This window comes from Halobellus clavatus, from assembly GCF_900107195.1.
Lineage (GTDB): Archaea > Halobacteriota > Halobacteria > Halobacteriales > Haloferacaceae > Haloquadratum > Haloquadratum clavatum.
Genome location: NZ_FNPB01000007.1, coordinates 1 through 57,671, shown reverse-complemented (window position 1 = coordinate 57,671; position 57,671 = coordinate 1). Strand labels below are relative to the sequence as shown.

At 58.5% G+C, this 57,671-nt stretch carries 48 protein-coding genes and 3 pseudogenes (1 of these 51 running past the window's edge); 17 read left to right on the top strand and 34 right to left on the bottom strand.

The genetic code is table 11. The features are described 5' to 3' along the window. Together BLU74_RS11190 and BLU74_RS11185 are read right to left on the bottom strand one after the other, a co-directional pair. A protein-coding gene (locus tag BLU74_RS11190; protein WP_089767372.1) for a transposase crosses the window boundary here: on the bottom strand, nt 1-1,295 show its 5' portion. 289 nt of this gene lie to the left of the window's left edge; the window shows 1,295 of its 1,584 coding nt (coding positions 1-1,295); it begins with the start codon at nt 1,293-1,295; the stop codon falls past the left edge of the window. 615 nt (nt 1,296-1,910) lie between these two features. Then, a complete protein-coding gene (locus BLU74_RS11185; RefSeq protein ID WP_089767371.1) occupies nt 1,911-2,708 on the bottom strand; it encodes a sulfite exporter TauE/SafE family protein in 798 nt (265 codons plus the stop codon). 653 nt (nt 2,709-3,361) lie between these two features. Between BLU74_RS11185 and sufB the strand changes: the two genes are divergently transcribed. From sufB to BLU74_RS11155, 5 genes are all read left to right on the top strand, one after another. Further along, nucleotides 3,362-4,792, top strand: coding sequence for a Fe-S cluster assembly protein SufB (gene sufB / locus BLU74_RS11175; protein ID WP_089767369.1), 1,431 nt, complete (start codon nt 3,362-3,364; stop codon nt 4,790-4,792). Between the two features lie 4 nt (nt 4,793-4,796). Continuing rightward, a complete protein-coding gene (locus BLU74_RS19675; protein WP_425601780.1) occupies nt 4,797-4,937 on the top strand; it encodes a DUF7563 family protein in 141 nt (46 codons plus the stop codon). Between the two features lie 446 nt (nt 4,938-5,383). After that, a complete protein-coding gene (locus BLU74_RS11165; RefSeq protein ID WP_089767367.1) occupies nt 5,384-6,418 on the top strand; it encodes a transcription initiation factor IIB in 1,035 nt (344 codons plus the stop codon). Between the two features lie 396 nt (nt 6,419-6,814). Beyond that, nucleotides 6,815-7,414, top strand: coding sequence for a HalOD1 output domain-containing protein (locus BLU74_RS18475; RefSeq protein ID WP_175454622.1), 600 nt, complete (start codon nt 6,815-6,817; stop codon nt 7,412-7,414). Nucleotides 7,415-7,796: 382 nt separating this feature from the next. Continuing rightward, nucleotides 7,797-10,460, top strand: a complete 2,664-nt coding sequence (locus BLU74_RS11155; RefSeq protein WP_175454621.1) for a sensor histidine kinase — start codon at nt 7,797-7,799, stop codon at nt 10,458-10,460. A gap of 133 nt (nt 10,461-10,593) precedes the next feature. Here BLU74_RS11155 and BLU74_RS11150 read toward each other — a convergent pair whose 3' ends face one another. The 5 genes from BLU74_RS11150 to BLU74_RS11130 form a co-directional block, all read right to left on the bottom strand. After that, nucleotides 10,594-11,493, bottom strand: a complete 900-nt coding sequence (locus tag BLU74_RS11150) for a DUF7504 family protein (protein ID WP_139175732.1) — start codon at nt 11,491-11,493, stop codon at nt 10,594-10,596. Between the two features lie 217 nt (nt 11,494-11,710). Further along, the gene (locus tag BLU74_RS11145) at nt 11,711-15,055 is read right to left on the bottom strand and encodes a PAS domain-containing protein (protein WP_175454620.1); all 3,345 of its coding nucleotides are present in this window, start codon (nt 15,053-15,055) and stop codon (nt 11,711-11,713) included. 437 nt (nt 15,056-15,492) lie between these two features. Further along, nucleotides 15,493-17,169 (bottom strand): transposase, encoded by a 1,677-nt coding sequence (locus BLU74_RS11140; RefSeq protein WP_089767362.1) that lies wholly within the window; start codon nt 17,167-17,169, stop codon nt 15,493-15,495. Nucleotides 17,170-17,339: 170 nt separating this feature from the next. Further along, nucleotides 17,340-18,401, bottom strand: a complete 1,062-nt coding sequence (locus BLU74_RS11135) for an enolase-like domain-containing protein (protein ID WP_089767361.1) — start codon at nt 18,399-18,401, stop codon at nt 17,340-17,342. A 113-nt stretch (nt 18,402-18,514) separates the two neighbouring features. Then, complete coding sequence (locus BLU74_RS11130) at nt 18,515-19,807, bottom strand: hypothetical protein (RefSeq protein ID WP_089767360.1); 1,293 nt, start codon at nt 19,805-19,807, stop codon at nt 18,515-18,517. A gap of 462 nt (nt 19,808-20,269) precedes the next feature. Between BLU74_RS11130 and BLU74_RS11125 the strand changes: the two genes are divergently transcribed. After that, the gene (locus BLU74_RS11125) at nt 20,270-20,662 is read left to right on the top strand and encodes a DUF7475 family protein (protein WP_245705779.1); all 393 of its coding nucleotides are present in this window, start codon (nt 20,270-20,272) and stop codon (nt 20,660-20,662) included. 76 nt (nt 20,663-20,738) lie between these two features. Here BLU74_RS11125 and BLU74_RS11120 read toward each other — a convergent pair whose 3' ends face one another. Beyond that, entirely contained in the window at nt 20,739-21,194 is a 456-nt protein-coding gene (locus BLU74_RS11120) for a ferritin-like domain-containing protein (protein WP_058984753.1), read from the bottom strand. 343 nt (nt 21,195-21,537) lie between these two features. Then, nucleotides 21,538-24,849 (bottom strand): efflux RND transporter permease subunit, encoded by a 3,312-nt coding sequence (locus tag BLU74_RS11115; RefSeq protein ID WP_217635363.1) that lies wholly within the window; start codon nt 24,847-24,849, stop codon nt 21,538-21,540. A gap of 353 nt (nt 24,850-25,202) precedes the next feature. Here BLU74_RS11115 and BLU74_RS11110 point away from each other — a divergent pair, with 353 nt between their 5' ends. Then, nucleotides 25,203-25,766 (top strand): helix-turn-helix domain-containing protein, encoded by a 564-nt coding sequence (locus tag BLU74_RS11110; RefSeq protein WP_217635362.1) that lies wholly within the window; start codon nt 25,203-25,205, stop codon nt 25,764-25,766. Between the two features lie 52 nt (nt 25,767-25,818). On the opposite strand, the gene BLU74_RS11105 is transcribed toward BLU74_RS11110, so the two are convergent. The 3 genes from BLU74_RS11105 to BLU74_RS11095 form a co-directional block, all read right to left on the bottom strand. Further along, the gene (locus BLU74_RS11105) at nt 25,819-26,472 is read right to left on the bottom strand and encodes a hypothetical protein (protein ID WP_089767468.1); all 654 of its coding nucleotides are present in this window, start codon (nt 26,470-26,472) and stop codon (nt 25,819-25,821) included. A gap of 232 nt (nt 26,473-26,704) precedes the next feature. Further along, nucleotides 26,705-27,121: a DUF8025 family protein gene (locus BLU74_RS11100; protein ID WP_089767359.1), complete on the bottom strand. Its 417-nt coding sequence runs from the start codon at nt 27,119-27,121 to the stop codon at nt 26,705-26,707. Nucleotides 27,122-27,207: 86 nt separating this feature from the next. After that, the gene (locus BLU74_RS11095) at nt 27,208-27,486 is read right to left on the bottom strand and encodes a sensor histidine kinase (RefSeq protein WP_281241850.1); all 279 of its coding nucleotides are present in this window, start codon (nt 27,484-27,486) and stop codon (nt 27,208-27,210) included. 53 nt (nt 27,487-27,539) lie between these two features. Between BLU74_RS11095 and BLU74_RS11090 the strand changes: the two genes are divergently transcribed. Then, nucleotides 27,540-28,178, top strand: a complete 639-nt coding sequence (locus tag BLU74_RS11090; RefSeq protein WP_089767357.1) for an IS6 family transposase — start codon at nt 27,540-27,542, stop codon at nt 28,176-28,178. On the opposite strand, the gene BLU74_RS11085 is transcribed toward BLU74_RS11090, so the two are convergent. Both BLU74_RS11085 and BLU74_RS11080 read right to left on the bottom strand, forming a co-directional pair. Next, nucleotides 28,102-28,929, bottom strand: coding sequence for a PAS domain S-box protein (locus BLU74_RS11085; protein WP_089767356.1), 828 nt, complete (start codon nt 28,927-28,929; stop codon nt 28,102-28,104). The genes BLU74_RS11090 and BLU74_RS11085 overlap by 77 nt on opposite strands. A gap of 98 nt (nt 28,930-29,027) precedes the next feature. Next, the gene (locus tag BLU74_RS11080; RefSeq protein WP_089767355.1) at nt 29,028-31,190 is read right to left on the bottom strand and encodes a PAS domain S-box protein; all 2,163 of its coding nucleotides are present in this window, start codon (nt 31,188-31,190) and stop codon (nt 29,028-29,030) included. Between the two features lie 140 nt (nt 31,191-31,330). Here BLU74_RS11080 and BLU74_RS19315 point away from each other — a divergent pair. The 3 genes and pseudogenes from BLU74_RS19315 to BLU74_RS11070 all read left to right on the top strand — a co-directional run. Then, a pseudogene (locus BLU74_RS19315) lies at nt 31,331-32,497 on the top strand (PAS domain-containing protein); the annotation flags it as partial. Then, nucleotides 32,495-33,118, top strand: a complete 624-nt coding sequence (locus BLU74_RS19310; RefSeq protein WP_449271656.1) for a sensor histidine kinase — start codon at nt 32,495-32,497, stop codon at nt 33,116-33,118. The pseudogene BLU74_RS19315 and the gene BLU74_RS19310, both read left to right, overlap by 3 nt. A gap of 11 nt (nt 33,119-33,129) precedes the next feature. Next, a pseudogene (locus tag BLU74_RS11070) lies at nt 33,130-34,113 on the top strand (two-component system sensor histidine kinase NtrB); the annotation flags it as partial. Nucleotides 34,114-34,149: 36 nt separating this feature from the next. Here the strand turns inward: BLU74_RS11070 and BLU74_RS11065 are convergent. The 4 genes from BLU74_RS11065 to BLU74_RS11050 form a co-directional block, all read right to left on the bottom strand. Then, on the bottom strand, nt 34,150-34,839 hold the full coding sequence (locus tag BLU74_RS11065; RefSeq protein WP_089767352.1) for a DUF6735 family protein: 690 nt from the start codon (nt 34,837-34,839) through the stop codon (nt 34,150-34,152). 222 nt (nt 34,840-35,061) lie between these two features. Then, the gene (locus tag BLU74_RS11060) at nt 35,062-36,324 is read right to left on the bottom strand and encodes an RNA-guided endonuclease InsQ/TnpB family protein (RefSeq protein ID WP_089767351.1); all 1,263 of its coding nucleotides are present in this window, start codon (nt 36,322-36,324) and stop codon (nt 35,062-35,064) included. 155 nt (nt 36,325-36,479) lie between these two features. Further along, complete coding sequence (locus BLU74_RS11055; RefSeq protein ID WP_089767350.1) at nt 36,480-36,668, bottom strand: DUF8012 family protein; 189 nt, start codon at nt 36,666-36,668, stop codon at nt 36,480-36,482. Between the two features lie 111 nt (nt 36,669-36,779). Next, on the bottom strand, nt 36,780-37,676 hold the full coding sequence (locus BLU74_RS11050; RefSeq protein ID WP_089767349.1) for a biosurfactant protein 1: 897 nt from the start codon (nt 37,674-37,676) through the stop codon (nt 36,780-36,782). Nucleotides 37,677-37,812: 136 nt separating this feature from the next. On the opposite strand from BLU74_RS11050, the gene BLU74_RS11045 reads away from it, so the two are divergent. Further along, on the top strand, nt 37,813-38,364 hold the full coding sequence (locus tag BLU74_RS11045; RefSeq protein ID WP_089767348.1) for a DUF7342 family protein: 552 nt from the start codon (nt 37,813-37,815) through the stop codon (nt 38,362-38,364). Between the two features lie 16 nt (nt 38,365-38,380). Continuing rightward, nucleotides 38,381-38,869, top strand: coding sequence for a hypothetical protein (locus BLU74_RS11040; RefSeq protein ID WP_089767347.1), 489 nt, complete (start codon nt 38,381-38,383; stop codon nt 38,867-38,869). Here BLU74_RS11040 and BLU74_RS11035 read toward each other — a convergent pair. Beyond that, entirely contained in the window at nt 38,866-39,792 is a 927-nt protein-coding gene (locus BLU74_RS11035) for a transcription initiation factor IIB (protein ID WP_089767346.1), read from the bottom strand. The genes BLU74_RS11040 and BLU74_RS11035 overlap by 4 nt on opposite strands. 153 nt (nt 39,793-39,945) lie before the next feature. Here BLU74_RS11035 and BLU74_RS11030 point away from each other — a divergent pair, with 153 nt between their 5' ends. After that, nucleotides 39,946-41,004 (top strand): hypothetical protein, encoded by a 1,059-nt coding sequence (locus BLU74_RS11030; protein ID WP_139175730.1) that lies wholly within the window; start codon nt 39,946-39,948, stop codon nt 41,002-41,004. A 160-nt stretch (nt 41,005-41,164) separates the two neighbouring features. On the opposite strand, the gene BLU74_RS11025 is transcribed toward BLU74_RS11030, so the two are convergent. Together BLU74_RS11025 and BLU74_RS11015 are read right to left on the bottom strand one after the other, a co-directional pair. Further along, nucleotides 41,165-42,031, bottom strand: coding sequence for a DNA-binding protein (locus tag BLU74_RS11025; protein ID WP_089767344.1), 867 nt, complete (start codon nt 42,029-42,031; stop codon nt 41,165-41,167). Nucleotides 42,032-42,635: 604 nt separating this feature from the next. Then, on the bottom strand, nt 42,636-42,896 hold the full coding sequence (locus tag BLU74_RS11015) for a HalOD1 output domain-containing protein (protein ID WP_089767343.1): 261 nt from the start codon (nt 42,894-42,896) through the stop codon (nt 42,636-42,638). A gap of 121 nt (nt 42,897-43,017) precedes the next feature. Between BLU74_RS11015 and BLU74_RS11010 the strand changes: the two genes are divergently transcribed. Beyond that, nucleotides 43,018-43,278, top strand: coding sequence for a winged helix-turn-helix domain-containing protein (locus BLU74_RS11010; protein ID WP_089767342.1), 261 nt, complete (start codon nt 43,018-43,020; stop codon nt 43,276-43,278). A gap of 2 nt (nt 43,279-43,280) precedes the next feature. Here BLU74_RS11010 and BLU74_RS11005 read toward each other — a convergent pair whose 3' ends face one another. From BLU74_RS11005 to BLU74_RS10985, 5 genes are all read right to left on the bottom strand, one after another. Next, entirely contained in the window at nt 43,281-43,790 is a 510-nt protein-coding gene (locus BLU74_RS11005; RefSeq protein WP_089767341.1) for a PIN domain-containing protein, read from the bottom strand. Further along, nucleotides 43,787-44,386 (bottom strand): DUF7437 domain-containing protein, encoded by a 600-nt coding sequence (locus BLU74_RS11000; protein ID WP_089767340.1) that lies wholly within the window; start codon nt 44,384-44,386, stop codon nt 43,787-43,789. Before BLU74_RS11000 ends, BLU74_RS11005 begins: the two co-directional genes overlap by 4 nt. 49 nt (nt 44,387-44,435) lie before the next feature. Further along, nucleotides 44,436-44,771: a DUF7558 family protein gene (locus tag BLU74_RS10995; protein WP_089767339.1), complete on the bottom strand. Its 336-nt coding sequence runs from the start codon at nt 44,769-44,771 to the stop codon at nt 44,436-44,438. Further along, a complete protein-coding gene (locus BLU74_RS10990) occupies nt 44,771-45,061 on the bottom strand; it encodes a DUF8069 family protein (RefSeq protein WP_089767338.1) in 291 nt (96 codons plus the stop codon). The genes BLU74_RS10995 and BLU74_RS10990 overlap by 1 nt, the downstream gene beginning before the upstream one ends. Nucleotides 45,062-45,134: 73 nt before the next feature. Next, complete coding sequence (locus tag BLU74_RS10985; RefSeq protein WP_089767337.1) at nt 45,135-45,680, bottom strand: hypothetical protein; 546 nt, start codon at nt 45,678-45,680, stop codon at nt 45,135-45,137. Between the two features lie 117 nt (nt 45,681-45,797). Between BLU74_RS10985 and BLU74_RS18470 the strand changes: the two genes are divergently transcribed. Then, complete coding sequence (locus BLU74_RS18470) at nt 45,798-47,162, top strand: DUF5797 family protein (RefSeq protein ID WP_139175728.1); 1,365 nt, start codon at nt 45,798-45,800, stop codon at nt 47,160-47,162. 100 nt (nt 47,163-47,262) lie between these two features. Here the strand turns inward: BLU74_RS18470 and BLU74_RS10970 are convergent, their stop codons facing one another. The 4 genes from BLU74_RS10970 to BLU74_RS10960 all read right to left on the bottom strand — a co-directional run bounded on the left by BLU74_RS10970 (nt 47,263) and on the right by BLU74_RS10960 (nt 50,369). Further along, on the bottom strand, nt 47,263-47,703 hold the full coding sequence (locus BLU74_RS10970) for a DUF8030 family protein (RefSeq protein WP_089767334.1): 441 nt from the start codon (nt 47,701-47,703) through the stop codon (nt 47,263-47,265). Nucleotides 47,704-48,403: 700 nt separating this feature from the next. Continuing rightward, nucleotides 48,404-48,859 (bottom strand): hypothetical protein, encoded by a 456-nt coding sequence (locus BLU74_RS18465; RefSeq protein ID WP_139175726.1) that lies wholly within the window; start codon nt 48,857-48,859, stop codon nt 48,404-48,406. Beyond that, a complete protein-coding gene (locus tag BLU74_RS10965) occupies nt 48,852-49,877 on the bottom strand; it encodes a phospholipase D-like domain-containing protein (RefSeq protein ID WP_089767333.1) in 1,026 nt (341 codons plus the stop codon). The genes BLU74_RS18465 and BLU74_RS10965 overlap by 8 nt, the downstream gene beginning before the upstream one ends. 9 nt (nt 49,878-49,886) lie before the next feature. Further along, on the bottom strand, nt 49,887-50,369 hold the full coding sequence (locus BLU74_RS10960; protein WP_089767332.1) for a hypothetical protein: 483 nt from the start codon (nt 50,367-50,369) through the stop codon (nt 49,887-49,889). Between the two features lie 56 nt (nt 50,370-50,425). Here BLU74_RS10960 and BLU74_RS10955 point away from each other — a divergent pair, with 56 nt between their 5' ends. After that, nucleotides 50,426-51,070: a hypothetical protein gene (locus BLU74_RS10955; protein ID WP_139175724.1), complete on the top strand. Its 645-nt coding sequence runs from the start codon at nt 50,426-50,428 to the stop codon at nt 51,068-51,070. Between the two features lie 77 nt (nt 51,071-51,147). Here the strand turns inward: BLU74_RS10955 and BLU74_RS10950 are convergent, their stop codons facing one another. The 4 genes and pseudogenes from BLU74_RS10950 to BLU74_RS10935 form a co-directional block, all read right to left on the bottom strand. After that, entirely contained in the window at nt 51,148-52,674 is a 1,527-nt protein-coding gene (locus BLU74_RS10950) for a primase-associated protein (RefSeq protein WP_089767330.1), read from the bottom strand. Beyond that, complete coding sequence (locus tag BLU74_RS10945; protein ID WP_089767329.1) at nt 52,671-53,555, bottom strand: bifunctional DNA primase/polymerase; 885 nt, start codon at nt 53,553-53,555, stop codon at nt 52,671-52,673. Before BLU74_RS10945 ends, BLU74_RS10950 begins: the two co-directional genes overlap by 4 nt. Further along, on the bottom strand, nt 53,552-57,376 hold the full coding sequence (locus tag BLU74_RS10940; protein WP_089767328.1) for a hypothetical protein: 3,825 nt from the start codon (nt 57,374-57,376) through the stop codon (nt 53,552-53,554). Before BLU74_RS10940 ends, BLU74_RS10945 begins: the two co-directional genes overlap by 4 nt. Continuing rightward, nucleotides 57,369-57,671, bottom strand: a pseudogene (locus tag BLU74_RS10935) (VirB4 family type IV secretion system protein); the annotation flags it as partial. The pseudogene BLU74_RS10935 and the gene BLU74_RS10940, both read right to left, overlap by 8 nt.

Here is a 57,671-nt window from a genome sequence, read left to right as displayed (position 1 = left end):
AAATTCGTCGCGAAGACGGCCGTTCCTTCCCCACTCGTCGACGGCACGTACAGGAGCCGCATTGGATGCGATCCAGATTCCACATGGACAGAAGCCGACTCAACAGCCACCTCTTGGTCGTCTTCCCCCATTTGTTTGAGTACATCCCGTTCAGAGCTGGAGACTCGCTTCGGAATGAGGTAGTTCACATCGAGGTTTGAGAGCGTCTGAAACACGCGTATCGAATCGAACTCCCGATCACACAGCACTGTCTCGATTGGAACATGCTCTTTCGCTCGTCGAACGAGTCGCCGAACAGTACGATGGATCTGATTCGACGGGTTCTCATCCCACTCAGAACTCTCTCGAACCGGCTCGACAGCTAAGACCAGCGGGATGTTCTGTCCGATGATCGAGAGGGTCGCAAATTTAAACGCTCGACCGTCTCTGTCCTTCGTTCCACTGACCATCGGCATCCCTTCGACATCCCCGTAGTAGGGAATGGTCGTGATATCGATCGCGGCAGTGACTGGCCGGCGGAACGATGCTTCAGAAGCAATCACGGAAAGCAAGCGATCCGTTGTCTCGTTGAAGCCGTCGACGAGCTCGTCAGGATCGAACTGCTTGACGGTGCGAAGGTGGGTATCGCCATGCGGGCCGTAGTCCTCGCCACGCCGGTACTGAAAGCGAGTAGCTCCCTGCGTGGCTCCGCACCGAACCATCCCCATGAATGTCTGTAACTCGAAAAATTGCGTGTCCTCGTACGAGGCGTTCGGCGCCCGATCAGAGTCGAAGTGTCCGAAGGCGTGATCACGCGCGAGGCGCGTTGTCTGAACAATCTCCTCCTGTGAGAAGGATTCGTCTTCTACTGAGTCTGTATCTTCTTGCTCATTGTCGACGATCTCTGCCTTAGGCCGCACCTCCGGCGCTGAGATGCTGCGATCATGGACTTCTTTGACAACGAAGTGGGCGGCAGCGTGGATGTATTCGTGGGTCGCGTCGTCGAATCGATTTCGCCACGCACGAGAGAATGCTGATTCGTCGGGCACTCGACTGAAGCCGAGGATAGTCGCTACTTCCGGTTGTCGGGTGAGTCGTCGAGTGAAGTTGGCGTATGAGTCACCCGTTATCTCCATGAACACGAACCAGAGAACCATTGCGCGAAAGGAGAGCGGCGCAGGATGCCACGCTGGATACCCGTCTTCGATAGCATCTATCGAATGATCGAGCTTCTCGAACGCGGTGACGAGATCGGTTTCTTTGAGTTTGTTCCGAATAGTAATCCCCAGTTGGTACGCTTCACACAGAGAGCGCATTCACAGACGCTCGTCGCGAGTTGAGTCGTCAGAACAGTGCATGTGATTTCTGAGGCGGTTAACAGTAAAGTGGTCTACTTACTCTATCTCTGTCATTTGGATTTTATCGACGGGTGGTCGATCGCTACTCTTGGACCCGATAGTCGATCCGACGTGATTATTAGCAAATGCTTTGGATTCATCTGTTTCAGAGAACCCCCATTAAATCCGGCCCTATATCCCCAATCACGTCTATTTTGTTGGCGTAAGTTAGCCCAGTCGCATCCGATAAAGTATCCAGTTCGGTCGGTATTGGCCTCTTTTTGTCAGTTCCTCCCGGAATCTCCCAGTCGACACGAGAGTGGTCTGAAATTACGGTCTCCCCCCTGTCCAGTTGTTCGATATATCGAAGTGATATGGAAAGAGTCCGTACGTGAGGTACAGGACCAGACGAGGTGTGTAATGTCTTTAAAATCCTCAACAGACCCCCGTCTGGATTCCGGGTGTATATCAACTTAGGAGACCTGTCTGTTGGGTCTGCCGCGGTCTCAGGTCACGGTTTCGCCTCGATATCCCGTGTTCTGCCCTGAGAAATCTACTGGATTAGCTACTAATTCGACAGATCTATCGAATGCGTCAGTGTCCCATCCCACCGAGAGGCTGATAATGTGGGAACATTGGGTGTGGGAGGTGTATACCGAGTGCCATCAGTCCGTGCGCGAACAACACGTACCCCAGCACAACGAACACAACGCCAAGCAACCGATGGACTCGACGCCGGTGGGCAACGTCGATCGACTGGATAATCGTTCCATAGAGGAAGACGGCCGGGATCGTCCCGATACCGAGGGCGCCGAGAGCGATTGCCCCAGTGGTCGGGGATCCGCTCGCGAAGGCGAACAGATACGCGGGATACAGCATCGGGCAGGGAAGAAGCGCGTGGACGGCGCCGAGGCCGACAATACTCGGGCTATTCACGTGTCGGTGAACTCTCGTCGCAAGCCACGACGTGACGCGCTGTACGCCGGGTATTCGGATATCGCCTCCACTCCCCCCGATGACGTACCGAACGCCCGTCGCCACGATGAATCCCCCTACCGCGAGACCGACAGCACCCCGCAGGAGATCAGCGATCGGTGTCAACTGGTCAGCGGTGACGAACACGACGCTCCCAAGTGCACCAAAGAGGGCCCCAAAAATTGCGTACGTCGTCGCCCGGCCGACGTTGAACAGGAAGTGCTGGCGAACCTCGTAGGTCGTGAGATGACCGGCACGCCCGTCATTGGCCGTCACCGCCCCGCCGTCAGGCTGCGGCGTCATCTGCTTCGAGTACATCGTCACAAGCGGACCGCACATCCCGATACAGTGCGCGCCGCCCAGTACGCCGATGAGGACGAAGAGCATGACGTCAATCCGGAGGAGCGACTCGATCATAGTCGTTCTCGGTTGCGCATGGGGTTGTGTCGTCTGGTGTGTCTCTCGAACAAGCCCAGACAGATACCGCAGACATGTTACGATAGGCGAACAAGAGGTCGTGCTAGGCTAGAGACATTCGCAAGCATCTGGAGTGTAGCTTGGCGCAACAATTCTTCACAGTGGATGCGAATACACCAACAATGACGGACGAAATCGACATCCCAACCGAGCCGCGGGCTGCGGTCGACGCACTGGCGACCCACCTAACTGCGACCGCAGATCGCCCAGTACCGCCAGCGACGAACCGATGGCTCGGAGAGGCAGAAGCCGTCGCCCGCGATGCTACTAGTAATGATCTTGACACGCAAACCAGACAGAAACGGGTTCGGCAAGTTGCTACACTGCTTGAGTCGGCTGACGAAACGGATGATTCCGTCGCCGACCGCCACATCGAAGCGGCGATTGAATGCTGTCGAGTCGTTCTCGCTAACAAATGACGGTGGTCCTGTTTGTACGCAATAGCCCTCTCGCCACATATTAAATTCTACTAGGTAGAGAAACCAAATTAAACTACACAAAGTTATTCACTTTCGTTAAAGAAACCAGTATAAGTTACTAAAGTGTGTTCCAGCGCACCACACTTATATTTGTAGTCTCTGAAGAATACTTTGATGAGTTCAAAACAAGACGATCTCAAAGAGACGAACACCGAGGCCCGTTTCGAGTTCAAAAAGGAGGAGAAGTCTGCCTTCCAGACCGAGAAGGGGCTCACCGAGGAGACGGTCCGCGTCATCTCGGAGGACAAAGACGAACCGGAGTGGATGCTGGAGCGGCGCCTGCGCGCGCTCGAACAGTTCCAAGAGATGCCAATGCCGACCGACTGGCCCGGCCAGCCGGACCTCTCGGAGGTCGATGTCGACGAGATCGTCCCCTACATTCGGCCGGACGTCGACGTCCGCGCCGGCGTGGACGACTGGACCGAACTTCCAGACGACATCAAAGACACCTTCGACAAGCTGGGCATCCCCGAAGCCGAGAAAAACGCCCTCTCCGGCGTCGGCGCGCAGTACGAATCGGAGGTTGTCTACCAGAACATGCAGGAGCGCTGGGAGGAGAAGGGCGTCATCTTCTGTAACATGGACGAGGCGGTCCAAGAGCACGAAGAACTCGTCCGCGAGCACTTCATGACGAAGTGCGTCCCCCCGAGCGACAACAAGTTCGCGGCGCTCCACGGCGCCATCTGGTCGGGTGGCTCGTTCGTCTACGTGCCCGAAAACACCACCGTCGACATGCCGGTGCAGGCGTACTTCCGCATGAACTCCGAGGGGATGGGCCAGTTCGAGCACACGCTCATCATCGCCGAAGAAGGCTCGGAGGTTCACTACATCGAGGGCTGCTCGGCGCCGAAGTACTCGAAGTTCAATCTTCACTGTGGCGGCGTCGAGGTGTTCGTCGACGAGGACGCGCACGTCCAGTACTCGACCGTCCAGAACTGGTCGAAGAACACCTACAACCTGAACACGAAGCGCGCCATCGCCGAGAAGGGTGGGCGCATGGAGTGGATCTCCGGTTCGATGGGGTCGAAGGCGACGATGCTGTACCCGTCGTCGATCCTGAAGGGGCGCGGCGCCTCCGACAACCACATCACCATCGCCTTCGCGGGCGAGGGCCAGGACATCGACACCGGCGCGAAGGTGTACCACAACGCGCCGGACACGAAGTCCACCGTCGAGTCGAAATCGATCGCGAAGGACGGCGGCCGCACGAACTACCGCGGCCTCGTCCACATCGCGGACGGCGCGGAGAACTCCTCGACCGCCGTGGAGTGCGACGCGCTGATGTTCGACAACGAGTCGACGTCGGACACGATGCCGTACATGGAGATCAACGAGTCGAAGGTCGACGTCGCCCACGAGGCGACCGTCGGCAAGATCGGCGACGAGGACATCTTCTACCTCCAGTCGCGCGGTCTCGACGACGACGACGCCAAGCAGATGATCGTCTCGGGCTTCATCGAGCCTATCACCGAAGAGCTGCCGATCGAGTACGCCGTTGAGCTCAACCGGCTCGTCGAACTCGAGATGGAGGGCTCGCTGGGGTAATTTGATGCCGGAATGCGCCCACTGCGGCGGACACGTCTCACAGCGATTCGTCACCGTGTTCGGGTTAGACGGTGGTGACGTAGTTGCCTGTCCAGCATGTTCCGGTCGGGCACATATCGCAGAGACGATCGTGGATCGGTACTAGTCTCTGACCATGGAACACTGCTTTGCGTGTGACACCGATTATGGGTATCTTGGGACAAGCCCACACGAGGGGTCCTGTCCAGCCTGTGACTCGACTGCTGTCACTCCCGCAGGCGACCTCAGGGTCGTCGACACGACAACGTGGGAGAGTGTGAACGGGCTCTCAACGATCCACGTGACAGCGACTGACGACCGATCACGTCGGTTTGAATTTGTTGTTGCGGCGCGGCGGGGACGAGGGAAACTCGTCTGTCTCGCGATCGATGGAGTGACAGTACCCACCGAGACAGTGTGGTCAGTTCCATCTGCGGTTGCTACGAGAGTTACCGCGCATGGTATCAGGATCAGCGACTCAACGCCGGCTCAGAGCCCATAATGAACAGTACTGGCCAGACACACAGTCGAACGCGTCTGTTCTGCCCCGGTCACGAGAGGTGATTCGACTTGATGAACGAGCGCACTAACGAAGAGCGACCGGACACAGTTTCCCGCAAAAACGGTACTGATGCGCCCTCATCGAGCGAAACTGGCGACGGACAGTCTGTTACCGACGCAGTTTCGGTGGAGAATGGGGACGAACGGCACAGTCAGACTACGTGTCCGGAGTGTCACGGGCGACTTCGTCGAGCCGATGATGAGGTTGATGCGGTCTGTGACGACTGTGGACTCGTCGTTTCAGACGCGACGCTTGATACGAACATCAAACTGTACACGCCGAACGGCACCGGCGATGAGGACTCCCGCGTCGGACCAGCAAGCACGAACCTCTTACACGATAAGGGGTTGTCGACGATGATTGGGTGGCAAAACACAGATGCGAAGGGGAACGCGCTGTCAGGAGAACAGCGACAACAGATGCGCCGCCTGCGACGGTGGGATGAGCGCTTCCGACGGCGCTCATCTGCGGATAGGAATCTCATACATGCACTCGGTGAGATCAACCGCATGGCTTCCGCGCTTGGTGCGCCGGACAGCACCCGAGAGACAGCAGGCGTCATCTATCGTCGCGCACTTGCGGACGGACTCGTTACGGGTCGAGCCGTTGAAAGCGTCGCCACTGCGGCGATATACGCGGCGAGTCGCATGGACGGTGTCCCGCGCTCTACCGACGAGGTCTCGGCAGTGAGCCGCGTCGAACAAATTCGCGTTGAGCGGGCATATCGACACGTCTCACGTGAACTCGGGTTAGAAATCGCCCCGACAGACCCCCGTTCGTTCATCGGACGGATCGCGTCGGACGTGGAGTGTACGGACGCAACAGAGCGAGAGGCACGACGTCTCGCCGGAATAGCGGTTGAAAACGGCGTTCACAGCGGGAAACATCCGGTAGGCATCGCCGCTGGGGCATTGTACGCGGCCGCTAAGCGATGCGATGAGTCGCTCCGACAGACAGATATCGCTGATGCTACGGACGTGAGCGAGATGACGATACGGAACCGGTATCCTGAGATTTTGGCCGCAACAGATACGGAGGATGAGTAGACACAGTGAATGACAACGCTGCCCCCGAACTCAGAGGCGTATCTGGCTAACCCACATACAAGCTTGCTGCTGTATGGCGATTCAGCACAGCCTCTTACCCCCAAATATTCGATTTTTTTGTTCGATGCCGGACTGTTCCGCCAAAGAAAATAACTTTTCTTCGACTGACTGAAACCTGTCGACCTCTAGACTAGGTTGACGCTATCGACGAAGTGAGGAATCTGTCAGAGGCAAAACGCGTGGCTCGAATGGACCATCGAGTCACGCGGGTTTCCGCTCTAAGCCAGGCGATCTGTGACTGATTCGATAATCGCGGTTGTCTTATGAAGTGTACCAGCGGATGTCTGTCGAGAGTCGCGCACACGTACATATCCGGTATAGGCCATGAGAGGCGGAGTGGTCCGCGAGACGAAATATATTGATCCACTATTTATGTATATTGACAGACCTATGAACTCGGACTCGTCAGTTACTCGGTTTGATCCGACGACTACTCGGTCAGCACTCGACGCTGTATTCACTGCTGTCTCCGAGTTTAAAAATACAGATGCGAAAAATCTCCGGCGTCTCGACAGATATATTGACGCCGACACAATCAACCTCCTGTTTGGTGGTCCGGATAGTTCAACAACGCGTATTGAAGAGGGGACCCTTTCGTTTCGATACGACGATGTATTCGTGACTGTGACACATGACGGATGGATCGAGGTCGTCGACGCAGACGCGTTCCCCACACGGCCAGCACACCATAGACTGTCAGCCGACGCACGCGCACAGCAATCGACCGAAGCGGCTCTCGAAGCGGCGGCAGCGGCGTTTGCCGAGGCCGAAGAATACGTCTGGACCGCCGCTAGCAACACTTCGGATACTGAACTCGGCGATCCGCTCTGGGCAGTGGTGGAGCAACTCTGGGCCATTCAGACATCGATTGACGACCTGACCGCGCAGTCGTCTTCGACTGAACCGCTGGCAACACAGACAGATGACCAGTTGTGACGAGATGACCGATGACGCACTGTTCAACCTCGGCATCGATCTCAACCGAGAAGAGACAGTAGGTGGCGCTATTGATCGGACACTGACTGCGGTCCGTACCACACTGGGGGACACAGTTATTACCGTGTGGCGAAACCGCAACGAGCATGGTAGTAACCCCGAGAATGCCCAATCGCCGGAACAGCCGTCCCCACCGTTGTTCGGTTCCGAACGCCATACGGGTCGGTCGGCTCGAATCCCTTCACCAGACGCAGCTCTAATCAAGCGATGTTTCACGGCTGATGCGCCGGTTCGAACTGACGGGGTGGCCGGACCAATCGCACCGGATGATAACCGCTGGCTTCCGCGTCAGGAACTTTTCGTTCCGATCGATTCCGAGCGTGTGCTATCGGTTGGCTGGGATCACCACGATCTCGCGACCGCGTTGGACGAGGCCGCTGTCCGTGATGTTCTCGAGCGAGCAGCAGGGTCACTCGCCGCGGCACTCGACCGTATTAGCTCCCAGACCCGTGACCCGACAGGCGAGATCGCCTCGGATATTCGCCTCGGTGCGTTTCAACAGGCGATCGAGGACGCCGCCGATGGCGTCGCCATCCTTGACGACGAGGCGTACGTCTATATCGACCAGACGCACGTCGATATGTACGGATTCGACAGCAAACAGGAGCTACTCGGTCGAAGTTGGCGGGAGCTATACGCTGCGGATGAAGCGGCACGGATCGAGAAGGAAGCTTTCGACGCGCTCGAACGCGATGGTCACTGGCAGGGGCGAGTAACGGGAAGTCGGCCAGATGGAACGACGTTCCCGGCGGAGCTGTCCCTGACGATGGTCACCCCATCCCGAATGGTCTGTACGGTGCGTGACGTGAGCGATCGTGAAGCACGGGAACACGAACTCGCATTAAAAGAGCGGGCGCTGGACGAAGCAGGGACCAGCATCCAGATTACGGACCCAACCCAACCGGGGAACCCGTTGGTGTACGTTAACGAGGAATTTGTACAGCTAACCGGATACGAGCGGTCAGAGGCTCTCGGCCGAAACCCGAGATTCCTCCAGGGCCCCGGATCAGATTCGGAGACGACAAAGCGAATCCGTACGGCGATCGAAACCGAGCGACCGATAACAACTAAGCTGAGAAACTACACCGCGGGGGGTGAACCGTACTGGGCGAAGCTCTCCGTGACGCCGGTTCGAGACGCAAACGGAATCGTGACAAACTACATCGGGGTTCAACACGATATTACCGAGCAACGACGGCGGATCAGAGAGCTCAGAAACCAGACTGAGCGGCTGGAACTCGTCCTCAGCGGGACGGAGACGGGCATCGGTGAGTGGGACTTCAGTACCAACACAGTCACGTTGGACGCCACTTTACGAGAGACGGTCGGAGCGAGCCCGACGACGATAGACGAATGGCAAGCAGTAGTTTATCCGGAGGACCGCGAACGTGCCGCTGACGCCCTGCGGCGCCCGATCGAGACCGGTGACCCGGCTGCTGAGACGATACGAATCGGGACGGATGACAGCGAAGTCACGTGGATAGATCTACACACCGTTGTGAGTGATGCGGGTGATGGCTCTGCCAGTGTGCTGGCGATGGGGCGAGACGCGACGAAGCGCTCCGAGCGTGTGAAATGGGCGTCGAAACTGTTTGATCAGGGCCCGCTGCTGTTCGTTCAAACTCGGGCCGTTGGCGGCGAAGCAGTCATTGAGGCCTGTGACCGGTCGTTTTCCGACGCGCTGGGGTACGAGCGCGAAGCGGTGGTTGGACAGCCGCTCAGTGAGTTTTACGACGATACCTCGGCCGATTCGCTCCAAACAGACGGCTACGAACGCGCGCTTAGCGGCGATCTTACCGTTGCGGAACGCACGCTCGTGACGACGGACGGCGACACGGTCCCGTGTCTGTTACGGGCGATCCCGCGCACCGTCGACGACGAAGTCGTAGGTACCGATGTGCTGTTCATCGATATCTCTGAACGCGAGAAGTACACTCGGCGACTGGAGGCAGTGTTTAACAGCCCGCACCAGTTTACCGCGTTAGTCCGCCCCAATAAAATCGTGACTGACGTGAACGATACGCTGGTTACACGCATCGGTGTGGATCGGTCGACTATAGTTGGTGAACCAATCGACAAATTCCCGTGGCTGAACCTTGATCCGAACCACGGACTCACGGTTTGTGAGGCGGTCAACCGCGCGGGTGACGGTGAACTCGTCCAGACCGAAGGAGAACTACAGGGTCCAGATGGTCTCGCACGCATCGACGTATCGTTCAAGCCGATTCGTAACGCCGCTGGTGAAATCACGCTGATCGCCGTTGAGGGGAAGGATATCACCGTGAAGACGCGACAGCGACAGCATTTACAAGTGTTCCAGCGGGTCGTCCGACACAACGTCCGCAACGATTTAAACAAGCTCGTGGGATGGACAACGATGCTCGCCGAGGAACCGGACGCTGACTGTCGTCAAGATCATCTCCGCCGACTGACGCGTATATTCGACGGATGGGAACGACTTACGAACAAAATGCAGGTGATCGATCGCGCGATACGGGAGATACCACACGACGAGTCGAGCGTTAACATCGCTGAGGTCACTGAAACGGCCGCAACGGCGGTACGAGATGACCACTCGGACGCAACGATCGCTGTCTCTGTCGACGCGACCGACGAGACAGTCTCACGATGGCTTACACACCCAGTTACCGAGGTGATAAAGAACGCGGTGGCCGCAGGAGACCGAGAAGACCCGTACGTCAACGTATCGGTGAGACAGGTCGACAACGGCTGGCTCCAGATCGTCGTGGCCGACGACGGGCCTGGCATGCCAGATATCGAGCGGGAGGTACTCGTCACCGGCGAAGAGACGCCGTTACAGCACGGTTCTGGGCTCGGGATCTGGCTGATTCGGATGTTAGTCTCGGTACTCGGCGGGGAGATCGACGTCGACGTGACCGACACAGGTACCGAAGTTGTGCTTCGCGTTCCGACGTCGTCAGCAAACCGTAATCTGGGTTTAGCCGCACCCGGGCAGATGTCCTAGGGGGCATACCGTACAAACTGCGAGGCGTGTGGAAGGGTCGGCAAAGCCCCGTCTCACAACGAGGGTCAGCGATCCGAAACCCAGCAACCGAGGCCGGGTTGTGACACGGACTCGTCGGGTAACAGTACCGTATTCACTCCGGGGTAGACTCGCCGCCGTCTTCATCGACTATTCCGGAAGGCTGTCGGTCCACTGCTTGGGCCGACGCTTCACTATCCGAGCACGGCGCCGAGCCAACCACCTGCCATGTGGGGGCAACATCTCGCTTCCCACACACTCGCGCCTCAATCTGGCCGTCGTCGGTTCGCATCTCAATAACGTAATCGAAGTGTGCCGACCCAAACCAGCTGGAACCGTCGATGTCCCTCGCTGGTGGCAGGTGGATGAGCCCGCCGACGCCCTGATTTCGCCACTGGCCGACCAGTTCGTGGAGGAACCTATCGAGTGCAGTTGAGTCATGATGCGCCAGCAGTTGGGTCAACGTCGCGATCGCGAATGTTCCCGTTCGATCACCCATCGCGAGCTGCGTCGTCGCGCGTTCGGCGGCGACCCCAAGTGAAGTGAGGTCACCGCATCGGACCGGTCCGGAGTCGGTAGTCGCGACGTCAACACCGCCGTCGGTCTCGGCACCAGGGGTAGAATCGATGACGAGAGGGTCCATCGTCGAGAGCCGCGAGCGAACCTCATGGCGTGGGTACTTCGTCGTCAACACCGCGCCCTTCTCGGTCATCGCCGCGTACATGGCGTAAAAGAGGTCATCATATAATTGGGAGCTCGGCGCAGCAAATCCAACGATGTCGTCGTAGTGGACCGCAACATCGGTGATGAAAGCCGGTGCGATCGTTTCTGGAGACGGGTGTAAAACGGCTTTGAAGGCCTCACCGGGATGCCTTTCGGCTGCGAGAAGCCGGTCAACTAGCTTGTTCCCGTAGTCGTCGACGTAGACGGAAGAGTCGACCCATGACGAACGGTCTTCACTCGTCGCAGTCGGGGTGGGTTCAGTGGGCCGGTTCAGATACTCGTACACCATCATAGTCAACTCAGACGGCTGGATGCTCACTCAGTCTCACCCGCCCGCGGCGGTATCGGGTATAGAGGGCCCTTCATCGAGAGCCGCAGCGCGTTATTCCGTCCCGAGGTCATACTTGCTAATCTTTCAGTGTCAATACTATTTCTACGCCCGAAGATATGTGGCAGACAGAATAGATACCAAATATGTCCGTGTCTCAGTAGTAGTTCACAACCGTTTGTCACTCGAAGAAGCCGCGGATGATCTTCGACTCCGCGGCGCGCAGATGCTGGTGGAGCGTCGACGAAGACACGTCGAACCGGTCGGCGAGATCGGCACCGTTGATACCCCGCGGATCATCATAGTATCCTTCTTGGAGCGCTGTTTCGGCGATCTCCTGCTGTCGGCTCGTCAACTCTGTATTCCCGGCCGACTCGTCGCGTCTACCGGTTGACCCGGACAGATGGCGCTTCGAGACGAGCTGACACGAATCTGAGACGGTAGACAACTCCTCGCGGACCCGACCGATTACTCCCGGGTCCGTGGTCCAGAACTCCAACACGTCAGCATTCGGGCGGGAACGGACACTGCTCAGTTGTGTGTCTGTCCGCATGAGTACGTCGCGAACCGAGGCTAGCGACCGGTCTGGTGTATCTCTCATCCGCACAGCAATCTCGTGGACGCTGCTGTCGATCAAGTCGATGCTGTCTAGTTCGATGCCCGGCGTCGCCGCGACGTAGTCACGAAATGCGGTCTCGGTGTAGCCGTCGACGCGACCGGTAAGGTGAAAGTTTTCTCTGTCCGTTAGCGCGACGTGTTCGACGACGATTGTACCGGACGTCGAGAGGCCCGGAAAGAGCGGCGACGGATCCTGACATTCGAGGTCGAAGGCGATCGGTGCGTTCGACGCGCTCGCGGACTCAAGCGTTGACAGGCGCATTCCGGCGGCGTCCGCAACCGCACCAACTGCTTGGCGTTCTGGTTCGGCGAAGCGCTCGGCATCTGTACTGATGAACTCAGCGACGGCGTGGACGGTCCCGTAATGGCTCACTGGAACCGCGAGCGATTCCCGGTAGCCGAAATGGAGCAGTCGGTTAAGCCACTCGCCGTGACTTCCCCCAGTCTCTTGTCCATCGACGACACGCTGTGGTTCGTTTTGTGAGGCAGCGGTGATCGCGGGGAACGCCTGCCCGTCGTTTTCGTACAGCTTCGACGGTCCACCAGCCTCGGACACTTCGACCGGGGAAATTCGCTCTGTGACCGGATCGTACGTCCCGACGAACGCGTACTCCGCCACACGATCGCCGAAGTCGACAACCGCCTCACGCACTGCCGCCGACGTCTCCGCAGTCACGATCGCTTTAATAGCGTCGACCACTCCCTCCCACAGGTTCTGGTAGCGGTCCGCTTGCCGCTGGGTCCTGGCGACATCATTCGAGAGCCCCGCTATCGACGTTTCCTGGCGGAGTTGTGTGAGTGCTGCCGAGACCTGCTGGCTCACCGCCCCAATAAACGATTCCAACGTCTCGTCCCGTTCGTCGACGACTACGCTCAACAGGCTCGTCTCACCGAGCTGCGTGACGAGTGCCCGCTTCTCGGCCGCGCCGTCCACCTCGATAACGGCGTCGGCCGGGAGCCAGCACGTGTCTGACTCGGTGAACGCTCGCCAGAGGTCCGTCTCGCCCGGGTGAATTCGCCGTCGGCTACGTGAGTCGGCGTTGTCTCCCGCGGTCGCGAGCCGAACCAGCTCCCCCTCTGACGTATTGCGATCGTATATCGCGATCTCGTCGGCCGTCACCACGTCGGCGACCGCCTCGACGCACGCGTCGAACGCGTCTTCCGGATCCGCTGATTTGAATACGCGGTTGCTCACGGCGTAGAGGTTCGTCAACCGGCGCTGCCGGTCGAGTTCGTCACGCGCATCGGTGAGATCGGTGATGTCGTTGGCGACGCCGAGTACCGCGTCCTCATCGCTGTCGGCCGGCTTGAATGGTATTTTCCACGTTTCTAAGACCCGTTCGTTGCCCGCGGCGTCGGTCAGCGTCTCCTCGGTGCGATGGATCGGCTCGCCGGTCTCAATCACCCGTCTATCGTCGTCGGTGAATGCGTCCACCTCGTCGGGCTCGGCCGTGTAGTCGGCATCAGTCGAACCGATCAGATCCGAGACGGTGGTACCGTACGCGTCAGCGACCGCTTCGTTCGCGAGCAAGAATTCGCCGTCGGTGTTCTTCGCGAATATCAGCTGCGGGACTGTATTCATGACACGTTCGAGCTGATTGCGTTCTGACGCTATGCGGTCGCGCGCAGTACGTAGTTGACGTCGCTGCGCGACGAGTTCGATTGCCGTCTGGAGGTACTGTGTGACGATCAAAATGAGCTCGCGTTCGTCCTCACTGAGATTGTCCGTTTCCGGCGATCCGACGAGAAACACGCCATCGTCGTCGATAGGGACAATAAATTCGGTACCGATTGGCGTGTCCTGGTTGTGAACGCCCACCTCAGCGGCGACATTCGGATAGTATGCCGGCGTCCCAGCATCGAACGCCTCCCACGCAAGCGATTCACCGGGGCGAAATGGCGGTACCTCCTCGACAATCGACGCTCCGCTACTGGAGACAGACACCGGAACGAGCACGTCAGTCGCGGTTTCCGCAGTTCCAGTCGGATTCGCTGTATCCGTCCCAGCAGGTTCGTGTGCCCAATACCCAGAGAACGGCCGATCAATAATCTCCGTCACTCCCTCGATCGCAGTATCGATCACGTCCTCGTAATCGTCTGCAGTCATCAGCTCTTCGGCAAGCGAACGTGTCTCCTCAAGGCGACGGAGTCGGCGTTCTTGTTCGGTGAGATCGAGATTAACGCAGGTGATTCCCCCGTCGGGAAGCTGTGCGAGCGACACGCGCTGTGTAATCGGCGTGCCGTCCCGTTTGACGCCGACCAACTCTCCGTCCCACGACCCCGTCTCCTCGACGACCGGGAGAACCTCGGTTTCGATTCGCTCGATGACGTCGTCCGCGTATATCTGCCGCCAGGTCCCGCCGAGCAGCTCCTCGGCGTCGTCGTACCCGAACATCGTGACGTGGGCGTCGTTGAGGTACGTGTACTCACCGTCACCGTTTAATAACGCAATACCGGAGGTCGTCAGGTCCATCGCGGCCGCCTGCTGTTCGAGCCGAGCCAAGTTCTCCATGCGTTCGCTGGCGTCTTGGAAGATTCCGAGGACGTACTCGGTGCCCGCGTGTGTAAACGTCGTTGACCTCACGTCGACGGGCACCGTCGACCCGTCGGCGCGCAGAATCGTTACCGGCTCCTCCGCGTCGGCGCGGACGTGTTTCTCCCGCCCGTCTTGGACTGCCTGAAACCCTTCTTGATGGCGCGTCTCAGTCTCTGGAGGGTGAAGTTCGGTCTGGTGCATCCCGATAAGCGAAGAGCGGTTGCGACCGAACAGCTCGGTCGCAGCCTCGTTTACCGCCACGACGGTTCCGGTGGCGGCCTCTGCGGCGAGGATCGGTGCTGGACCTTCTATCGCCAGCCGCGCGAGGAACGCGTCGGCTCCGTAGTCGGGAGACGTGGGTTCCGGACTCATCTTGTTATATAATTCACTATTCTGGACCAATTTGAGAGTATCGCCGTAATTGCCCATAACTAGATTTTACAGCCTAAGAGTGGGTTTCACAGGTAGTAGATTGATGTATTCATTATTGACAAATGAATATCTATTAAAATCGTTAATAAATGAGTTGAGAACCAGTACTGACTCTTACTCCGGATTTTGAACAGCACAACATCTGTTGAATAGAAGGCACACATCAAATATATCCTCCGAGGTTATGGAAGTTGAGACTACACCGGGGTTAGCGGGCCTGCGATGCACGTTCTCGGACGAATCAGTGAACAGAAATTGCTACACATCGTCCTCCAAACAGACGATCTTGTTGTATAATCAATTAGATGGGCGAATTGCCGCGATCCTCGATAGTGTTTCCACTCCGAAGTTTGCTCTATCCCGGATTGAACGCCTCTCTATCCGATTCCGGTCTCCTTCTTCAACAGTGTCAGCGTATTGCCGGCCGTCACGATTGGCGAATGCTCGTATTCACCAGTCAGTTCGACTTGTACCAGCAGATCTACCGCTCGCCAGATCGAGTATAGCAGACAGGCGAACGCGAAGTAGAAAAACCGTAGCCCGAAATTCGTCGACGTAGTGGCGGCCATGAACCGCTTGATCGATTTGTACCCACTCTCGATTTCCCACCGATAGCCGTACTCAGTGAGGAGCTCGCTGCCCCGATTCGCCATGAATACTGAATACTGCCGGTGATCGTCATGCTTGGAATTCTCTTTCCGGCGGTAGATGAGCGTCGTCTCGTGCCACTCGTTCTTCCCGAGGTGAAGCTTCCGGTCGGTCTCGTAGCGGTCCTGACCCCGTTGGAGCAACCGCTTTGCCTGGGCTTTTTCGCTGGTCTGCATCCGCTTCGGAACGACGTACGAGAGCCCGCGCTGGCTGATCATCTCCAGGACGTGCTGACTATCGAACTCTCGGTCCATCAGCACGTTATCGACGTGTACCATCTCCTCAGCAGAATCCAAGAGGTCCTTGACGATTTCTAGGCGGGACTCTCCCTTCTGAACTGGCCGCACGTCCAGTACAATCGGAACTGCATTACCAACTAACTGGATGGTAGCCCACTGGTAGGCGTACTCGTCGGTCTTCTCTTTCGTGCCGATGATCTCGTCTTCATAGCCCGTTCTATCACCGGTGAACGGGTCAGCTTCGGTGATGTCAATAGCGACGATGCCAGCTCGAAAGAATTGCTCCGTCTCCGCGACTTCGCTTAGGAGCCTGTTGACGGCCTGTCGGTACATCTTGCGGATCCCTGATACTGAAAGATCACGAATATGCTCTCGGTGGGCGTGGCCCAACGGCGTCCGATCCCGAGTCGATTCGTAGACGAAACTGCGAGCCCCTTCATTAGCAGCCAATCTCTCGCGAAGCCCCAGGTACGTCTGTAAGTCCCAGTAGGCGTTCTCGTGGATTTCACAGCCGTCCCCACGATCCAGCGAAAGCGCCGGGAAGACGATACGGCTGACATGCTCCGTGATCGTTTCCGCTTCGTTGAGGACAGCTTGATCCTCTAGCTCTAATTCGTCCTCTTCCGCATCGTGAGACGGAAGACGCCGCTCTGGTTCGCGTGGAACAGCGACATCCGCGTTCTGAGCTTTGACAAGGATAGTGCGCGCGGCTGTCTCGACTGTACTGCGAAACTCGTCAGGAAACCGTTTGTGCCAACTACGCCACAGCGTCGATTGGTCCGGCACTGTCTCCAGATCCAGTTGGTCGCAGAGTGCTGGACGGCACTCGAGATACTCGATCAGTGCGGTTTCGTGGGCCCATCCGTGGAGCTCTTTCAGCAAGAATACGCGAAAGAGCGTGTCCATCTCGTAGTGAGTCGACCCCCCGTAGCGGTCGTGCGTACCGAATTCGAAATACGCCAGCGGAAGTGCACAAACGAAGTTCTCGATCGACTCATGGCGGTCGTGTCTGAACCAGGTCTGCGAGACGATTCTGATATCTGATTCCAGCCCGTCGAGCGAGCTTCGCTCGTACAGCGGCGTCGAATCGTATACAGGCCACTGAGTGTATGATTGCCGGGCAATTCTCCGAAAGACTGCTCGCCGAGAATCACGAGTCTGAGACACTACGAAACACTGGACAGGACTCGCTCAAGAACTCATCTGACTGGTCAGTACAGAGAACTTACGTACCGTTCGGTTTGCTGGATTACTCGATACAAGAACGCCGTGAAAGATATAGAGTGAGGTAAATGCGCTCTACCGGTACGCGGCTGAACTCTTCGACACGTTGCCCGCTACTCAAATTCGAGTTGCTTCCACTCCATCCCGGTCGGGGCCTCGGGTGGTTCGAGGGGACTTGAGATCAGGTCCGCTCTAATCGTTGGCTTGTTGTACGCCCGCGGCGCGACATCATTTGGTCCATCAGGGTAGAACAGTGATGCGAGCAATTGGATATGCCCGCGTCCGACACAGAGCTCGCACTGCCCGCCGCCGTACATACTGATATCCTGCTCTGCACAGTACTCGATAGTCTCGAGAAGCGACCGGACGGTTCCGAATCGCGAGGGGACGATACGACACCAGCTCGGCTCGAACGGCGCGTCACGGATGTCGGCTGTGCTGCGGACAGACGCACCCAACGAGAGACGATCCGAATTCGCCGCGAGCAGGTCGTGTACATCGTCGGAGACGACAGGATCTGCTACGATGGCATCGGGGAGCGTCTCGAAAACCCGGCGATAGAACTCGGGATTCGGTGCTTGACTGTCGCCGTCTCCGCCGGACTGGCCGTTCAAATCGAGTACGCGGACTGCGTCGGTCTCCGCGAGTCTCGCGAAGGTGTCCGCGGTCCATTCATCCGTCGGCTCAAGCGCGAACTCGCATGTGGGGTTGACTGCGAGTATCCCTTCGACTCGAGTCGTATCCCCATCCGGGACTGGAGTACTGACAACGAATCGAACCGGTGAGCGCTCCCGACCGAAGCGTGACGCCAGTGTCGTGTCGTTTTGTTTGAGGGCCAGGTCGAGTGCGGCACTTTCGAGTGCCCAGCGTCGATACGCCCGCGAGGCCTCGCGCTTGGGTGACTTCGTCGGAAAGAGGTCGACGGCTTCGAGCGATTGTGAGAACTCATCGAACGTATATTCGCCTGCAAAATCGAACGGTAGTGTATCTGGCAACGCTTCGTGGTCGACAGCCTCGTGAGTGATGTCTTCGCCAGCGCCGAATTCATCTTCCGCCAGCAGGACGAACGTTGAAGTGACGCGAGTCGTTTCGCCCACCATCTCTCGACGACGACTGGTCCGGTCCGAACCCGATATTGTCAACGGGAGGTCCGCAATGCAATCGTACAGCGTCATGTTTCAGTCCAGTGGGTACACACAGGGGTCGGATCAGCTCCCATGCTATCATGGTTGGATACCCTCCCGGATGAACGTGACGAGTGGCCGTGGTAGGCCTGCTGTTCCATGTATCAGACCCTCGTATCGGTAGTCGTCTCGGATTCAGTCCGGAGAGCCCAACGCAAGCGGAACGCCTGTGCCAGTTCATAGAGCCACAGGATGACAAGAGCGGTGTATCCGGGACCGAAGAAATACGCCGACCACGACTGATCCTGGTAGAAGAAGCCGACGCCAACCACCAAGATTGCGATGTTCCACACCCAGACCATCCACGTCGAGATCACCGACGGGATGACTCCATCTGGGAGGGGATCAGACGCATCAACGGAGGTACTGCCCCCCAACCCCCCTTCGCTCAGGGCAGGGAGATTCCGAAAGTAGAGCAGCAAGCCGGCGAGTGCGATCGGGAGCGCCCATCCTACGAAGAAGAAGTGGAGTGCGCCGTCTTCGATATACGCCGGATTCACCCACTCGACGCCGAAGAGTACGAACGGTGCGAATCCCGCCGGCCCGAGCATCCAGAACTGGGCTACCAGAACTGACAACGCGATACCCGATCGGGAGTCTGTCGATCGATACGTCTGGACGAGGTTGTACAGGTACAGTGCAAATCCCGTCGCGAAGAGGACCAACCCGGTCGCCGTGACTGTCCGCCCCATCCCGACCCAGGGGCCGGTAATCAGCGGAAAGATGCCGGCGACGAAGAACCACGCCGAGTAGTCCCGTAACCTCTCACTGTAGAGATCGGTACCAAGCAGGCGGGGAAAGAGGTCGTAGAGCGTGCCGATGGCCGCGAGCCCGAGAAAGCCCCACGCGTTAGCGTGGACGTGCGCTTCGCGCAAGCCGAGCCAGCCGCCGGGAACCTGCCAGACGTGGGCAAACAGGCCGTACGCGTACGTGATCCCCCACAGGAACACGAAGACTGACACCAGATACAGTCCAGTCGTCGCGTTCCACGCCAGATCGCTTTGCATAACCATCCGCAACATCACTATCAGCAACCCGGCGACGAGGAGCCAGATCGCGATGAGTCCGCCATCGAACGCCCACGTGTGACCCCATCCACGCCCGTACCACAGCAGGAGAAATCCACCGTTCAATCCGACGAAGTTCAGCCAGTCGTAGTACTTCGAGGGCAGTGGACGCTCGAGTTTTCGAGCCGTAAGCTGGGGGAGCATTCCGAATAGGAGCTGCGTGAAGCCGCCGATCGTCACGAAGTGAATGTGACTCCACGAAACCCAGCCGACCCGCGGGACGAGATTGAACTGCTCGAGGCCGTGATAGACAGCTAATACGAGACCGGCGAGTAGGAACAGCGCACCTGCGAGGTGAAAGGGAGTGAACCGAATCGGGTGGCGTGCCATAGTTACATATACGGAGGCAGGCCCGAAAGGGATTCCTACGGATATCATAGAGTATATCGAATATATTCGTACTTAGTTGGCGTCTCGTGGTCGGATACGCTGAGACAATTCAGAGACTACACTTTTTCAGCGATATCCTTCCCTCAATTCACCTAATAACTATGTCGATGGCCAGTTGTTGTCTTCGGGGTACTGCTTCTGTGGTTGCCCGTACGTCAGGGTCGCGCTCGTTGGATTTCGCTCTTGGCACTCGTCGGACTTCTCATGCACCAGTATCCTCTCGGAGATCTATCTCAATCTACCACCAGTACTGGTTCTGATCGGGGCGGCTTCTATTGTAGTGGCGACGGCGCTGTTCGCACTGGAACTCGTACGGATGGACATCGACCCGCCGATGTCCCTGTAATTTGAGGATGTGGCGAAAATGTTCGAGGTAGAGTATAATTGCTCGCAGTATGTTTAATGCCCATGGGACAAACAGTTAGCAGCTACACCGAGACAGACTCACTTACCACAACCCACTGGCTTGCGATATTGCTCGTCCTGATAACGGGAGTTATCCACGTGTACGCCGGATTTGTCGAAGGACGGATTCCCGTTTCGCTCGCAGGAGTCGGGTTCCTCGGTGCCGCCGTATTGTTCCTCTTAGACTATCGGCGATCTCTTCTCTATATAGTTGGGATCGTCTATACGGCAGTTCAGTTCCCACTCTGGTACGTAGCGAATGCCGGCGAATTCACGACGCTCGGGTATGTGGATAAAATACTCCAAGGGGCGCTCATCGTCGTGCTCACGTACCTCTACTGGAGAGCACGAAAGACTAACAAAATGGATCGTGAAGCAACTGCCGCTTGAGTACTCGGACCGGTTACATTCCCGCCCATTTCGTGTTGGACGATATTGTGCGCGTTACGCTCCCTGACGAGGGAGATCAGTCGTCTTGATACTCCTTTTCGAAGCCCCGGAATTCGGTTCGGTGGGCTTCCTCATCGGCGAGAATTGTCACGGCGAGATCTTCGGTGACCGGATCGTCAGCGTCCTCAGCAGCATCGATGATCGACCGATATGTCTCGATAGCGTCCTCTTCAGCGTCGAGGACACCTCGGATTACCGAAAGCACGTCGGTCGAATCCTCGGGGGGTTGCAGCGAGTCCTGCCGAGCGGTAAACTCTGCCGAGCTGGGCGGTCGGGCATCCAGTTGCTTGAGACGGTTGCCAAGTTGCTGGGCGTGGGTCAGTTCCTCTTGGATGTCTTGCTGGAGGCTCTGCTTGATCTCTTCGGCACGAACTCCGTCCAGAACGATCGCGTTCGTCTGGTAGTTCATCACTGTCTCCATCTCGTCCCCGTAGGCCTTCTGAAGCAGGTCGATGACGCGGTCTGAAGTCATACAAGTTACACTACCATCCAAGCGCCGATATATCCACCGCCGCACCTGTTCGCTCCAACCGTGCTTGAAGAGTACGTAACCACAGATCGCATCCTCTTCGACCAGGTTTCCCCTTTCAGTAGTTGAGTACAGTATGTCGCAGACGGTATTCGAGAGGGAGATTAACGAGTGTCGGGACGCATACCTGCAACCTCAGCTATGTGTTGCTGATTGGGTTGCGGATGAAGAAGGACCACCGCACAGGTAAACGACATTCGGAAGAACAACACGAAAAATCCCTGCCGGCCAAGAGCGTAATCCGCGAGCGACTGGAAACCGTTGACGTCGAGTGATACTACCGGACTCAGTCCCCTTTGAGCCAAGCACGGCGAAGACGTGCGACTTCTTTGGGAGTGATATCGTCACGCTCGATAGCGACCTCGATGTCCGCGGCAGTGACTGCACCACGCTCAAGCACGCGTTGGAAGATATCCTCAACGACAGTGGCCGTCTCGTCTCCACCGACCGACCATCGGCAGTCACTGCTTTCGACGGTCCCCTCAAACGTGACTACATCGCCATCCGCTGCTTCCGCGGGGAGTTCGACCGTGTACTCGAGGCTCGCGTCGACCACCGAATCAGCGATGTTCCAGTACACTGTGATGGTTCCGTCATCCCGGTCTACGGCAACTGGTTCGGGAGAGAGGTCGATATTGCCGATCTCGCCATCGACTGATTCCCTGAGTATCATCCGATCGCGAACGTTCCGGAGCGAGACAGTCACTGGAACCACCTGGTCGGGGGAGAGGTAGGAGCGGTGAACCGTTCGCGTCACGTCAGCCTTGCCTTCAGCTGTGCTATCGGGTGATTCTGTCGCCGTACCGGTGGTGGATTCCCTCAGTCCGGAATCTCGATTCACCACCCGTGCCCAGACGACGAGCAAGCTCGGGAGGACGAACACGCTGGCGAGGAACGCGAACACGATCGTCAGCGCGGTGATGAGGCCGAACGACTGCAGGAACGGGAGGATCGCGACGAGCAGCACAGCGAACCCGCTGGCGGTCGTCGCCGCACTCGAGAGTAACGCACCGCCGGTCCCGGTGACGGTCTCGTGGAGCGCCGCGGCAACCGTCTCAGCCCCGGCTAGCTCCTGGTTGAATCGCTCGCTAATGTGGAGGCTGTAGTCGACGCCGAGCCCGATCGTGAGCCCGGTGATCATGCCGGTGACGATGTTGAACGGGATGTCCAGCAGCGCCATCGTCCCGAGCACCCACGTCAGGGTGAACGCAACGGGGACGATCGTGACGACGCCGAGTGATGCGCTCCCCTCGGTGAGCCGGTAAGCGACCGCGAGGACGACGACGACCGAGAGCAGCGCGACGACGAGACTCAGGAGCGCCGTCTCCGCGAGTTGGTCGGCCGTGATCTGGTTAACGATCACGTCGCCGGTCGCGATGACGGAAACGCCCTCCCCGTCGGCGTCGTCGGCAACCCACCCCATCTGGTCGTGGACGACGTCGTCGTCGACGCCACTGTCGACGGTCACGACCATCCGGACAGCCCGATACTCGCCGTCCTCCCTGTGGACGACGTCGGCCGCTTCCTCGGGTGCCACCCGATACAGTTCGTCGTAGACGGCAGTCACGTTCTCGTCAGGGACGCCGTCGCCGTCGGTGTCGGCTGCCGCTAGCGTCCGGTTGAACGACGCGTTGTCCGCCGCGACGCGGTCCATCACCGTGATCGGGTCGGTCACCGCGGGCTCTCCGTCGGCGTACGTCTCCGTCGCCGACATGTCGCTCGCGTTCGTGCGTGCGGCGTCGAGCCGGTCGAGTGTCACGGGATCAGTCACGTCGCCCCTGACGAGTATCGTGGCTGTGGTGTCCTGTCTGACGAAGTCACGGTCGAGCGTGTCGATCGCCCTCTCTGCCGTGTACGTCCCGGGCGCGATCGGATCGGGGAGGTCTTTCAACCAGTCGTCGGGATCTTCCGCGAGGAAATCCGACTGCTCGAAGCTCGCGTCGATACCTGTCGCCCCGTACGCACCCGTCGCGCTGACGAGGAGCGCGACGGCGATGACGACGTAGGGGGCCTTCGTCGCGAGCGTCGCCCCCGTACCTAGGACGCGACTGACCGGCCCGCCACCCGTTCCGACAGCTGGTTTCAGGCGGTCGATCCCACGGCGTTCGAGGAGCTCGTCGAGTTCGACTTTCAGCGCCGGAACGAGCAGGCCGAAGACGAGCAGCGTGGCCACGATGCCGATAGCGCTGACGACGCCGAGTTCGCGGAACACCCCGAGCGGGCTCGTAAGGTTCGAGAGGAAGCCGATGACTGTCGTCGTGGTGACGTAGACGAGTGCGACACCGACGCTCCCGAGTGCGACAGCCATCGCGCGACTGGGCGACGTCTCGCTCGACTCGCGAGCCTCCCGATAACGCATCACGACGTGGAGGCCGTAGTCGATAGAGAGGCCGATCAACAGGACGAGGACGACGATGAACGGCTGGCTGAACGCGATGTCGAACCACCCCATCGCACCGAACGTCCACACGAGCACGAGCGCGATCCCCAGGAGACCGAGCAGGATGTCCAGCAGGTCCCGGTAGACGACCACGAGAACGAGCAAGACGAACGCGATCGCCAGTGGACCGACCAGGAGGACGCTGTCGATCATCGAGTCCGTGATCTCCGTCGAGACGACACCGTCACCGTAGACCAGGACGGCCATCGAGTCGTCGTCCGGCGCCAGGTCCGTCATCGTGGCCTGTGCGTCCTCGATCTCCTCGGGTGCGTCACCGGGTGCGAACGATCCGCCTGCGGACTCGTGGGTCACGACGAGCAGAGTCGCGTTCGTCTCCGTCGATCCCGGCTCGTAGTAGTCGGGCATGAAGGCAAGCGCGCGTGCCGACCGGTCCGATTCACTGGAAAGTACGTCCGCGACGAGAGCCTCGACTTCGGAGTCGTTTAGCGACCGGAGTTCCTCGATCTGCGTCTCGAGAGTTGGGTCGAGGCTCTCCAGCTCGTTTCTGTCCTCGGCGAGCGTTGCGTACTCGTCCGCGAGAATCTGTTTCGTGACGTTCCCCGTACTCTCACCGGTCTCGTCTTGCGCGCGTCGCTCCTCGACAGCGTCCGCGAACAGCCGGTAGTCCGCCTCGGTGAGGGTCACCGACGTGTTGGCGTCGACGGCCTCGAACGCGGGGCGAACACTCGCGTTCGGGTTGTTCGCGAGCGAATCGATGGCCTCCGCAAGGCTCGCCTCTGTCCTGGTTAATTCACGTTCGCGGGTCTGGAGCTCGGCGGCCCGGTCTTCCCGGATCGAGGTGGTCGCGACGAGGTTCGCGACGCTTCGCGTGGAGTCGTTCTCGACGAGGGTCTCGTTGACTGTTTCGTTGGTCTCGAGCGCCCGTTCGTATTCGAGAATAGAAACGAGGGTGTCCTTATCGAGGACGTTGTCGTCCCGGACGATGACCTGTGCTGAGGTCGTATCCGTCGACCCGCTCGAGAAGTTCGCGTCGACGTAATCGAGCGCATCGGCTTCGTCGGCGTCGGTCTGGAACTGGTCGAGGGACGTCGATCGGTCGACCATCGGCACTCCGGCGGCGACCACCGCGGACGCGACGACCATGACCGCAATAACGAGCCGAGCATTGTCCGTGATCCACTCGCTCACGTCGACCATTACTGAACATACACCCCCAGTTTCGACGGCGTGGACGAGGTACGATCCACCGTAACCGCCCCGTTGAGCGTGACGCAAGCCAGCGATCTGGCGACAGAAATCTGGACATCGGGAAATTTCGCTCCCGGGCTGCTAGCCACGCGTTCGCGGAGTTCCGACATTACATGTCCGTACACGCCTCGGCTGGTTAGTGATCAGCGCGAGAAATTGAGGCGCACCCTAACATATTCGTATAACTCGGTATAATGAGCGAAATAGTAGGTACGCTACAGACGATGCCACACGCGAAACTTTCCATAGATATCCCCGACCATACCTGGATCGGAGATCTCTCGGCTGCTCATCCGGAGGTGGTGTTTCAAGTCGTCACGAGTATTCCTGGCGAAGGGACCGGTATCGGGCTTGTCAGGCTCAAGACCGCTGACCCACTTCCACTCATTACCGACATTCAATCCCGTGACGACATCGAGGACCTCGAGCTACTCTGGAAGCACGAAGACGAGGCGCTCCTCCAAATAAAGACGGTGAACCCACTTCCACTTCTCCCGGTCCTGCGAGCCGGTGTTCCACTCAGAATGCCCTTCGATATTCAGAACGGTGTCGCTACGTGGGAGGTGACGACATCGACGAGGCGACTCTCGAGCCTCGGCGATCACCTCGAGGATTTAGGCATCGGCTTCACGATCGAATCTGTTCGCGAAATCGACGCGAGCCAAGCAGACCAGTTGCTCACGGACCGACAGCAAGAGGTGCTTCTGGCTGCTGTCGAAGCAGGCTACTACCGGACACCACGGGAATCGACATTAGGCGAGGTGGCTGCGGCACTCGACATCGCGAACGCGACGTGTAGCGACGTGTTGCACCGAGCGGAGGGCCACATCATCCACTGGTTCGTCGAGGAGCATATGGAAGTGTGATAGCCCGACGGCGAAATCCTGGCCGACTGTCGTACCGTGGCTGACGCCGTGTCTAGACGGGTTCTACAGTGAACAGCGAGTCGTCCGCCAGGACGACTTGGACGCGGCGATGCCATGCGTCAGCGAAGGCCTCCCGTTGCTGGTCACTGGCTGACCCATCGAGGATCCCCTGTAGATTCCCGATTGCCGGTCCCCCGTCAGGGACGTCTCCGACGTGGTACGTCACGGCGACGGTCGCGCCCGTATCCGTCCGACGAAACCGGAACGTCGGTGCCGCGCTGTCGGACTCGAAGGCGTCGAAGGTCAACAGGTTCTGGCGGTCACCGTGGCCACCACCGAGGCCGCCGAAGCCGTCTTCCTGCGCTGCGCCGGTCACGTACGAGATGAGCCGACTCATCACGCCGTAAGTGGCATCGTCGCGCGGCCCTGCCGTGAGCACTTCGATCTCGCTTCGGACCGGATGGCCGTCGGGGTACAGCGCATCGAGACCCACCTGTGCGATTCGATAGGCACCGGATGCGGTCGGACAGGAATGCCCTGCCGCCTTCACTACGTCCTCGTAGGTGACGACGAACGGCTCGCCGGGATCGAGGACCGCAAGCGCCTCTGCAACGGGGTCGCGGATCCGGATCGGTTCGACATCGTATTCGACTGCCCAGTGCTCCTCGGGACGGTTCGTATCGGTCGGGTTCGTGGTTTCTGACATTGGTCGTGGATCGAAGACGGCGCCGGCGTGTGGGTCCGCGCCGACCAAGCGGTCGAACACTGACTTTCCGGTGGCCAGGGCGTCGTCGTGCGTCGATGCCTCTACCAGGGCGTAAATCACCATATGCATCTTGAACACCTCGAAACGCCGACGCACCGGGAATCGCTGCTCGCTCCAGCTGCGCCGGCACCCATCGCCGGCGCTCGAAAAACCTGCTCGTGACCGCGGATTCTCAGGCCTCGTCCGCTCGTTCGACAGTGATAGTCAGGTCGCCCGATTCGTAGTCGGCCTCGAAGTCGACCGCGAACGCGTCCGACTCGTAGGCGGCGTGGTAAGCACGGTGGCGTTCGAGCGAGCCAGTTGCCTTGAAGTGGAAGAATGCGGCCGCCGTGTAGGGCTTGCTCTGTGTTTCGACCTGCGACTCGACGGATGCGGGGAGCGCGATCTGGGGCGTCTCCGTGTCGATACTCCCAGCGAACTCCTTCGCTTCCTCGACGGTTGCTTGCGAATGTGCCGGTGTCTCGCCGGTGAGCACGTTCACCGGGGTTTCCGTCTCGTCGGTGAACAGGACGTCTTCGAAGGTGTGTGTCCCGAGGATCGCCTCAGCATCCAACTCGCAGTCGTGAAACGGGTCGTCGTCTGAGGTCATCGAATCACGAGCCTACGGCGGGGCTCACCCATCCCGACCCCTGAAAAACAGTATATTTCTTTCTTTAGAGAGGAAATCTTCGTACTTCACCAAGTGACTTCGAACCGTGCTCCACCCTCGGAACTTCCCGTGATGTTGATCTTCCACCCGTGCGCTTCGACAATTTGGTGTACTATCGAGAGTCCATAGCCGGTCCCCTCTTGATTCGTCGAATAGCCGTGTTCAAACACATCTGATCGGACCGATTTTGAAATTCCTGGTCCATTATCTGCGACGTATAGACCCGGCCCCTCGGAGAGAGATCCCACACGAACTGTGACATCCTCGCCACCGTGATCGATTGAGTTCCGAAAAAGGTTCCCCAGCAGCTCTTGGTCGCGTTAAGTTAGAGGATGAGGCGGACGAGTTCTGAGTGTCTATGGCAGAATTCGACCGCCTCAGCGAACGTATCGCGTGGATCGACTTGTCGTTTGTGGAGCGAGATCGAACACCGCGCTGGGCGATTGAAGTAGGGATCCGCTGTCATTTGGCCGGTATGTCACTGCGTGAGGTAAGTAAGCATCTCGAAAAGTTCGGGATCGATCGGAGTCACGTCGCTATCCATAACTGGGTTCATAAAGCCGATCTACAGCCGATCTCGACCGTCTCAGAGGATCAACTCGCGGTTGACGAAAAGATGATCCGCCTCCACGGACAGAAGTTCTGGCTGTACGGCGCGGTTGATCCACAGACGAACGAGATCCTTCACGTAAGTCTCTATCCGACCGCAAACAAACAGACGACGCGATGGTTTCTCACCGAGCTACACCGGCGCTATCAGCTAAACAACGTCGAATTTCTCGTCGATGATGCAGATTATCTCGGCTCAGTCCTCGCTGAAGACGGCTATCGATTTCAAGTTATTCGACATGGAAATCGGAATGCCATCGAACGTGTCTTTTGGGAAATAGAACGACGAACATCATCGTTTGCGAATAGTTTCAGTAATGTCGCGTTCGAGACAGCTCAAGATTGGCTCGAAGCCCTCGCAGTCTACCACAATTCACGCCAAACTTAACGCGACCCAGCTCTTGGAAGCGGCTCTTATCCGCAGTTATTGACCCGAGTTCATCGTCGACCCGTAACGTAGCCCGGCGGGTTTCAACGCTATCCCATGATTCGTAGATGCAGTCTTCAACATCAATTGACTCTGTTTCACCAATCGAGCGACCCGCCTTGGACAGTTCCAGGACATCCTCTACCAGATCATCTATCCGAGATAACGACTCTGAGACTTTCTTTAGTTCCGGACTCTCGTGGTTCTCTTGAGCGATTTCGGTGTAGCCTTGGGCAACAGAGAGTGGATTTCGGATGTCGTGTGTGAGAATGTCAGCAAACTCGTCCAACCGTTCTTTCTGATCCTGTAGCTGGTTCTCCCGTCTCCGTCGCTCCGTGATGTCTCGAATGATGCCCGTAAAATACCGATCACCGTCGTGTTCGTGTTCACGAAGACTGATCAGCGTTGGAACCTCGTGTCCGTCCTTGTGAAGCGCGGGGAGTTCTATCCCGTCCCAGTCGATATTTCGCTCACCAGAGTCAACATATGATTCAAGAGCTGCGGAATGGACGGGTTCTAGACGCTCTGGAATGATTTTCATTTTAGAACTTCCGATCAATTCGTCAGGAGAATACCCGAGAATATCCTTAACAGCCGGATTCGCATAAACGATATTGCTCTGTTCATCGATTGTTAGCATCCCCTCGGCTGCGTTTTCTACAAGCGTCTGATAGAAATCGTCGCCGTTGACAAGCGGAGGAGGAGATTCCATCTTCAGTTTCCTAATAGTGGTTCCCGGTTAACGCTTGTTCACATTGTTGTTCTCTTCGTGGGATTTGCCTTTGACCCAAAATGGAGATCCGCCGAGGACTACGAGTCGGTGATTTCGAATCGGACTCCATCAAGGTGCTTTCCACCTTTGATATGAATTTCCCACCCGTGGGCGAGCACGATTTGACGAACACTTGCCATCCCCATCCCGATACCTTCTTCTCCGTTCTTCGTCGAGAACCCCGGTGTGAAAATCCGGTCCCGAAGTTCGGGGTCGATACCGGGACCGCTATCCTCGTAATAGAACCCGGATTCGAATTCTCCTATTTGAATTGTAACGTCGTCGGGACCGTGTTCGATTGAATTGCCCACGAGGTTCTCGAGCATCCGTTGGAGGGCATCGGTGTCTGCCTCGATCCGTGTCCCTTCTTCGACCGTTACTGAGGCGGTCTGTGGCGGATCGACCGCAGTCCAAACGTCGTCCAGCACGGATTCCAACTCGATGCGCTCCGTTCCCGAAACGATTTCTCCCGTTCGAAGCGTCGTCACGAGATCATCGCGTAACTCGTCGACGCGGTCGATCGCCTCAGCTGCCTTTTCGACGTGTTCCATCTCTCCTGTCTGAAGAGCTAATTCCAAACGTCCTTGAACCGTTGAAACCGGGCTTTGGAGGTCGTGTGAAACGAAACTCGCGAATTCATCGAACTGCTCGTTGCGTCGTTTCAATTCGCGTTCTCGGCGCCGTCGTTGTGTGACGTCTTTCGCGGAGACGATGATACGGGAGGCAGTTCCGTCATCGTCAGTAACCGGTCGGAAATTCCCCTCGACAGTGGCCTTTCCACCGTCTTCTGTCGGGTGATCTGCCTCGTACTCGACGTACTCTCCGTCGGCTGCCTCAGCGACCCACTGTTTGACCGCCGCTCGATAATCGTCGGTCCACCAAGGCGTTTCCCAGAACGGGTTGCCGACGATATCTTCTCGTGATGCGTCGACGTACTCGAGCGCTATTTCGTTTATGTCTTCAACTGTGCCGTCGGTGTCAAGAAGACCGACGAGGAGGTTTGGATCGTTAAAAATCGCCTCAAATTGGTGTTCCTGCTCGCGCAAAGTCTGTTCACGCTCCTTTAATTCGGATATGTTACGCCCTTCTGGAATAAGTAATGTGACATCGCCGTCGTCGTTGGTTACCGGTCGAACGGAGAAGTCGACGAAGGCCTCTTCATTGGCGCCCTGGATTTTGATTTCGTCCCGGAATAACTCGCCGTTCTGTGCCGTCTCAACTGCTTCACGGGCAACATCTTTCGCTTGCTGGCTTGATTCGAACCACTTCCCTTCCCACAGCGGCTTTCCGACGACCTCGTTCCGATCGATGCCGGCAAACGAAAGCGCTGCCTCGTTTGCCTCGATGATCGTTCCGTCCGGTTTGAGGAGCCCTGTGAATTGATAGGTGTTATTGAAAATTGCTTCAAAGCGACGCTCACGGCGTTTCGACTCTGTTATGTCTGTGATGAATCCTTCAAGCGCAATAACCTCACCATCGGAATCCGTGACGTTTCGGCCGCGCTCCCACACCCATTTGGTCTGCCCGTCAGCTGTTTCGATTCGATACGTGAGTTCAAACGGCACACCCTCTTGGAGCGCTGCCTGGACCTCATCCCAGACCTCTTCTTGGTCGTCCGGATGGATAACGTCCTCGCCCCACGAGACGCCCCCCGATTCGATTGTTCCAGGAGAGTAACCGGCGAGCTCCTCGCACTCGCCGGCGACCTCGTCCATCGGCCATCCTGGCTCGTTTCGACATCTGTAGATAAGGCCCGGAACGTTGCTTATGATTGTTTCGAGCCGCCGTTTTTGCTCTTTGACGGCTCGTTGTGACTGCTGGCGTTCGACAGCATTTTCGATTCGATTTGCGAGCAACGTGTACTGCTCTGTGCCACCCTCTTTTTGTAGGTAGTCCGTGACCCCGGCCGAAATGGCGTCGCTCGCAACCTCCTCTGAGCCCTTCCCAGTAAAGAGAATAAACGGAAGATCAGGGTACTCGTCACGTACTGATTCGAGCAACTCGATCCCTGTCATTGAGGGCATATCGTGATCTGAGACGACACAATCGAGATCCTCGCTTCGTATCCGCTCCAGCCCCTTCGTAGCGTGCGTCTCCGTTTCCACGTCAAAATAGCCGCTCTCTCGTTCTAGGAAATCGGCAGTGAGACTCGCAAAATCCGGCTCATCATCGATATGAAGGACCCGAATAGAGTCAGCCATGTCAGGCTATTTTAAGCAGAGCTTGAAAGAGGTTATCCTGAACTACCCTTCTTATTCGCTTACTATCTACGTTTAATATAGCGGTGGATGCCCAATACTCGTGGATTTAATTTATAATGTTGCGCCGAAGTGTTTGTCGTATGGCAACCTCCCCGCTGAGTGAGATGGCTCCGTTTAATCTCGATCATCGTCTTATGTCGGTGCTACTCGTTGATGATGATGAGTCTCTCGTCGATATGTCCTCGGTCTTCCTGGAGCGAGAAATCGACAATATCGAGACGACGACGCTTACTGATCCGGAAGCTGTTCTCGATGAGGTTGATGATGGGAACTATGACTGTATCGTGAGCGACTTCGATATGCCACGTTTGGACGGCTTAGAACTACTCACCAAGCTTCGTGAAGACGGAGTCGAGATCCCGTTCGTCCTGTTCACAGGGAAGGGAAGCGAGGAAATTGCCAGTCAAGCTATCACCGCTGGTGTCGACGAGTACTTGCAGAAAGGGGGAACGGAGGAATACCCCGTCCTCGCGAATAAGATTGAAAATCTCGTCGAGAAATACTGGGCGGAGACGCAAGTCCAGCGGGGGTTTCTAGCCATTGAATCCGCCGAAGAGGGGATCGGTATCATCGACGAGGACGGCGTCTACCAATATATGAACGAGGCCTATGCTGGCGTATACAACCGTGACCGCGCCGAGCTAGTCGGGGAGCACTGGGATATGTTATACCCGCCAGAGGAGACTGAGCGCTTCCACGATGAGATCCTTCCAGAGCTCGAAACGACGGGAGCCTGGCGCGGCGTCTCGACCGGTGTCACCAAGCAGGGTGACCCTGTCCCTGAGCGTCTGGTCCTCACCCAGATGGACAGTGGTGGCCACGTCTGTATCGTTCAAGAACTCGATCAGAACGACGAACTCGAGGCTGAACTCGCGTTGAAGAATCGGGCGCTTGATGCAACCGGTCTCGGGGTCGTCATCACCGACGCATCTCAAGAGGATAACCCGATCATCTACCTGAACGAAGGGTTCGAGGAACTGACTGGCTACGACGAAGAGGAGGTGTTGGGTCGGAATTGCCGATTCCTACAAGGTGAGGATACGAACCCCGACACTGTGGCTGCCATCCGAGAGGCCGTCGATACCGGTGAGTCGATTTCGACGGACATTCTCAACTACGACGCGGACGGTAACCCGTTCTGGAACCTGCTCGAAATATTCCCTATTGCGGACGAAACCGGCGATATCACGAACTTTGTCGGCTTCCAGCGTGAGATCTCCGACCGACGGGCGCACACGGAAGATATCGAATCACAGCTCGACTGGCTCGGGGAATTCGGCCATGTCCTCTCCCATGACTTGAAGACGCCCCTCTCAGTCATTCAAGGGAATCTCGAACTCGCGCAGGAACTGGACGACACGGACCGATTGGACGATGCGGTCGATGCGGCCGACCGCCTTGAGGCCCTCGTTGACGATCTGGCGAATGTGATGCAACAGGGCGACCTGGTAACCGAGGTCGAGCCGGTGGAACTCGGCGACGTGTTCCGGTCGTGGGACGCTTTTGAGACTAACCCGGAATCGCTCGATGTTCTCGATTCGAAACCGATCTTAGCCGACGAGCATGCCCTCGTTAGGCTGGCTGACAACCTTGTGAAAAACACCGTCGAACACGCAGGCGACGGAACGGCAATGCGAGTCGGGACGCTCGCAGATGGCTTCTACTACGAGGACGATGGTCCCGGAATCCCTGAGAGTGAACGTGATGATGTCTTCAAGCCAGGATTCACGACGAAAGAAGATGGAACCGGCTTCGGAATGGTGAGCATCAAACAGATCGCCTTAGCACACGGCTGGGAAGTTACGATCGACGAAAGCGAGGCTGGTGGTGCTCGATTCGAATTTACTGGGATTGCAGAGCCGCAATGACCCCGTCTTCCTCACGAGAAGCACAGCTTGAGGCACTATTCGAGAAGTCTCCTGATCTCATCGCTATCCACGATTCAGACGGCGTTATTCGCGACGTGAATGAGCGGATGTGTGATGAGCTGGGCTACACGGAGTCGGAACTGATTGGGAAACGAGTCTGGGAACTGGATCCGACAGTTGAGCCCTCGGAGGCGAAATCCTTCTGGACGGACCTCTCGACGGAAACACCGCGACGATTCGAAGGGAAGCTCAAACGGAAGGACGGATCGATATTCCCGATCGAGATTCATCTCATCCGCTTAGATTTGGACGGAGACGATCGATTCGTGGCGATGGACCGTGACATCACCGACCAGCAGGAACGGGAAGAAAGACTCAGGCAGCAAAACGAACGGTTGGATCGGTTCACTAGTGTCGTAAGCCATGATCTCCGAAACCCACTACAAGTTGCTGAAGGTCGATTAGAACTCCTCAAAGAAGACTGTGACAGCGAGCATATTGAAGACATTGAGCGTGCGCTGAATCGGATGGACGCACTGATTGAGGATCTGCTGACCCTCGCTCAAGATGGTGATGCAGCGATGGAGCGAGAAGCAGTCGAACTAGAGACGCTTGTGGAGACCTGTTGGGAGACGGTGGTAACACAAAATGCGTCACTCAAAATCGAGACCGACCGTACTGTTCATGGCGACCGTGACCAACTCCAGCAGCTGTTCGAGAACCTGATGCGCAACGCTGTCGAACACGGTGGTAGTGACGTCACGATAACCGTTGGAGATCTCGATTATGGGTTCTATATTGCGGACGATGGCGAGGGGATTCCGGAGGACGATATGATGGCAATCTTCGACGCGGGCTATTCGACGGCTACAGACGGCACCGGGTTCGGGCTAAGTATTGTCGAACAAATCGTAGAGACACACGGCTGGGAGATCACAGTCAAGGAAAGCCAAGCTGGTGGGCCCCGGTTCGAAATTTCAGGCGTGACCCAGTAGCTGTCCGTTATGAAAGAATCCTACTGAGTCGGTGTCTCACGTTCCTACGTTGTTATCCCGTAGTTGCTGATGACTCTCTCCGGCCGTTTCAAAGGGTGACTCTCCGGTTGGAATGAGCAGCTCCTGTCGGTCCCCGACCCGCTCAGCGAGCTTCCGTTTCAGGTACTGTCTCGCCGTCGACGGCGTAAAGACGCCCTTGTCGAGCATGTCGCCGACGACGTCTTTGAGGGCCGCGAACTGGCCCTGCAGGTGGCCGTCGCCGACCGGCTCGCCGTCGTACCAGCGCACCGTCGCGAGCGCGCCGTTCCCGACCGTCTCTCCCTGTTCGACTGTCTCCGAGTCGTACTGGAGCCCGAACCACAGCGTCCGATAGGCGGTCACCTCGAACGTCGTCGACACCACGAAGAACGCCTCGTGGTGGAGGTAGTCGAGATGGTCAGCGACGATCTCGTCGAGGGTGAGCCCGGTGGCACGAGGCTTCGGCTCGACGACCGTCGACGGTCGATTTTCGCCAGCGAGGTAGCCGTCGACCGCATCTGCCTCGAGGCCATCGGCCAGTTCTGCCAGCAGCTGTTTCGCCCACTTGGAGTCGGTGTCGTCGCCACCGAATGGCGACTCAGCCGAGATTCGGTGCTTGAGCTTCAGGTTCGCTGCACCCCAATGGCTGTAGTGGAGCGTGTACTGTCCGTCTGTGCGGTCGTACGCAACGAGTGCGCGGTGTCCCATCGAGCAATCACCTCACGGGGCGACCGCGACTGGATCGCCCCGCACCCCTCTCGGGGGACGAACAACGCTACTCGTCGATCGGGTCGAGGGAACTGAGATCCGCGTGGAGGACTTCGCCGTCGCGAACGACGTACTGGTTTGGCAGTATGGGAAAGCGGCACTTCGTCAACCGTCTCCGGGTCAAGCCCAGAGACTTGTCAGTGGACTCCCGCTCTATCCGCGCTAGGCGGAAGGCTTGTATTCACCATTCACGTTCAGCATCCCTGACTTCAGGGCCAGTTGACTGGTGGCCCATCCACCGCGAGACTTCTGCCCGCGATGGATATACTTGCAGTATCGGTTTGCAATGTTCTTCGCCGCGTTGTAATCAGCGTTCACCTCATACCCACATGACCGGCACTCGAACTGCTTGTCGTCGCGATTATCCTCGTGGGTACACCCACAATATGAGCAACGTTGGCTCGTGTACGCTGGGTTCACGAAATCGACGAACAAATCAGTAGATTCGACCTTGTACTCAACGAGTTCCACGAACTTCGCGTAGGCCCACTGCTGGAACTTGCTCCCGTTCGCAATGTTCTCGCGGATGTGAGTGAGGTCCTCGAAAATAATCCCGTCTACATCCGCATCACCGGCTTCCTCGATGAGGTCGTTGGCCTGGTTGTGGAGCCAGTTTAATGACCACTCGCTGAACTGACTACCAATAGATTGAATCGTGAGGTGGGCCGATCGAGTACCCGTCTGTTGTAGGCAGCCGCGGCGTTGCTCGTATTGGTCGCGCTTGTGGGTGAGGAAGTCTGCACTGCCAATGAACTCGCCTGTGGAGGTGACGACGAACGCGCCAGTCACGTTCAAGTCCACGCCGAGAACCACTCCGTTCTCGGGGAGATCATCACATGACTCGCTTTCTTCGCGTTCCGGTCCGTCACTCCCATAATCGGGATTTTTCAGCGTAACGTGCAGGTAGAACGTGTCCTCGTTCTCGTCATATTGGAGCGTGGCACTTGACGTATTCCAGTTGTCACTCTCGTAGTACCGTCCGAACGGCGTGTTCTCTCGCTGATTTTCAGGTGGGAGAACGTATTCGGCGGTGACTCTTCCGTTCGGCGTCGAGAGGGTAGCGTGGTCGTCGTTGAACGTCGCGGAGCGTTTGTCGTACACGATGCTCCACGAGTCGAACTTTGGTTGGCTGGTCTTCTTGCCCTGCGTCAATTTCTCGACGCCGGCCCTGACGGCTGTGATAGCGCGACGAATACCTTTCTGAACGAGGTTAGCGGTGAGCTCGGTTTCCTCCCTCAACTCGTCATACAGGGCCTCTTCGGCCCTGCTCTTGCTGGTGATACAGTCGTCGTCGTACCGCCACGCCCACTCGCTCGTTCGGTTAGCGCAGTGGAGGAATTGAGTCTTGGTCTGATGGAGATCGCCACGACGTTCTCTGGGTACGTCGAGTTTGATTCGTACCGTACGTCGTAGCGTGTCGTCCATTTGTGATTCACCTTCGTTGTTACTTTTCGGTAATATGGAATTGTTCAGTGAGGTGGGTCATCTGTTGGCCTCGGGGTTCTCTCCCCCGCACCCCTTCTGGGGGGCAATAAACAGCCTCTGGAACGAGATACCCGAATTCCGGCCTGCGACGTCGATCAAGACTCGATCTGTGTATCGGCGTCCCCGCTGTGTTGCGGTTGGGTGAGCAGACTCACGTCCTGCAGGAGAGCTCTCGCTGCCTCGATCCGCTCCTGATCTGCGTCGTCGAGTCCGGCCGTCTCGATGCGCTTGAGATTGGTGAGTGAGCGATGCAGTCGATATCCGGGCGTGTTGCGTGGGTCCATTTGAAGCGCCTCGCCGATTCACGGCGCAGAGAAACCTCTCCGGCTGCGGGTAGCTGTGGAACTGAGTGCGCCTATTAACCAACATTGAGAATCATATAGCCATTTTGTTGGTTAAGACGAACGGTGCGTCGATGGACTCGGCCCGTAGCGAGCTGAGCCACACACCCGGCACTCCCAGATCGGTTGGCCCGTCCACGCCGCATCCGGGACTGATTCATGGGTCTTGAACCGATGGTCGGTTGCCCGTCCACAGGTTTCACAGTCGAGTTCCTGCGTCGTCGGTACCGACGACACCTGGCGATCAGCCACAGCCTGGCCAGTAGATTCGGTCAGCGCCATCGCTGGAACCAGCCACACCGCGTCGTCGGCGTCGTCGAGGACCTCAGTGAGACGCGACGCGTCGCGGATGCCGTCCCCTCGCTGGTCGTAGAGCCGCGTCGGGGCCTGCTCCTGACGCTCCGACGCTCCCTGCCCGTGCCACCCAGTCCGGTCACGGGCGGCACTGAGAAGCCGCTCTCCCTCCTTTGAGGCCACCTGTACCGCGTCGGGGAGTGAGGGCCATTGCTCGACCAGCTGGCGCGCCGGTGCTTCGTCGAGATCGTAGATGAGGGTGTAGTTGTCGACGGCCGGCTCCGCCTCGTTGGCGGAGAGGAGGTTCGCCGCTGCGCCGCCCTTCGCGACGGCGCCGTAGAACGTGGTCGACTCGACGATCAGGTGGACGATACCGAGGAACGTCGTCGACGCTGTCTCGTTCGTGCTTGTGGCGTCACTCCCGAGATGGTTGGTGAGACAGAACCGGCATTTCGTCTGGCCGATCGGGACTGACGCCCCACAGGACCGACACTCGCCGTCGGCGGCCGTCGGCGCATCAGGGTAGCCACCAGCGCTCGTCGCGACGCGTTGCCGCCGGGGGGCACCCTCACACCCGTCGTCCAGCCTCGTGTCCGGAATGTGGGACGCCTCGCCAGTCGGCCGCAGTTCCTCGAAGTCAGAATATCGGTTGTGCATCGGTTGGCTCATAGCTTCTGTCGGTATCGCATTTCAACGTCCGGAGGCCTTCGCTCGCAATATCCTCTCGATTATACGAGAGAGTACAAACATATATGGGAGTACAACGCGAACACTGTTGCAAAAGGTGCCAAGCATGTCCGAATCCCCGCGAGATGGCGTCCAGACGTGGGCTGAGTCGATGAGTGCCCGCGACCGTATTCGGGCGGTCGCCGAGACGCTTCGCGAACCGCGGTCGGTTAACTGGATCAGCGAGCAGGCCGACGCCGCCTGGAGTACGACCAACGAGGAACTCCAGGATCTCGTCGACCAAGGCCAGCTGCGTCGCGTCGAGGCCGGCGAGACCACGCGCTATCAGCCGGACTACACGCGCCTGCTCTTCGAGGAAATCCGGACGCTCATTGAGGAGAACACGCGCGAGGAGCTACGCAACGAACTGGCGGCGATTACCGAGGAGATCGAGGAGTGGCAGGCGACCTACGACGTCGAGACGTGGGAGGAGCTCGAACAGTCGCTCGCCGACCGTGATCTCGCAAGTGCCGAGCTCCGCGAGCGCCGTGACGTCATCGCGTTCTGGCGCGAGAACGAGGAGGATCGCCGCCTCATCAAGCACGCACTGGAACTCTACTCCGACGTCGAAGCCGCCCGTGAGCAGATGACCGACGTGGCTGACCGCGCCACGAGCTAATCCTTTCTCTCACAGAATGATCTTTCTTGCCGGTCGCGACCGCTATACACAGCGGACCCTTCTCCGCGACGTTCACGACCGATTGACGAACCAGCCAGGGTGTGAAGAGGTCCGCTATCGCCCGTCTCGACGCCGACCCCGGTACGTCATCGCGGATGTCGATCCGACGACGTTCTTGGGTGACTCCCACGACGCGGCGACCGCCCGACTGGAGATTCGCTTCTGGTACCCCGCCGGCGTCGACCACGAATACTACCGCATCAACTGGGTCGAACCGGAGCGGAATCTGATGCTCGGCTTCCATCAAGACGCCGACCATCCGGACCTTGGGCCCTGTCACATCCAACTCAATCACGAAGACACGCCTGTCGACCGGCATAGCGCGACGTTTCTTGATGCGCACCCACTCGCCGTCCTCGATGACCGACTACAGCAGTTCCCGGCGGCGGTAGAGGCAATTCGCTGGGAGAATGGGGCGCCTTCGCTCCCTACTTGGCCGGTCTAGACAGAGAGCTCATTGAGCGTCTCGTGATGCGTCCGAACCGTGGTTGGCGTGACGTCCCCGGACTCGGCAACGTCACATTGCGTCAGCCATCGCCCCTCCTCATGACCGGCCTTGTAGAGGCAGGCCGCTGCGAACCCGGCCGGATGGACGCCCGTCGTGACGCCGCGCTCCTCGGCCTGCTCTGCGAGGGTTCGGGCCCGCTGTCGGATCTCGTCCGGACACTCGAGATCAGAAGCGAGGCGCGGCACGAACATGCTGGGGGAGACGGGCTCGGCGGGAAGGCCCAGCTCTTCGTTGAGCGTTTTGTACGCGTTCGTGACTCGTGACTCCGCCACGCGAGCCATCTCGCTGACGTCATCCACCAACCGCGAGCGGCCGTTGCACCGGCAGGCCCCGTAGATGCTGGCCGCGGCGATGGCCTCGATGGATCTGCCACGAAGCAGATCCTCGTTCTGAGCGCTCCGGAAGAGCTGACACGCCTGGTCACGGACCGAATCGGAGAGTTCCAGGGCACTCGCCAACCGACGCACTTCGCCCAGTCCGTGGGCGAGATTCCGTTCTGCTTTCGACCGCCAGCGACCACGTGTCTGCTCACGGCGCATCCGCGCGAGTCGCCGTCGCTTCTGCCCAGAGATCTCGTTCCCCTTCGCGTCGGTGCCGCGACCGATCTCCGTCGACAGGCCGCGATCATGGCGGGCCGCAGTGAGTGGAGCACCCGTTCGCTCGCGCTCCCTGTCGTCGTACGCCCGCCACTCTGGCCCGTGATCGATGCGCTGTTCGTCGATGACCAGGCCACAGTCCTCGCAGACCGTTTCGACCGCGTTCGTGGTGACCCGTCCGTCGCACTCGGGACAGTGGTTCGCGCTCGACTCCGTTCGGATGTCTTCGTCGAAGCCAGTTTCGTAGATGTCTCTCGTTGCCATTGTTCTCTCCAGTTTAGTGGGAATTCGCCGTTACGGCGATCCCCTCACCCATTGAGGGGACAATAGACTCTATGCCGAAGCGTATGGTTGAGACGATAGGGACACATCCAGTAGGTCGATTTTATAATCGAGTGAGCATAATCCGTTTAAGAGATGAGTTTCGCTTCTCGCCTCCCGCCCGGTGCAGAAGCCGGTGCGACGAATCTCATGTGTCCGAACTGTGAGCACCGGATCGGAGTCGTACAACTGCTTCGACACTTAGAGCAGCAAAACATCCCGCTCAGGGATATCACACCGAACAGTTATACACCGTGTCCAGCCTGTGGCGCACTGTTTTTTCCCGAGAATGCATTTCTGGTCTGCCTTTCTGATATTGCAGATACCGGGGACTCGTACCGATCCTATCCCTTCGGTATCGCCGGTCATCAAGGAGTGAACTATACCGATGTCACAGTTGGAGAGACGTCCGAACACAAACTGAGCAACCTCTACCAAGGTTATGAAATTGAGCGCGGGTCGCTAATCCTGCAAGGTGCTGAGCGCAGTGATGTTGATCAAGATGATCGGTTACCGATTGATCGCCATGAAGACTCAATGACTCGGGCGACGTTAGCTGATATCCTCCTTGTCTCGGTTACTCAGGTTGCCCCTCGCCAAGTCCTTGTCACTGCCAATCTCCGAAAAGACGAGGATGCCCAAGATGCCATCGCGAAAGGTGATGATATCACCTTGATTTATCAACGAAATCTGCTCCAGACAGAAGGACGGGATCCCCCCTGGCTCACCCTTCTCCGTGAAGCCAAAAGCGCAATCAACCGTGACAATCCATTAGCAGCTGGGCCACTTCTCGTATCTGCCGTCGACAACTGTCTCTATCGGCAGATCTACCTCTACTATCGATGGCAAGGCCAAGATCACACCGAGGCCATCAATTCAGTCGACCAATACCGTACTGGCAACAAGATTAGCCGAAAGGATCTAGCAAAGGACGCCTTGAACGACATCTCGGGCGTGACTCTCACCAGCCACGAGGACCCGTACTTCGATGAATGGAACCGGTTCCAGACCTTCCTCCAACAGCGCCACGACATTATCCATCCTACTGATGATCCTGTTCCTGCGATCGATACCGACACCGCTGTCGACTGGTTCAACCTGACTGTTGACCTAATCCTCGGCCACTTCGACCTTGTCTGGCGAGAGATTGATTAGTCTCTCGGCTTGGACCCCTCTGTAGGATTGAATCGTTCATATAGACCGCTGAACGAGGTTGTGGCTGCGCGCGCAGCGAAGCGAGCACGGAGCGGAGGGTGGGGCGGCGGGGTCTGGGTCGGTCCGGCACACAGCAAAAAATGAAGGCTGCGTCAGCTGGCTACTCTTCCCACCACCGGCCGCGCTCCGGGAACTCGATCCTGCTCCAGCCCGTGATGGCGAGACTGCACCGTCCTTGGTACCAATTTTTCTTGACCGCTCTGAACCGGACTGTCTGCCCTTCTCGAACCACCGTCTTCTTGCTCTTCTCCCAGATCGTGAATTTCGTACGCCCGCTTTCGTCTTCGATGAGTCCGACTTGGGCGATTGCTGGGGAACTAGGATCCCAAAGTTCGCTCACTGTGCCTTCGACCGTCACCTCACCGACCGGGACGTCCGGCACGTCCGCGATGGGCACGATCGCCCCCGGCGCTGCCTTCAACTCCTCGAGGGTTTCCAGCACCGCCTTCGTGACGTCCCGACCGCGTGCCACCTTCTCGGCCAGCTGCTTCGCGACGACCGCTCTCGACCAGCCGCCCTGCACCTCGTCGCTGATCCGCATCGCCTGCTTGTTCACCTTCGCGAGTTCGTCTTGCGTCACCTTCTCTCGGGGATCCGTGCGCTCCGTCGGCGCCGGCTCGTCACGGCCACACAGTTCGCTGACGACCTCCCGCGTACGCTGCTCCCGGCCCTCCTGCGTTCCCAGCTCGGCTTGGGCACTGATGCGCTCCAGTTCCGCTTCCCGCGCCCGAATGCGCTCCTCTTGTTCGAGGGTGACACCGTGAATCCGGTCTTCGCTCGTGTCCGCGATCCCATCCGGGTGGTTCGCATCCACCTTCGCCTGCGTCTCCTGCTCGACCGCGGCCTGGAACTCCGGCGTCTCGTCGACGACTGGGAAGCCGTCTTCATCGACCGCCTGACCGCCCGCTTTCTCGAATGCCTGTTCATCCACCGAAACGACCTTTCCGCTAGCGTTGTTACTAGACATTGGTATCACACCAAGGTACCACTGAAGGCGCTCACGCGCCGACACCGCGATGCTACTACATCGCGGTTTTCCGACGACAACGACCGACAGAACCATCTGCGCGCTCTCGCTCGCGCCTTCGCGAGCGCCCTACCGGGCGCGAGCGAGAGCGCGCCTGCATGAGGTGGCCCCAATCAGCACCGCGCGCCGACCCGCCCGGAGCGAGCGGCCAGCGCATTCCCCGTTCGCCGCGACGCAACCACGTCCGTCGCGGTCGGCTGTGCCGAGGTCCGGAGGACCCGAACGGGTGAAGCGCTGGCGCCGAGGGCACATGCACTTTAGCCCGGCAGTCCGCCCGCTACTGCAGGCAGACCGCCCGGAATGGTCGGTCGCGAGCGACGCGGAGGGCGGCAGCGGCGAGCGGGGCGGGCCGGTACGGACACACCAGCCAACCGATGGGAACCACTAGCCCAGCAATAGACTCCGGGTGGGACTGAAAGGGGCCGGGCGCTCGACGTGCCCCGACGACGCAAGCACCGCAGGGACGAGGCGCGCAGCGGTGGTCGCGGGACGTCGAGCGGCCGAGGGCTTTCGAGAGTAATCGCTATCTCAACTGCTGCGGTCGTTATTCGTCGACCGAGTCGGACTCGTCCTCGACGATGACGTCCACACCGTCCGGTGAGACAGAAAGGGGAATCCCCTCGACAGTGAACTGAACGACGATCTCCTCATCGGCGGAGGCAATCAGCTGTTCGAGCGCACCCGGGTCCACGTAATCGTGGAGCTGATAGGTGTCGTCCTCGAGCCCACACGCTTCCAGTGTCTCGATGATCTCGACGAGGAGGTCACTCGATCCATCCGAACTGCCGATGGACGGGGAATGCATCTGTATGCTCGACGCTTAAGGTGGCTGGCGCTTAAAACGTTTGGAGTCAACCACAGAAGCGTAACGCTTTGCTACTTGACTTAGCGCGTTTGGGATAGCGTCGGCGCAACCAGAAGCGATTATGCGCTTTGACGCCGACTGGATGTCTCGCGCTGATGACCGCATTCTGGAGCATCTCTCTGAGGACGGCCCTGACACCCCGAAGGAAATGGCGGACAGCGATCGCGTGCGCTTCTCCCGGCAACACATCAACGCTCGCTGCAAGACGCTGGTCGAATATGGCCTCCTCGTCCACCTGGGCAACGGCGTTTACGACATCACTCGCCAAGGAAAAGCGTATCTCGCCGGTGAGCTCGACGCTCGTGATCTCGACCCCGAGTAGCGTCAGCCGTCTCCGGCGACCAGATCCTCGATGAACCGGAATCCGTTCACGAACGTCACTGAATCCCCGTACCCCTCACTCCCGAGTACGGTTTCAGCCCCCTCCCCAGCCGCAATATCGGTCGTGTAGATGTAGACCTCGGTTGCTGTCCCGGCACTGAGATGCTGGGCGGCTAGCGCAGCGAGGGCGGCGTCGGCACGCTCGACCTCGTCCGCGGGCCGGTCGTCGGCGTTCGCGATGTACCGCTGGACGCCGTCCATCGCCCGTGAGACGATGGGCTCTGAAAACTCGAGCGACGGCGCGACTGTCGCCCAGCCCTCGTCAATCGCGGCGTCAATCGGCACCTCCTCCACGTTGGGGTCGTCGACGGTCAGCTCCTCGTACACTCGTTCGGGGAGTACGAAGGTGACGTCTTTCCGGCGAGCGAACCGCCGAACGGCCTGGTACCGACTGTTCGACGGCTGCCCCATCGCGACGAACAGGCCGGTGTCGGCGATGTGGAGCCGGCTCACGCGTCGTCAGCTGCGTCGCCGTCGTCGATGTTCAACTCGTCGAGTCCCGCTCCTGCCGCCTCGATGTTGTAGTGCTCATGGACAACGGGCCGGAGCGCTTGGAGGATCAGCTCCGCGGCCAGCGGGGAGATGTCGAGGTCCTCCGCCATCAGCCGGTGGGTCACCTCGCCGCGCTCGCGAGCGACCGCGTAGGTGAGCGCGGTCGCGAGGCCGGCGACGCCGTGCCGGTCGATGTACGTGTCGATATCGGCGTCCGTCTCACGGCGGCCGACGGCGTCGATGAGCGCCGGCGTGATCGTGTACTCGCGGTCGCCAGCAGCCGTGGTCACGGTCAGGTCGATCTCCCGGGCGGCGTACCGACGTGGCTGCCCGTCGTCGGTGACGTCGACGACGCCGGCGTCGACGAGCCGGTTGACGTAGCTGTAGGCGGTCCCCTGGGCAAGTTCGAGGTCGTCCATCACGTCCTGGACCGTCGCCTCGCCTTCCCGAGCGAGGTACGCGTACAGCTGAGCCAGCTGTGGCTCCTCGAGGAGGTCCGCGACCGAGAGGAAGTCGCGGACGATGTCGCCGTCGGCGCGGTTTGATGTGCGTGACACGGGTCGTTCTTGATTACAGTTTACAGCGAATCAGTAAAGAGTGTTTGGGTCACTCCGCCGGCGTCGCGACGAGATGCCCCTCGAGATCGCGCGTCCAGTACGTCGCGAGCCCGCCCGGACTACAGCGGGCGCACAGCTGCAACGGGCCTTCCAGATGCCCCAGTTCGACCCGGAATCGGGTGAGTGCCGCAAGTGTGTCGACGACCAGTCCACAGCCGTCACAGGCGACGTGATCGCACTCGTCGGGATCCGGCTCCGTCTGAATCGCGCAGTCCACGCAGATCGGGTGGGTGACCCGCTCGTCTTGCCCCCAGGTGTGGGCCTCGCCAGTCTCGGTACCAGGCGGGGCGTCGCAAAACGCACAGCCGACGAGGGTCTGCTGCATCACTCGCACTCCGCGTCGGCGTCGCGGCCGACCGTCCAGCCACGGTGGAAGACGGCCAACTGCGTTGTCGAGTCGAACGCCGTACCGCTCGGCTCGTGAACCAGAACTTGGTCCTCGGGAACCGAAGTGACGACGTCCGCATCGACGAGATCGCTGACCAGGCGCTGGGCCGTCGTGTCGTCGATGTCCGCCGTGTCGACGCTGGTGGCGTCGCGGTCTTGGGCGAGCAGTTCTTTCTCGAACTGTTCGTAGTCGCGACTCGTGTCGTCGTGAGGATCGGGACCAGGCATGGTGAGTCACGCAGCGCACGCTGTTGCGCGCTGCACGCCTCCCGGCGCCGACAAACAGTCAGGGCGGACAGGGTCAGTCCGGTCGCGGGTCGCGATAGCCGATGACGGCGACGTCGTCGATGAACAGGACGCCCTTCATGAAGTCGAGCTTTGTCAGGCTGTGCTGGTAGAGGTTATGCCGACCAAGGTAGTTCACCGGCACCACCAGACAGCCGAACTCGATCTTCGGCCGGCCGTCCTTCTTGGTGCGGTACCCCTTCTGGAACTTGAGGAGATCGTCGCTGACGTTCTTCCGTTCGCTCTTCTCGACCTCGATGGCGATGCGGTCGTCGGCGTCGTAGAGGTCGACGCTGTAGTTAAACCCTTGATGCGACCAGAGCTTGCAGTTCGGGTTGTAGCCCCCGGCGGCATCCCCTTCGTACTCGTACTGCGAGAGGCCGTCGGCGATTGCAGCATCGAACCCGCCGACCTCCGTGTGTTTCGTCGAGCCGTCGAAGACGCTTGCTGGGACGGCCTCGACGGCCGACCGAATCGAAGCCAACGAATCATCCGGAAACGCATCGGACGAGGTTTGGGTGCGGCGCTCGCTCAGTTTGGTGACCTCCTCGACGACGACCATATCTTCTGTAATTCGTAGCCATCCCGATAAAATACTACTCTATACCCCACTGCAGTCCGGTTCTCTTGGAGGATACAGTAGAAAGACTGATGTTTGCCCTCAAGTCAGTAGGCAACCATGACCTCTCCTCTCTTTGAACTTGATGAAGATGAAATCCGGCCGAGAACTAAAAAACAGGTTCAAAAGCTAATCGGGGATACTTCTGGGGAATTCTACATCTATGTTTTGGAATGTCAGTCTGAGATATCTCTTCGACGTCCTTTGGTTGGATTTGATGGGAAAGCAATTCAGAACGCTGTACAGGCGGGCGAAGATTCCTGGTTGGAGCTTCCAGCAAAAATACGCCCCCCGATGGGCGGACACGAATCGAACTTTCCAAAGTGGGTGGAACAGGCTGTGGAAGCAGATGAGGTCTATTATGTGGGCCAGACCAGAGATCCTGTTAACCGGATTGTAGAGCACGCAACTGCGGGAGAAAAATCAGCCAACGCGACACGACTGTTCCCCCCGAAGTCCCTCATCCATATTGAGGCAGCTGATTCCTGGGAAGAAGCGAACGCATTAGAGGATCTCATTTCTGATTTCATTACCTTTGGATGTGAAATTGAAAGCCAGAATTACACTGACTACGGGAAAATCCCGGAACGAATCCCAGATCGGCTAATGACTTTCGCAAACTCTGATAGCATGGGCCTGGAGATCGAAAATGGCCGAAATATCCGCTCATTCCATGCTGCACCGAATGATTACTGGACTGCCAACCTTCTGTATCATCTTAGGGAACTTCCGTTCAAAATCGATGGGTGGGAAGTTGCTGAAGAATTCGACATTTACCCGATAAAAGAGTCGATCGTAGTTGATTGGTATCTCACCTCCGTCGAAGTCACCGCAGAAAATGAAACGAGTTTCCAATACCAAGAGGATCTCCTGCTCTCACAAATTGATGCGTTTGAGCAGTGGCTGGAGTCTTCACAGGAGTACCCAAGTCGAGGAGATTCAGAGAGTGCTGAGTGGGAAGCAGATGAGGGAATCAACTCAACCGAGGAAGCCCAATATCTCTTTGAAGAGCTTATGGAAATTGGGGAGGGAAGAATTATTCAACCGTTTTTAGAGAAATATCGGAACCGAACGAGAGAACTTCATCCGTCTCCTCTCCGATTTGCCTACTCCGATAAGACACCTAACCTGGCAGTAGAATCTGATGGGAAGATTCCGGCCGAGGAGGCTGAAAAGATAGCGAAAGCCCAACATTCGAGCAAGAATGACGATGATGATACAAGAGAGCTCTCTGACAGAGAAATCTCCCGCTTGCAAGATGTTATTGAACTCTCCCCCACAAGTAACGGAGAACTTCAAAACCGCTGGGGGCTTGACGATAGTGCTGATGTTCACCATTATCTAGAGAGTCATCTATCAGAATGGTATTATCGAGATTCAGAAAGTCGGATTCAGGTCACTGAAGATGCCGAAGAGGTCGTCTAAAGTCTCAACATGAGCCGATGACCCTCTGGTCTGAATCTCGCGGTATCTTCTAACCAACAATAGGCGGTGCAGGTGCCTTTGTGTTGGTTAAGCTCATTCACTACGGCGTTTTGAGTTCTCGAACTGGCTTCACCACGAATGTATCCGGGTCTGTAGCAGGTGCCTCACACGGACGCTTTGTCATCAGGTATGTCGACCGCGTAAGATGGGTGATGAGCTCGTAGCGAACGGTTCGTCGAGGGACGGTGGTCTCGTGCCAGCCCAGCCGGTCGTCGAAGTGCCGTTTCTGGAACTGCTCGCCGACGTCGTCGGCTGCGACGTACTGCGTCCGCGTCGACCGCCCGACCTGCCGGGAAATGAAGACGGCGCCCACAGCCTCGTGCGTGAGCTCGACGAGAGCACACTCCACGAGGGCGACGACCGACGCGTGATCCCGGTCGGTCGGAACCGCCATCTCGAGGTCCGCCCACGGCGCCTCATCGTCGGGGGTAGTTCCTGCGTGATCCGCTGCTCGTGTCTTCCTGCGTTGTTCCGAAGCCATCGTCTATCGGGGGCACGTGATGCGCCCCGCCACCCCCTCGCGGGGGCAACAGACCCCACCGAAACGCACCCTGTCAACCAATACGCTAAATCTGATACTTCCGTAGTTCCGCTACCCCTGTGATGGCCCTCGGCCTGAGAGAGCCGGCGGCCTTCGCACATTGCATATCGCTTCTTTCTTTGGACGAAAACCGCGATTTGCAAGGCGAAATGACGGACTTAAATTGCAGAAGAACCCCGTCGGGCCGATTTGAGAGCGTAGAAAGTACCTCGACGAGTTCGGGACTAATACTGGAGTCACAAAATTTGCTCGACGAGGGGGTAATGAAGGTGATTTCGGATGTATCTGAATTTCACCGGGCCGCTGCTTCAGCTGTTCTGAGTCTCTCGAGGCTCCTCGGCTCGGTACTTCGAATCGTGAAACACCCCGATTCCCTCGATTTCGGTTGTGTTAGCCGCTGAAAATTGCGCGACGGGGATTCAGTAGGATCTTTTTCTACTATTTGACGGAATTGTTATAATCCATTGGTTGTGGGGGATTGCAGATGATATGCTGAATAACAGACGTACCCCCGAAGAAGATCCCCTCGGAATAGATGAATCGAAGCGATCGGTACAGAGACTTTAGAATGAACGGGATGGTATTCGAAAGTAACCTTATCGCAATCCTCGAAACATCATCGAATAGCCAACGGAGTAACTCAGCGACAGATTGGGCAAACGCCATCCCGGTCTGCCTCCACTGCAAAGCGGAAAGAACATTCACCGCAGATAACCTCCTCAGTCATCACATCCAGCTGCCAGGATGGGATATGAGTACCGCCAAAATCTACACTCCCAGTCTCTACCTCAAAATCGATTAGGCCGCCGCCATCCAGATCGTCAAAGGCCTCTGAAAAGACCTCCTCCGTGACATCAGATGCTAATTGAAGGGTTTCATCACGTCCGATAGCCTCCCAGTATGCCCTTTGCTCACCAGTCAAGAAACGGTCCAAGCGATCGATGAACTTGCAGTAGGGACACCGCAGATTAAGGTAACATTTGTCCTCAACAGTCGGAAGATGAACCCTGAATTTTCCCTCACAGCGAGGGCATTGCCGCCCTGTCATTCCATCTTCACTTCTCGGCAAGGCGATTGTGACTGGCTTACTAACCATTAACCTGCTCACCTTGCTCCCAAGCCTCCTGGAAGGTCTCCATCGTCGACTCCAGATTCACAGGTCTGACCTCGCTGACCGTATGCTGAGTATCTCCTGCATCTTTGAAGGACTGATCCCACGTCCATCCCTCGATTTCGTCCCTCACAAGATACCGGGCATGGAACAATCGGGCTTCGAAATCGTAGTACTCGACATACCTTACGTCAACCTCGCCGGATCTGCCTTCCGAAAAGTCAGCTACCAAGCCGCGGTACTCGTCTTCATCATCGAACGCTCTCTCCGATGTGAGAATTTCAATATCGACCGTGTCCGGAACTCCCTCCAAAAGATCGTAGGCAGGCTCTTTGAAGTACCAGTCGACGATAGTGATCTTCTCTTGGGCGACCTCGACTACGCTCTGGAACAGGTTTTGGGCCTTTTCGGGTTCATTTGGTCCTACCGAATGCTGTGTCCACCGTGTCAGCGGCTGCGTATTCGGAATGGAGGTTCCTTCCTCCACGTATAGTTCGTACTTGTTCCGACCTCTTCCCGTTATTTCCACTCCCCGGTAAGTGGCCTCAGGCCTGGATCCAACAGCTGCGTCGACGAGTTCCTTCAGATCGAGGTATCCAATCGCAGGGAGAACTCGGTCCTCGTCGACATCCAGTTCTTCAGCTATGTCTTCGCTAGAGAGCTTAGCCGAGCCGAACGGGTGTTCGCGGTCGGTTTCATACAGCAGCTGTAGTATATCGTACCGGATTTCGTCCTCTAAGACGGTGTCATAGCCGTCTTGATCCAACCTCTCGATTCCTTCCGCAGTTAGCTCCATTCCGTGGACGCCGCCCATCGAGACATCGAAGCCGATCTGCCTCTCATCTCTCAAGCGGACAAGGTTGTAATCGATTTCGTTCCGGTCAACCTCGTCCAGTTTTTCGTAGAGGCCTTCTGTACCTGCCCTGTCGAGGACTGATTCCTCGAACTTGTCGTAGACGTACTTCAGAATCTCTCGACGGACTTTCCGGTCGGATTCATTCATGCTCTGGGGTCAGTAGTTCTCTTTGCGGAGATTGTTGACCGCGTACTGTAGTTCCTCGACATCGTCAGCAAGATTCTCGATGTCTTCTTCTATGCTACTGAACTTGCGTGGATAGACGTCCTGAATCTTGGCAAGCGGGGAAACCGGTTCCTTGTCCGAGTTTGTGAAGTAGACCGTGCCGACATCGGCGTTGTCATACCCTATGACCTTCCATTCGATGAAGTTTCGCCACCCGAGATCTTCCAGTTTCATCGCGATACGGGACTTGATCAGTCCATACGTCTCCTCGTCAACTTCTTCGAGTGCCTGCTCTTCGTCGATGCCGTCTAATAGGAACAGGGCATCCGCCTCGTCTTCGATAATGTGATTTGTTATCTCTTCTAGCGTGAAGGCCTGCTCGTCGTTGTTACGTAGAAGGTCGGTGATGTGGACTTCAAGCGGATCTAGTAGGCGGCCTTCCTTCCACTCTTCAGAATCTACGTCGATTGGCATACCCGAATAGACCGAGGATGGACTTATAAACCATTTCCCGTAGACATATTCAGGTGATGGCTGGAACAGCAACAGAGCTCCATATCTCCGGCGGGAATCATATTACTCTCCCTTCCCGGAGAAAGGACTCAGCTGCTAATAATTTCGATCGGCTTGATGTCATCTTTGTCGAGGCTCCTTTGGCGAAGAGGCCTGGGAAATTTGAGCACCTGTCGAACTTGGTCATGGTTCCTCTATTGGTCGCCGCTCTCTACTTGATGCTATTGGGCCAGAAATTGTTCAGGATCGCAGGCCTCCATGATTCCCATCTCGTATACGACTTAGCGGAGGAATACGACGCGGAGATCGTTGAGGTGGACATGGATCTTTTCGATGTGATTGATGAGTACCGGCTGCTGTGGATGCTGGTTCACCATGGCATCGTGATGTTGGCGATATTCGCTTTGCCGAAGGTAGTCGCGACGTTTCAGTGGGTGCCAATCCCTGTACTTGTCCCCTCCGTCTTTGTCGCCGCTGCCGTTCTGATATTCGGTGCTTTCGCCACGGGGACGATGGCTGCCAGAGACATGAGGATGGCCTACGACGTTAAGGAGTACAGCGAGGAGAACCCTGTTGAGGATGCATTGCTTGTTATCGGTGCTCTTCACCGTGCCGGGGTGAAGAAACGTCTCCAAGACTCCACGCAGGTTCAGATAGCTTGAGTCAGTCAGAGGAATTGAAGACGGTCTTTCAGCCAGTGATGTAGGTCAAGAACGGAAAAAGATAGAAATTCTGTAATTCAGAACTGCTCTGAGAGACCCGCCGATTCCTCGTCGACTTGCTCGTACATCTCATCCGGGAACGGGAGGCTACCCCAGATCGAGTAGGGACATTGGTCCTGGCCGATGCAGTAGCGCTGCATATCGTCGTTATCGCAGTTCATCGGCAACGGGGTGTCTCCGCCGATCGTGTTCGAGAACTCGTAGCGGACTTGGTACTCAGTTTCCTGCTCGTCGTACCACGGCCACCTGGAGAAGACGTCCTTGAGGTCCGCGACGATCTCGTCGAGGCTGCTGTCTTGGTACTGCGGGAGCCACATCACCATCCGCGCAAAGTTGTAGAGGTCCTTCCGGACGGGCTTCTTCTCGTGTAGCCGCTCCTCCATATTCGCCATACAGGGGAGTTCGAAGAGGTCCTCGATCTCTCGCACTTCGATTTGTTCGGCGCCGGTTCCGGCTCGTCCGATTCGGTACGTATTGACGCGCCCGTCGCGGTCGATCGTGACGGCCGAGTGGGACTCGTGGTCGGCCAGCGTCTTCGCGAGACTGCTCGGACTCGATATCCAGTCCGTTACAGAGGATTCCCACTCGTCCTCGGCGTCGTACGCTTCGACCGCTCTGTAGAGCTCCTTCGCCGTGTGGAACTCACCCTTTTGCGCGACGTCGTCGGGGGCGTCACTAAGAGCCCGTCGGAGGACGCGGATCGTCCGTTCCCCACGGTCCCAGTTCCGCCAGATTCGCTCGTGATGACCGGTCTCGAGGAAGCGGTCGATCCGCTCCGTAATCGCCGACTCGTTCGTGGTCAGCCACGATAGCTGGTCGTCGGAGAGTCCGTCTTCTTGCACCCGCAGGAGCTTCTTGAACGCCCGCTCAGCGTAGTCACGATACTTGCTGTCGAAATCACCGACCGGGACGTACAGGTTGTTGTCCTTCACTCGCGTCAGTATCTCCCCGCCATCGTCACTCCCCGTCGATGACTCGCCCTCCGCTCGAACGAGACATTTGCGTGACGCCGCCGCCATCGGGATTTCGAGGTACAGGCCCTCCCCGAACTCCGGCATCTCTGTGATGCCCGTACAGACCCGACCCGGATGCGGGCCATCTTCACCGGGCTCCTTGCTGTACAGCACGTCGGCGATGTCCTGTTGGAGCGACCCATCGCCGTGGGCGCGGATGAGGGAGGCGAGATTGTTGACGTACAGCTCCCGGATGTCGTAGAGCACCTGGATGTTCCGGGGCGACGCGTGCTCAAACTTCGGGTGCTCTTTCACACAGATCGCACTCAACGTCGCGAGCACGGCGAGCGTCCCCGGCTCGTCGACAAACGGCTCCTCGGCGGCGTCGGCACGAACCTGCTCTTTGAACGCTGCCGTCCCGAACCGCTCGACGTCGTTCACGAGGTCCTCGGGTTGGTCCTCGCCGTCGACGACGTATTGGTTGTAGCCACGCGTAAACAGCTGGTTGATGCGGGTCTCACCGTACTCCAGCGGGAGTGCCGTAACCCGATACGCCATGTCCTCGTCGTCGGTGGGGGTACTCGGACTCATTCGTCGATCACCTCGGGTGTCGCCGACCGAACGTCGAACGCCGGGCTTTCGATTGGTTGAACGATGCTACAGACGTCGGCGTGCAGCGAGTAGGGCAGGCGAGCGACACGCCGGCGGTCGGCCGTCACGACGGGGTCGATCGGGATGTCGTACGTCTCGAGGAGGAGGTCGTTCAACACCTCGCGACTCTGCTCGTCGTATCGGTACGCCGGGTCGGTATCCAGCAGGTAGACGTGGACCCCCTGCCCGCTGTAGACGACCATCGTCTCCTCGGCGTCGAAATCGTCCTCGAAGATGTCGCGCACCTTGAATCCGTACTCGATGGCGCGGTCGATGTCTTCGAAGGCGTACGGATACCCCTCGGGAGCGGCGTCGAGGATCCCCGCAGCGTCGAGGAGCGCATCGTCGTCCTGATCATCGACGGCCGCCGACACCATCTCGTCCGCTCGGTCTCGGGCGATCTCCTTGGCGTCGATGTCGACGAGGAGGACCCACGGTCGTTCCCAGTGATCCAGCGCGTAGTAGACGGCGTCGGGCCGTGGGTCCGGTTTCTCCAGCACCTCCGGATCAGCAAGCGCGAACTCGCTCCGCCCCAGCGGGTCGTTGCGAGCTGGGTGTCGAATGAACTCAACGACGTCCTCGAAGTCGTCGAACTCGGGCGTCGTTCGGTCGCCCGACGCATCTGTTTGCCACGTATCCCGCCGGATGAAGTCCTTGGCCGGCACCTCGTCTTTGCGCACCGGATGGGACTCGCGGAAGGCGACGGCGTACTGTTTCGGGCCGGTCGCCGTGATGAATTCCGGCAGGTCATCCAGATAGCGGGGGAACTCCTCGGCGTAGTAGGCGTAAATCTCCTCGCGGGTCGCCTGTCGCCAGGTCATTGGTTGAGTTCTTGGTCGAGATTTTTGAAGCCCCGAACGGTGGTCAGGCCCGCAGCATCGAAGTCGTCGACGGCGTCTCTGATGGTCGCGAACGACCGTGCCGCCCGCCCGCTGACCCGCTCGTCGATCCGATCCGCGTCGGCAAGGCTCTCCAGGACATCGAGCGCCGTCTCGCGATTGTTGAAGGCCCAGATCGCGTCTGCGTCCACCGCGCTGAGTTTGTCGTAATCCTCGACCGGGGCGTGCCGATTGTTACTCGCGAGCTCTGCTTCGCCGGCCCAGACGAGATCGCCGTCCTCGTCGAAGCCGGCCACGTCCAGTACCGTGCCGTCGTCGGTTTTGTAGTACGGTTCCACGCGACCGACGTCATCCCGCTGCTGGAGCCACAGCTCGAGGAGCCGAACGCCAACCTTGTGTGGCGTTTTCTCGCCGAGGTCGCCCGCTCCTGGTCCCGCTTTCAGTTCTCTCCCGAGGAGGTCTCGACCGTCCGGGAGGACGGTGTAGTACTTGCGCCCGGCCGCGGAGTCCGCTTCCAGGAGGTCCTGCTCCGTGAGCCGCTCCACATGGAGGTCGTCGTAATCGTCCCGAAGCTGGCTCATCCTGTCCAGTAGCGTGTACTCGTCGTCCTCTCGGTTCATCACGTCGAGGACCCGATTCAGGAACCGGACGTCGTCTCGACTGAGCCCGCGTTGGCGGAGTTCGTCATCGGGGACGGGCACGCTGCTTTCCTGGACGGGCGTTGCCCCGTTCTCCGGCTGCGCTGCTTGGTCACCAGCTGACTCCTCGTCCGTCTCGGTGGCCTGCCCGAACAGGGGACTCATCGCTGCCCCGTCTGCATCTGGGTCGCTGTCCGTCTCGGGCTGGGTAGTCGACGTCGATGCGTCCTCGGTCGTCGATTTGCTGATGAACGCGGATTGCTTCGGGTCGGTCGCTGCATCGCCGTCGGCAGTCGAGCCTGTCGTTTCGGCCCCCGAACTCCCCCAGCCAGTCCCCTCTGGGGAAGTACTCACCTCAGTCGGCTCTGTCAGCCCGTACTGGGCCTGTGTCCGCTCGACCATCCGTGGCCGGGACACGGACTCAAAATGGTCTTCCTGGGGCTCTGTGAGCGGCTGATCGCTTTCTGGATGCCCCGGCGCAATCGGGAGGGGCTTCAACGAAAACGGCGGCGGACCAGTCTCCCCGAACGACGGACTCGGGAGCTGGGCGATCCACTCGCCACTTGGGAGCGTGTTGATTCGGTTGCGGAGTTCGGTCGGGCTGAGGTCCTCGTGCGCGAGCGACTCCGCGAGGTCGCGCTCGATCGAGATGTTGCCGATGAGCTTCGTCTTGATGTTGTTCAGCACCTCGTCGTAGGCCCGCTCGTTCCGGTTCCGCACCTGTTCGGGGAACTGCATCACGAGCCCCATACTCAGGCCGAACGACCGGCCCTGCGGCAGGAGCTGCTCGGAGACGAGCTTCGTCGACGCGACCGGCGCCGCCTCCTCGATGATGAGGTTCGTGAGCTTCTCGTAGTCCGTCTGACCGTCGCGACGGCGCACCTGCACGGCGTCCCAGAGGTTGCTCAACAGCAGGAGTGTGATCGCTCGCTGTGCCTCTGGCCGGAGGTCGCCGAGGTCGAAGATGATGGTTGCATCTTCATCGAGGAACTCGCGGAAGTCGAAGCGGTTGTCGACGTACTCGCCGGCTTCGTTCTGCTCGGGGACGTGGCTGAAGATCCGCCGGAGATGTGCGTCCTCTTTGAGCTTGTCGAGACGGTTCCCGACGGCGTCCATCGAGACCTGGAATTGGTGGTTGTCCTTCGCGAAGTGGCGCGTCAGCGATTCCTCGATGTTCTGGTTGTCCGCCGAGACCGGGGGAATCGTCTGGTCGCGCTGCATCCGGAGCGCGGCGGCGAAGAGGTCGTCCAGCCCGAACACGTCGGTCCCGTACTCCTCGTCGAACAGCGCCTTGATTAGGTAACTCAGGATCTCGTTCGCGACGAACGCCTGCCCGTACTGCTCGCGACCCATAATCATCCGGAGGATGTCGTGGAAGTGGTCGACCTTGTCCTGAATCGCGTCCTCTCGGTTGCGACCGGCCTCGAGCGCGGGACGGATGTCGAAGAACGAGAACGCGGGGATGGTCTCCGGGACGCGGAAGTGGTAGACGTCGTCCAAGCCACCGAATCGTTCGTAGTGGCAGCGCAGGTAGTTCTCGCACATCCCGTCACCCTTCGGATCGACGAGGACGACAGGGCCACCAGTCGACTCGCGCAGGGAGAGCGCGTCGTTGATGATGGCCTTCGATTTCCCGCCACCAGTCGACGCGAACCGCCCGTAGTGCGTCGGCAACAGGTCCGGCGGGATCCGGATCGGATCCGGTCGCGGCTCCCCGTTATCGTCGAGGGCGTAGCCGATAGCCATCCCGTCCTGGAACTGCTGGATCAGGTCCGGATTGGGCCACGGGAGCGGGTTCCGACTCTGCTGTTCGGCCCTCGTTCCCCTCGTCCCTTCGACGGTCAACTGTTCGGAGGAGGGGACGAGGACGAAGTTCGCGAGCTCCGTCCCGCTGAGGACCAGCTCGGGACGGGTCTTCCCTCGTCCCGTCGTCAACTCGCGATTGAGGAGGCGCTGGAGAGCGGCCCGTGCCTTCTTCTCCTTCGTCTTCTCACGGAAGCCGCTGTCCCGGAGGCGTTGCCCCTCGACCTCGTAGAACGGACCATCAAGCGGGTCGAACACGGGGAGGAGCGAGTCCATCCGGCCATCGAGGTCGTCGCGGGTGTCGTCGGTGGGGACGCCGATGGCCCGGATGTTGACCGTGAACGACCGTTTGGCGTTCTTCGCGTCGATGTACTCGATCCGCTTCTCGACGGCCTCGCTGAGCTGCCGGTCGTCCTGGTCGCTCCGCTGGTCCTCGACCTCGAGCAACGACCCGACGACTTCCTGGAAGAACGTGTCGCGGCCGTCGACGAGGTCCTCTTTCCGCACCTCCGCGTCGGACTGCCAGCTGGCACGCCGTTGAAAGACGACCTGGAACGCGGTCGGCGCTGTCGCCTCCATCAGGTGGTCGATCAGCGACGCCAGCGCCGCGCCGGGTTCGTCGACGGACGAGAGGTCGCCGTCAGTTTCCTCTGCTGTGAACGGCGTCAGCGAGGTCATCCAGTCCTGCTTCCGCGACGCGGCGCCACACCACCGAACCCCGAGCGGCGAGACAGCGTCTTGTGCCGGGCGAGCCAGAATCGTTCCCGCCGGTGTCATCGTCGGCTTCTCGATGGCCCGTCGCTCTTCCTCGTCGTCTGGAAGTGCATCGGGCGGCGCTAGTTCCAGGGCTGAGTCCCCGACAGTCACGTGATGATCAGGGACGCTCGTGGATGCCGTACCGCCGTCGACAACGGGGTCTGCTTCGGCTGACTCGGAGTCCGCTGATTCCTCGTCGACGATGCCGTACTGTTCTGCCGGGCCAAACTCGTACTGCAGCCGCCCGGCCTCGTAGTGGTCGACGAATTCCTGCGGTGTGAACTCGACTGGCTGAATGAGCCGGGCAGCGACGTCGACGTCGACGCGCTCGATGTCGAACGTGGCTGGATAGATGGAACGGAGGCGCTTCTCGAGCGTATCGAGGTGCGCATCGGCCCCGTAGAAGAACTCTACCGGGTCGTCCGGGCCATCACTGATCGCGAGGAACTCGAATCGGGGTGGTGTCTCACTGTGGAGCGGGTTCAGCTTCGCCCCGAGGCCCGACGAGCCGGGCGTGGTCAGCTTGTGGAGACTGTCGAGGACGCGGGAGATACTCTCCGGGTCAAGTCGCTCGGATGTCGGCGTGACGCGCAAGTACTCAGCCATCGTTGGTCTCCTCCGTTGACCCGCCGTCTGGCTCAGCTTCGACGGCGTCTGATTCCTCGTTCAGTTCGCTCGTTTCGTTCGTTCCGTTCGTTGCTCGATGCTCGAGCTCTTCCTGGAACTCCTCCATCTCGGTATCGACGGCTTCGTCGCCGGCGCCGGGCAGTGAGGATCGGACCTGTGAGGTCGGGTCGAAGTCGATGACCTGCTTCTCCTTGGGCATCGCTTTGACCTGGATGCCGCGCCACTCGCCGTCGACGCCCACGAGTGCCTCGGAGAAGCCGGCGTCCTCGTTGCC

Excerpts from the sequence above, each read along its gene's own strand:
- BLU74_RS10940 (WP_089767328.1), bottom strand. The coding sequence starts at position 57,376 with ATGGCTGAGTACTTGCGCGTCACGCCGACATCCGAGCGACTTGACCCG.
- sufB (WP_089767369.1), top strand. The coding sequence starts at position 3,362 with ATGAGTTCAAAACAAGACGATCTCAAAGAGACGAACACCGAGGCCCGT.
- BLU74_RS11080 (WP_089767355.1), bottom strand. The coding sequence starts at position 31,190 with ATGGCTGACTCTATTCGGGTCCTTCATATCGATGATGAGCCGGATTTT.
- BLU74_RS18465 (WP_139175726.1), bottom strand. The coding sequence starts at position 48,859 with ATGGTTAGTAAGCCAGTCACAATCGCCTTGCCGAGAAGTGAAGATGGA.
- BLU74_RS10950 (WP_089767330.1), bottom strand. The coding sequence starts at position 52,674 with ATGAGTCCGAGTACCCCCACCGACGACGAGGACATGGCGTATCGGGTT.
- BLU74_RS11130 (WP_089767360.1), bottom strand. The coding sequence starts at position 19,807 with ATGGCACGCCACCCGATTCGGTTCACTCCCTTTCACCTCGCAGGTGCG.
- BLU74_RS11055 (WP_089767350.1), bottom strand. The coding sequence starts at position 36,668 with ATGGACCCACGCAACACGCCCGGATATCGACTGCATCGCTCACTCACC.
- BLU74_RS10955 (WP_139175724.1), top strand. The coding sequence starts at position 50,426 with ATGGCTGGAACAGCAACAGAGCTCCATATCTCCGGCGGGAATCATATT.
- BLU74_RS11105 (WP_089767468.1), bottom strand. The coding sequence starts at position 26,472 with ATGTCAGAAACCACGAACCCGACCGATACGAACCGTCCCGAGGAGCAC.
- BLU74_RS11135 (WP_089767361.1), bottom strand. The coding sequence starts at position 18,401 with ATGACGCTGTACGATTGCATTGCGGACCTCCCGTTGACAATATCGGGT.
- BLU74_RS11150 (WP_139175732.1), bottom strand. The coding sequence starts at position 11,493 with ATGATGGTGTACGAGTATCTGAACCGGCCCACTGAACCCACCCCGACT.
- BLU74_RS11115 (WP_217635363.1), bottom strand. The coding sequence starts at position 24,849 with ATGGTCGACGTGAGCGAGTGGATCACGGACAATGCTCGGCTCGTTATT.
- BLU74_RS11025 (WP_089767344.1), bottom strand. The coding sequence starts at position 42,031 with ATGTCTAGTAACAACGCTAGCGGAAAGGTCGTTTCGGTGGATGAACAG.
- BLU74_RS11015 (WP_089767343.1), bottom strand. The coding sequence starts at position 42,896 with ATGCATTCCCCGTCCATCGGCAGTTCGGATGGATCGAGTGACCTCCTC.
- BLU74_RS11145 (WP_175454620.1), bottom strand. The coding sequence starts at position 15,055 with ATGAGTCCGGAACCCACGTCTCCCGACTACGGAGCCGACGCGTTCCTC.
- BLU74_RS10970 (WP_089767334.1), bottom strand. The coding sequence starts at position 47,703 with ATGGCTTCGGAACAACGCAGGAAGACACGAGCAGCGGATCACGCAGGA.
- BLU74_RS10965 (WP_089767333.1), bottom strand. The coding sequence starts at position 49,877 with ATGAATGAATCCGACCGGAAAGTCCGTCGAGAGATTCTGAAGTACGTC.
- BLU74_RS11040 (WP_089767347.1), top strand. The coding sequence starts at position 38,381 with ATGATCTTTCTTGCCGGTCGCGACCGCTATACACAGCGGACCCTTCTC.
- BLU74_RS11050 (WP_089767349.1), bottom strand. The coding sequence starts at position 37,676 with ATGCACAACCGATATTCTGACTTCGAGGAACTGCGGCCGACTGGCGAG.
- BLU74_RS11085 (WP_089767356.1), bottom strand. The coding sequence starts at position 28,929 with ATGGAATCTCCTCCTCCGCTTGTCAACGGCGACGATTTCTATCAGACG.
- BLU74_RS10995 (WP_089767339.1), bottom strand. The coding sequence starts at position 44,771 with ATGCAGCAGACCCTCGTCGGCTGTGCGTTTTGCGACGCCCCGCCTGGT.
- BLU74_RS10960 (WP_089767332.1), bottom strand. The coding sequence starts at position 50,369 with ATGCCAATCGACGTAGATTCTGAAGAGTGGAAGGAAGGCCGCCTACTA.
- BLU74_RS10945 (WP_089767329.1), bottom strand. The coding sequence starts at position 53,555 with ATGACCTGGCGACAGGCGACCCGCGAGGAGATTTACGCCTACTACGCC.
- BLU74_RS11185 (WP_089767371.1), bottom strand. The coding sequence starts at position 2,708 with ATGATCGAGTCGCTCCTCCGGATTGACGTCATGCTCTTCGTCCTCATC.
- BLU74_RS11035 (WP_089767346.1), bottom strand. The coding sequence starts at position 39,792 with ATGGCAACGAGAGACATCTACGAAACTGGCTTCGACGAAGACATCCGA.
- BLU74_RS11125 (WP_245705779.1), top strand. The coding sequence starts at position 20,270 with ATGCCCATGGGACAAACAGTTAGCAGCTACACCGAGACAGACTCACTT.
- BLU74_RS11090 (WP_089767357.1), top strand. The coding sequence starts at position 27,540 with ATGGCAGAATTCGACCGCCTCAGCGAACGTATCGCGTGGATCGACTTG.
- BLU74_RS10990 (WP_089767338.1), bottom strand. The coding sequence starts at position 45,061 with ATGCCTGGTCCCGATCCTCACGACGACACGAGTCGCGACTACGAACAG.
- BLU74_RS11045 (WP_089767348.1), top strand. The coding sequence starts at position 37,813 with ATGTCCGAATCCCCGCGAGATGGCGTCCAGACGTGGGCTGAGTCGATG.
- BLU74_RS19675 (WP_425601780.1), top strand. The coding sequence starts at position 4,797 with ATGCCGGAATGCGCCCACTGCGGCGGACACGTCTCACAGCGATTCGTC.
- BLU74_RS11165 (WP_089767367.1), top strand. The coding sequence starts at position 5,384 with ATGAACGAGCGCACTAACGAAGAGCGACCGGACACAGTTTCCCGCAAA.
- BLU74_RS11100 (WP_089767359.1), bottom strand. The coding sequence starts at position 27,121 with ATGACCTCAGACGACGACCCGTTTCACGACTGCGAGTTGGATGCTGAG.
- BLU74_RS10985 (WP_089767337.1), bottom strand. The coding sequence starts at position 45,680 with ATGGTCGTCGTCGAGGAGGTCACCAAACTGAGCGAGCGCCGCACCCAA.
- BLU74_RS11120 (WP_058984753.1), bottom strand. The coding sequence starts at position 21,194 with ATGACTTCAGACCGCGTCATCGACCTGCTTCAGAAGGCCTACGGGGAC.
- BLU74_RS11030 (WP_139175730.1), top strand. The coding sequence starts at position 39,946 with ATGAGTTTCGCTTCTCGCCTCCCGCCCGGTGCAGAAGCCGGTGCGACG.
- BLU74_RS11065 (WP_089767352.1), bottom strand. The coding sequence starts at position 34,839 with ATGGGACACCGCGCACTCGTTGCGTACGACCGCACAGACGGACAGTAC.
- BLU74_RS11060 (WP_089767351.1), bottom strand. The coding sequence starts at position 36,324 with ATGGACGACACGCTACGACGTACGGTACGAATCAAACTCGACGTACCC.
- BLU74_RS18470 (WP_139175728.1), top strand. The coding sequence starts at position 45,798 with ATGACCTCTCCTCTCTTTGAACTTGATGAAGATGAAATCCGGCCGAGA.
- BLU74_RS11010 (WP_089767342.1), top strand. The coding sequence starts at position 43,018 with ATGCGCTTTGACGCCGACTGGATGTCTCGCGCTGATGACCGCATTCTG.